Raw genomic sequence first — 57,671 nt, 5'->3', positions numbered from 1 at the left:
AGCACCACGAGTATCAGCGGCAGCACCGCACCGAAGACCCCGAACTGGGCGCGGCTCGAAATCATCTGCGGAAGTCCGAGCTTCGGTCCCTGCGCGGAGTGCAGTGCCATGACCGCGCCGCCTAGGACATTGCCGATGAGCAGGCCCAGGATCGCCCAGATCGCGTCGGCCCCGAACACCACGGCCAATGCGCCGTCCACGATCGCAGTGATCTGCATGTTGGCGCCGAACCAGAGGGTGAACTGGCTGAACGGGGAGCCATGCCGTTCGTCGTCGGGAATGACGTCGATGGTGTGACGCTCCGGCGCGAGGACGAGTTCGGATGGTTCGTCGATGGTCATAGGCCTGTCTCTCTTCCCGCGAGTCCGGCTGGTGCGGCGCGAGGTGTGCGGCCGAATCCCGCGATCTCGTGCGCACCGTGCGCTGGCTCACGTCTTCCATGAACAGGATGTATAGTCCTGTATAGACAACCTGATGTCAAGCGCGGCCGGACCTGTGCCGACGACATGGGATGATCACCGGTGCAGTCGATGGATAAGGGGTTCGAATCGTGGCGATCGGGGACGCGGAACTCGCCGCGTTGTACAACGACGCGGGGATCGATTCGGCTCCTGCCTATGAGCGTGTGAAGAATATCGTTGTCGCACAGATCAATTCGGGCCAATGGCGCGAGGGCGACCAGTTGCCGTCGGAGAATCAGCTCGTCGCCGCGCTCGGCCTGTCCCGCATGACGATCAATCGCGCGTTGCGCGAACTCACCGCCGACGGACTGATCGTGCGCATGATGGGCGTCGGCACCTTCGTAGCCGCACCGAAGACCGCGTCCCCGCTCTTCGAGGTGAAGAACATCGCCGACGAGATCCAGCGCCGCGGCCACCGGCACCGCACCGAGGTGATCTACGTGCGTGCGGAATCGGCCGATACTGCGGGCCCGATCATTCAGGATTCGATACGCGGCACCGTCTTCCACTCCCTGATGGTGCATTTCGAAGACGACACACCGATCCAGGTCGAAGACAGATACGTCAACCCGGGCGAAGCCCCTGGATACCTCGGTCAAGACTTCACGCAGAAGACACCGAACACCTATCTGAGCGAAGTCGCCCCCCTCGAACGCGGTGAGCACATCGTCGAAGCGGTCCTCGGCAGCGCGGACGAATGCCACCTTCTGCGCATCAAGAGGTCCGAACCTTGCCTGTTGATTCGACGGCGGACGTGGTCGGCCCGTGGGCTGGTCAGCGTGGCCCGGTTGGTCCATCCGGGATCACGCAACCGGTTGGAGGGCACCTTCACGAGTCATTGAACGCAGACGGGGCGCCAGTCGGACGCCTGTACGCGGCGACGAGGCGCCGAGTTGAGGTTCGTTGGGCTGGTTGCCTACCGCCTCCAGCGCGACGAGCACCCGCCCAACTGTCTGCAGCGAACGCCGGATTCGCCGCAACCGGCGATGCTGCGCGCGCCTCGAGTTCGTCGGAAGATTCGCCTCCCTGTCGGTACTGGTAGGGGTATCCGATCGCGAAGTGTGGGGATCTCCCTACTTGGCCAGAACGCGGCAGTACCGAATTATGTATCGGGTCAGCATAATTCGACGGAGAAGACCATCACCATGCCGATTGCATCGCGGACATCATCAAGATCCGGACAGCCCCTGCGACCGCCCGGCCCGCGCAGCAAGGTGAGGTCGACCTTCGCGTTTCAACGGTCCCCGTTGACGTTTCTGTCCGAAGTAATCGAGGAGTACGGGGACATCGTTTCCGTCGATCTCGTGGGCATGCCGTTCGTGTTGATCAACCACCCCGCCGACGTCGATCACATACTCAAGCGGCACCAGCGCAACTACGATCGCGGCGGCCCGACTTACACCATGGCGCGCGCGATGTTCGGCAACGGCCTGTTCATGGCGGCCAGACCGGGCTGGCTGCGTCAGCGGCGACTTCTCCAACCAGCCTTCCACCGCCCGCGGATCGCCGCCTTCGGCGAACTCATGTCCGACACGATCGATTCCACCTTGAACAGCTGGCAGCAGGTGTCGGCGCGCGGCGCGAATCTCGATGTGCGCGCCGAGATGAGCCGGCTGACGCTACGGGTGGTAGTGCGTGCTTTGTTCGCGATGGACCCGGCCGATGCCATGACCCGTCGCTTCACCGAGGCGGTCGCCACCGCGACCCGAGAACTCTCGGCCTACCTGCGATTTCCGCTGGTGCCGCTCGCTGTGCCGACTCCAGGACATCGCCGCTTTCACGGGGCCCTGCGGGTGCTGGACGAGGTCACCTACGAGATCATTCGTCGACACCGGGAAGACGGTCACGATCGGGGCAGTCTGCTGGCGATGATGATGCACGCGCGGGACGCGGACACCGGGGAAGGCATGACCGACGCGGAACTCCGGGACGAGGTGTTCGCGATGCTGTTCGCCGGCCACGAGACCACGGCCAGCACGCTCACCTGGGTGTGGTATCTGATCGGACGACATCCAGCGGTCGAGCAGCGTCTGCGTGCGGAGATCGATCAGGTTCTGGGCGGTTGCCGCCCCACGATGGACGTCCTGCCTAAGCTGGAATACACCCGCCGCGTTATCGAGGAGACATTGCGCCTGTATCCACCGGCCTGGCAGATATTCCGGAAGGCCGCGGAGGACGACGAAATCGGCGGCTACCCTATTCCCGCGGGGACCAACGTTCTGTGGTGTTCCTACCATATGCACCGGCACCGGGAGTTTTGGGACGACCCCGAGCGGTTCGATCCGGACCGTTTCACCGAGCGCGACAGTGGAAACGAGAATCCGACGGGGTACTACCCGTTCGGCGCCGGCCCCAGACTCTGCATCGGCAACACTTTCGCCATGGCTGAGATGCAACTCGCGATCGCGATGATTCTGCAGCGCCACCGACTCGTTCCGATCGCCGACAAGACTATCGAACCCAGCGCCCTGCTCACCCTCGGCGCCGCACGCCCGCTCGTTGTCCGCCTCGAACCCCCGGCAGGAAGCTGACGGCGGTCGCCGAAATACCCGAATTCTGCGGTGTTCCCGGTGACCCGGTGCTCGATGGCGCAGCGAACTCGACGCAGTGGGCGTGGACGGTTGTGCGCGGCGAAGTCTTCGGCGTGGTCGGCCGTGGCGCCCATGCGCGACCATGGACGTGCCGGTCCTACGACCGATGTGGTCGCACCACAGGTCGCGAGCTGTTCGAACGGATCGCCGAGGCGGGGTTTGATCGTCTGGGCGTACCCACGTGATGTTTCGGTGATCGGATACCAAATTGTTATCCAGGCCCTGGCTATCCGCTGCAGGTGCGTGCGGTGAATGAATCGGTCGCCGGTGGCGCGCCGGTTGTCGAAGCTGACTCTGCCTGGTCGGGAAAAGCCACATGATCTACGTGGGTCGTGATCGGTAGCGGCGCGCGACCACGACGCCCACACGCTTGACCTGTGGATATAGTTATATCGAGGACCATAGACCATGGCGATTGCGCTCAGGGCGCCCCGCCGAGTGCGCAAATCTGCATCGAGTGCAAGTGCGCAGTCACAGGGGGTGGTGCCTGGTCTACGCATCGCGAAGTGGTGGCTTATGCCCTTGACTTCCATCCGCGGGAAGTCGGTGACCACGGACGAATGAGCCTGCATGGTAGACAGTGCGCACGCGGACCGCTTTCCCTCCACTGGTGGATGTAAGTTGGTTCGCGACCGGAAGTCGCATGCTTGCTGTGATGGAACGGTTTGCACCGCAACCGAATATGAGGTTGAGTACCCGCTCGCTCGCGAGTGTGGGGTCGGTCTCGGCTTGGGCGCGGACACACCTGTACGGAACACACAGTTCAACGCCGTAAACTCACCGGCCGACCAGGCTACTGTTTTTTGGAGAGGAAAGGTCTTCGATTGTTCAGCCGTATCGCAATCGTCAACCGTGGTGAGGCCGCGATGCGGCTCATACATGCCGTTCGGGACCTGGTCGCGGAGACCGGGGCACGGATCGAAACCGTCGCCCTACATACCGACGTAGACCGCACCGCGACGTTCGTGCGCGAAGCGGACATCGCCTACGACCTCGGGCCCGCGTCCGCGCGGCCATACCTCGACCTGAAGGTGCTGGAGCGCGCGCTGGTGGAGACGAAGGCCGACGCCGCGTGGGTCGGTTGGGGATTCGTCGCCGAAGACCCGGCGTTCGCGGAACTCTGCGCGGAGATCGGAGTCACCTTCGTCGGACCGAGCGCGGAAGCCATGCGCAAGCTCGGTGACAAGATCGGCGCGAAACTGATCGCCGAAGAGGTCGGTGTGCCGGTTGCGCCGTGGAGTCGTGGCGCCGTCGAGACTCTGGAGGCGGCGCTCGAGGCGGCAGCCAACATCGGCTACCCGTTGATGCTGAAGGCGACCGCCGGCGGTGGCGGACGCGGCATCCGCGTGGTGACGAACGAGGCCGAACTCGCTGACGCCTATGAGCGCACCAGTCAGGAGGCCGCGCGGGCGTTCGGCAGCGGCATCGTCTTCCTGGAGCGCCTGGTCACCGGCGCCCGGCACGTCGAAGTCCAGGTGATCGCGGATGGCCAGGGCACCGCGTGGGCGCTCGGCGTCCGCGACTGCTCGGTGCAGCGGCGCAACCAGAAGGTCATCGAGGAGTCGGCGTCGCCTGTGCTCGGCGCGGCGCAGACCGCCGAGCTCAAGACATCAGCCGAACGGCTGGCCCTCGCAGTCGGTTACCGCGGCGCGGCGACTGTCGAATTCCTGTACCACCCCGGCGAGCAACTGTTCGCGTTCCTCGAGGTCAACACTCGCCTGCAGGTCGAGCACCCGATCACCGAGTCCACCACCGGATTCGACCTGGTCAAGGCGCAACTGCACGTGGCATCAGGTGGCCGGCTCGAGGGCGAGCCGCCGGTGGAGCGCGGTCACGCCATCGAGGCCAGGCTGAACGCCGAAGACCCGGACCGCGACTTCGCGCCCTCGCCGGGTCGCATCGCGCTGTTGGATCTGCCCGCCGGGCCGGGCATCCGGGTAGACACCGGAGTCAGCACGGGTGACACCATTCCCGCCGACTTCGACTCGATGATCGCGAAGATCATCGCCTACGGCCGTGACCGAGACGAGGCACTCGGCCGGCTGCGTCGGGCGATGGCCCAGACCACGGTGATCATCGAGGGCGGCGCGACAAACAAGAGCTTCGTGCTCGACCTGCTCGACCAGCCCGAGGTGATCGACGCCAGCGCGGATACCGGCTGGATCGACCGTGTCCGCGGCGAAGGCAGGCTCGTCTCGCACCGGCACTCCGCTGTCGCGCTGACGGCGGCCGCCATCGAAGCATACGAAGAGGAAGAACGCGCCGAGCGGCAACGGCTGCTGTCGACGGCGTTCGGCGGACGCCCGCAGGTTCAGCACAACAGCGGCCGACCGCTGGATCTCGAGCTGCGCGGCGTCGGTTACCGGGTGCGTGTCGCTCGAGTGGGAGCGCATCGGTTCCGCGTGGGTGTCGAAGCCGGTGACGACATGCGCACCGCCGACATCGAACTCGACCGATTCGACCGGCACACCGGGCAGATCGTCGTCAACGGCGTGCGATACCGCCTCGTCACCGGCACGTACGGGTCGGTCCACCTGGTCGAGGTGGATGGCGTGACACACCGGGTCAGTCGCGCCGAGGGCGGAGTGGTCCGCTCGCCCGCGCCGGCACTGGTCGTCGCTACGCCGTTGCAAATCGGTGACGAGGTCGAAGCGGGCGCGCCGGTGCTGGTGCTGGAGAGCATGAAGATGGAGACGGTGCTGCGGGCGCCGTTCAAGGCACGGCTGAAGGAATGCGCCGTATCCGTGGGCACCCAGGTGGAGACCGGTGCACCACTGCTGCGGCTGGAGCCGATCGCTGACGACGACGAAGCCGAGAACGCCTCGGCCGCGGAGCCCGTCGAACTGGATCTGCCCGCAGCGCCCGGGCCGGTCCCGGCGTGGGAGAGCACCACCCGCGGCCGAGAGGACCTGCGCAGCCTGCTGCTCGGCTTCGACGTCGACCCGCACGACGAAGGCCGGGTACTCGACGACTACCTCGCCGCGCGCCAAACGGCTCTCGACGACGGCCACCGGTCGATGGTCGGCGAAGTCGAACTTCTCGAGGTTTTCGCCGATCTCGCCGAGCTGAGTCGTAACCGGCCCGCGGCCGAGGATGGCGGCGCTGCCGGCCATGTGCACAGCGCCCGCGAGCATTTTCACATCTACCTGCAGAGTCTCGACGTCGGCAGGGCCGGGCTGCCGGAGACATTCCAGGCCAAACTGGCCAAGGCGCTCGGCCACTACGGTGTCACCGAGCTGGAGCGCTCCCCCGACCTCGAAGGTGCGGTGTTCCGGATCTTCCTCGCCCAACAGCGTGCTGGCGCCGCGGCCACGGTCGTCGCGACCTTGCTGCGCGCGTGGCTGCGGGGGCCGCTCCCGGATGAGACAGCGCGCGAGTCCGTCGGTGTCGCCCTCGAGCGACTGGTCGCTGCCACCCAGGTCCGCTTCCCCGTGGTCGCCGACCTTGCGCGCGGCGTGGTGTTCGCTTGGTTCGGCCAGCCGCTGCTGCGCCGCAACCGTGCCCGGGTGTACGCCGACGTCCGCTACCACCTGCGCCATCTGGATGCACACCCGGACGCGGCGGACCGGACCGAGCGCATTGCCGCGATGGTGGGTAGCACCGAACCGCTGGTGCGACTGCTCGGTCAGCGGCTTGTCCGCGACGACCTGGACAATGCGATCATGCTGGAAGTGCTGACTCGGCGGTACTACGGCAACAAGGGGATTACCGCGGTCCGCACCAGCGAGGTCGACGGCTGCACGTTTGTCGTCGCCGAGCGCGCGGGTGCGAGCGTGGTCTCCGCCGCTGTGCGTTTCGAAGCGCTGGGCAGCGCGCTGAGTCGCCTGGCGGAGTTGGCCGTCGGCGAGGACGCGATCGACGCCGACATCTACGTCGCCTGGGAGAGGCAGCCGGAGGACTTCGCCGCGATGGCGGCCGCGCTGCACGACGTGATCAGCGCGCACCCGTTGCCGACTCAGGTGCACCGGATCACCGCGACTGTGGCAGGTAGCCGTGCTGCGGTGATGCACCACCACTTCACCTTCCGAAGGTCGGCCACCGGGATGACCGAGGAGCGGCTGATCCGTGGCCTGCACCCGTACATCGCACAGCGGATGCAGCTGGAGCGGTTGAGCAAGTTCGACCTCACCCGATTGCCGTCATCGGACGAGGAGGTCTACCTCTTCCGATGCGTGGCGTGGGACAATCCGTCCGACGACCGCCTTGTTGCGTTCGCGCAGGTGCGCAACCTGACCGAGTTGCGCGAACACGAAGGTCGGCTCCTCGCGCTGCCGACCGCCGAGGACACTATCGCCACCTGCCTCGACTCGATCCGCCGCGCGCAGTCGCAGCGGCCGTCGAAGAACCGGTTCAACACGAACCGAATCGTCGTCTATGTCTGGCCACCGAGCGATATCACCCGTGCGGAGCTGGACACCATCGCCGAGCGGGTACTGCCGACCACCGCGGGCGCCGGGCTGGAGGAGATCCTGTTCATCGCGCGGCAGCGCGACCGGAAGACCGGCGAGCTGACCAAGATCGCCGTACGAATCTCCTTCGATGCCATGGGCAGCGCCGAACTGACCGTCGGCGAGCCGCCGGTCGAGCTGGTCGAGCCGCTCGACGACTACCGGTTGAAGGTGCTGCGCGCGAGCAGCCGCAATACGGTGTACCCGTACGAGCTGACCGGCAGGCTCGGCACCTTCGTCGAGCACGATCTCGACGACAACCATGTGCTGGTGCCGGTCGACCGGCCGAAGGGACAGAACACTGCCGCGATCGTCGCGGGCGTGGTCACTACGCCGACCCAGCGGCATCCAGACGGCGTCACCAGGGTCATCCTGCTCGGCGACCCGACGAAGTCGCTCGGAGCGCTGTCGGAGCCGGAATGCCGCCGCGTGATCGCCGCACTCGATCTGGCCGAACAGATGCGGGTGCCGTTGGAGTGGTACGCGCTGTCCTCCGGCGCCAGGATCTCGATGAGCTCCGGCACGGAGAACATGGACTGGGTGGCCGCGGCACTCAAGCGCATCGTCGAGTTCACCCAGGACGGCGGCGAGATCAACATCGTGGTCGCGGGCATCAACGTTGGCGCGCAGCCGTATTGGAACGCCGAGGCGACGATGCTCATGCACACCAAGGGCATCCTGGTGATGACGCCGGAATCGGCGATGGTCCTCACCGGCAAGCAGTCGCTGGACTTCTCCGGCGGTGTCTCGGCCGAGGACAACTTCGGCATCGGCGGTTACGACCGGGTCATGGGCCCGAATGGTCAGGCGCAGTACTGGGCGCCCAACCTGACCGCCGCGCGAGACGTGTTGATGTCGTACTACGACCACACGTACGTCGCATCCGGCGAAGACACACCACGGCGGGCGGACACGACGGACCCGGTCGACCGCGACATCTCCGAGTTCCCGCATGTCATCGAGGGCAGCGACTTCACCACCGTCGGTGAGATCTTCTCCGCCGAGGCCAATCGGGACCGCAAGAAGCCGTTCGATATCCGGACCGTGATGCGCGCGCTGTCCGACCAGGATCACCCGGTCCTGGAACGCTGGGCGGGTATGGCCGACGCGGAGACCGCGGTGGTGCAGGACATGCATCTGGGCGGCATGCCGGTGTGCGCGCTCGGCATCGAGTCGCAGTCGGTGCAACGGCGCGGTTTCCCGCCCACCGACGGCCCGGACGCCTACACCGCGGGTACCCTGTTCCCGCGGTCTTCGCAGAAGGCTGCCCGCGCCATCAACTCGGCCAGTGGTAATCGGCCGCTGGTGGTGTTGGCGAATCTGTCCGGCTTCGATGGCTCGCCGGAGTCGATGCGGAAGCTGCAACTGGAGTACGGCGCCGAGATCGGCCGCGCGATCGTGAACTTCCGTGGACCCATTGTGTTCTGCGTGATCTCGCGGTATCACGGCGGCGCGTTCGTGGTGTTCTCGAAGGCGCTGAACCCGAACATGACCGTGCTCGCGCTGGAGGGCTCGTTCGCGTCGGTGCTCGGCGGCGCCCCCGCCGCGGCGGTGGTGTTCTCGGGAGACGTCAACGTCCGCACGGCCGCCGATTCTCGCGTCCGTGATCTGGAGGCCCGTGCCGCGGCAGCCTCCGGTGCCGATCGTGGCGCGTTGAAAGCGGAACTCGACGAACTCCGCTCGACGGTCCGTGCCGAGAAACTCGGTCAAGTGGCGACAGAGTTCGACGGCGTGCACAACATCCAGCGTGCGGTCGAAGTCGGCTCCGTCGACGCCGTCATCCGCGCCGCCGAGCTGCGCCCACGCATCATCGAGGCCATCCAGGCTCGACTGCCGTAACCGATCAGCGGCCCAAGATCTGCCCAGGCAGATCTTGGGCCGCGTTCTCGGGTCGGTCAGTCGCGGCCGTCTGCAGGGGTGTACGGAATGGCGAGGGCGCTGTTTTCATCCACTCGGATCGGGCGACCGAGCTGTGGACCGGCGGCCAGAAGTGGGTGCAGATATACGAGGTGCTCGAAGGCACCATGGCCGACGCGACCGGGATCAAGCCCAACCTCGACTTCCCCACCGGTCCCGCCTATTACCTTCTCGGATTCGATATCGAGATGTTCACTCCGATCTTCGTGATGAGCCGCATCACCGGGTGGGCCGCGCACATCATCGAACAGAGCGAATCCAACGCGCTGATTCGACCTTTGAGCGAATACATCGGCGTGCCGCAACGTTCCATTGCCTGAGCCCGGCACCAGATGTCGTGCTGATCCCGTGCGCGGGTGTCCTGGGCGGCGGCACCCTGATCGAGCAAGGGCAGGCCCTGGCTGCGGACACTCTGCACCTGCTCCAGTCCTGGCTTGCAGAAGAACGTTTCGCCGGAACCCGACTTGCCGTGGCCCGACCGGCCTGGCAGGTCAACTGAGCAAAGAGCTTCAACGTCGCGGAGGAACTACGGCGCAGCCATGGACATCGACTGCTCGGGTTCGAAAGGAGAAAGCGACCGGCGAATGGTGTTCGCCGGTCGCTTACTCACCGAAATCTGCTTCGACGAACACGTGGCTTATCGGTCAGGAGAAGGGTCGACCACCCAGCTTCCCGCTGAATCCGGCGAGTCGTCGAAGAAGTATTCGCGGATTGCGGCGAATATGACGTCCCGTGCGATCAGTCCGTCGTCGTCGCGATCGAATCGTCGGAGGATCTCGTCGATCTCCGGCTGCGAATGGTTCAACAGCGAAGCAGCCCACAGGGCGAACTCGGCCGCGGTGAGCTTGCCGTCGCGGTCGGCGTCCGCGATGTCCAGCGCCGCGTCGATCAACGGGGCGTAGTCCGCTTCGAACGAGTCGACTGTCTGCAGCGAGCCCGTGAGGGACGCTTCCTTGAACTCGGCTTCGCTGACCTTGCCGTCGTTGTTTGTGTCGCAATGCGCGACGAGTCGATCCCACAATACGAAATTCAGTTCCGCGACGCGTTGTAACTCGGGGTCGTCGGGTTGTCGTCCGAAAGCGTCTCCCATGCGTTCGACCGCGAGTGCGAAGTCACGGCGCTCGATAACGCCGTTTCCGTCCACATCGTAGGCCTGGAAGCGTTTCGCGAGTTTACGATCGAGAAAATCGGAAATCATGCTGGGAAGCGCTTTCTCTCTTGACGTTTCAGTCCAGGAGCCGTCTGGTTCCGTCGCGACCGACGTACCGTTCCAGGATATCGAGGAACGGGCAGAGCATGCGGCGGAATGGTGGAATCACCAGCGCTATCTTGGTGCGAGTGTCGTGTTCGCCTCATTGACCTCATTGACCTCATTGACTCGGCCGCGACCGAATTCAGGAACGATTGCGGGCGTGCGCGATTCGGCCACGCGTCGCCGCGGTGAGAACCGCCACGACCATGACAGTGATCAGTTGCAGCACGTTCCACGCCGCATGATCCTCGAGAGGCAGAACCGACGGCCGCTGGTACGCGAGGGATCCCGTGGTGACCGCTGGAGTCCGGGGCGCGATCGGCGGCAGCGCCGGTGGCGCCGGTGCAGGCGACGGTGGAGTGGGAGGCGGTGCCGGTGAGCCCGGCAGCGGCGGGCCGAGATGCAGTGGGAGATAGGGATCGGGGATCGGCGCGCCTGGAAGCAGCAACAAGCAGGTCAGCAGCCCGCTCCCGGCGGCCGCGCTGCCTACTGCCGCACTCCCGAGCGCGGCCCGCGGCCACCAACTGGCGGTTGCCGATCCGAGCGTGATCAAGGCACTTCCGGCGACGGCGCTGCCGGTACAGGCCGTCGCTACGCTGCCGGAGTCGAGACCGAGCGCATCGCTCGAACCCGTCGGCGTGGCATCCGCCGCCGCTACCGTCGGATCGAGTGCCAGTGGGCCACCTATGCTTTCCGTGCCTCCGGTTGAATCCGATCGCCGTGCGAAACTCCCGGTGGCAGGCGGTGTCGTAGGGCGAGGAGGCCCGAGTGCCAACTCGGGACCGACGGAGTCGGCATTCGTGGTGACGGTGGCCTCGCCCATCGCACTCCCGGAGGTGAGATCACCCAGGGACGGCCACGCCGTCGGATCGGCGGTCGCTGGTGGCGCCGTCAGAAGGGCCGCGGCGGTGAGTGGAATGAAGGCCAATCCTGCTGCTGCCCTGCGGATCAGCGTGAAATCGGTCGGCGATTCCATGTCTGCACACCTCGTCTGCCGCATACTCGGCGGTTGGTCAGTTGCCGGGTCCGAAACGGGTCAACGCCAGTTCGAAGGCGTCCCGGGGAACGATGCTGCCGCCGGAGAACGGCCGATCGAGGTTGTAAATGGCAAGGATCACCCAACCGACCACGACACCGAGTACGGCGGTCGTGAAAATGTTCCGTCGGGTGATCTTCTGGCCGGTCAGCACCATACCGAGCAGCAAAAGGGCGGTCCCGAACCACAATGCGACGTAGAGGAACCCGGGCATCGACAACCGCGCATCCATCGCCCGGTCGTACCGTGCCTGCGCGACCCCGTCGAGCCCGGCCATGACGCGCGTGCGCGCATCATCGTCCGTGTCCGGCAGCGCCGCGGCTTCGGCGCGCAGCGTGTCGAACGTCTGCTGGGTCGATTCGCTCAACTGTCGTTTCTCGGCCATGATCGGCCATTCGTGATCCAACACTTGCGTGGTGTAATCACGTACCAGCCCCTGGATCCGTTCTCGTTGTGTCTGCGGCAGTTCGTCCGCGGCAGAGTGGACATCCACCAGCGCTTTGGCCTCCGCAACAGTGTGGGTGTGCGCGTTGTCGTAGTTCTGCCACGCGATCACCACCACCAACGCGACCACCGCAGCGAAGAAGGTGTTGATGAGGTCGAGGACCAATCCATCGCCACCCTCTTCCTCGTTTTTTCGTTTCGACTTCGCGCGTAGCCGGTTGGCCAGAACAAGGACCGACACCGCGGCGAGCGCGAACAGAACGAGCGCGGCCGATTGCACGATCATGTAATGCTCCATATCCCGGGGTAGCCGCTCGTCCACCGGAGTTGGTGGTTATCCTTCGCGACGAAGTCGCCGAGTGCGGCGACGATACGCGCCTTGAACGCACCCGGATAGAACCAGTCAGGCATCGCCTGAAGCAGCACGTCGTGCCACTACCCGCCGGGTAAGTATTTGCAGATGGGGAGGCGGCACCGTGGCATACCGGCCCAGCGCCAGCCGACTGCGCGCTTTGGAATCCGCTTCCGCATCGCCCGCCGGATCCACTACATCCGACCGCCGCGGCAGCCCACACACTCGGCCCCCCACTGGGCCGACACGACCGAACGCTACCTCGGCTGGACCGGCCGCCGCGAGAATAGCGTTTTCGCTTCGAGGGCCGGACTGAAAAGAGCGTTGCGACATACGATCACGCTTCCCCTCCGAACGGATGACACCCGATACCGTGTTGTCCCACCAAGATCGGCGCGGCAGGTCCAGTGTGACATCAGTTCTGTCCGGACGCACCGAGAACTTGCCGGAGAATTCGAAGTGCGCCACTCGCACCTGCGCGGTCGCCGGCCTGCGACCGCCGATCTCGGCTTCGGCGCATGGGTGTGCTACCTGTTCGCGGTGTGGCGTTCGATGAGTTCGGCCACCTCGTCGGGTCGTTCTTCGACGAGGTAGTGCTTGCCGTCGGCGACGACATGGACCTCGACGTCGGACCATCCGTAGTCGGCCAACAGGTTCTGGGCAAGCCGTGGAAGAATCGGTCCGAAGACATGCTCGCCGCCCGCGAGTAGCAGAGGGATATCAATGGGCTCGGTCTGTGCGCTGTTGAAGGTCATGTTGGCGGCGACGGCGCGGTACATCTCGAAGGCCGAACGCAATTGGTCCGGGCCGCGATAGGCAGCGGCGTAGTGCTCGACGTCGGCATCGCTGATGACACTGTTGTCCTTGGTGCCGACGTCGAAGAAGTAGCGGAAGTAGATCGCCTGTCGGTCGGCTACCAGCGCCTCCGGTAGTCCGGGAACCATATGAAATGCGCCATGCCACAGCGGAACGTCGACGTCGAGGGTGAGCCAGGGTTCGATGCCGGGGATCGGCGTCTCGAGAATTGTCACGGTGCGGGTGGAACCAGGGAAACGTCGAGCGAACGCGTAGGCCACCATTCCGCCGATGTCGTGGCCGACCACATGAGCGCTGCCCAGTCCGAGCCCGTCGAGGAGCAGGTGGACGTCCTCGGCCATGTCCGCCGCGGTATAGCCCGCCACGCTCGGCGCGGAACCGCCCACACCGGGCAGATCGACAGCGATCACCATGTACCGTTCCGACAGCCGCGGCATGACTCGCCGCCACTCGAACCAATCCTGCGGAAAGCCGTGCAGAAGGACCAACGTGGGGCCGTGCCCGCCCCGCACATAATGAATGGTCGTGCCGTTGACCGCGGCAGTTGCGGCGACAAAGCTGTCACCGAGTTCGGACACCACTGAACCGAGCGTCGGTGGCATACCCCGCCCTTCGGAACCGAAGGTGCTCATTGCCTGTCCTCCTCGTTGAATAGAGATCGACCATGTAGACCTACGCCAGCACGAATTCTCATCGCTGTCGGCGTGTCCATGTGTGGGGCGACGTATTCGTCGTGACCTGTGGATCGGCCTGGCGACCACCCTTCGGGCGGATCGTCAGATCGCCGGCTGTTTTGATGTCAACGGGGCGTTCGATCTGATCTGTCATCCGAACGTGAGAGTCGACGCGGATCGAGTCCACTTCGCCCCAAGCGATATTGCCGCCGGTGACCATCGTGGCCACCGCCTGTCCTCGCAAGTCGTGCACGGCGCCACTCGCGCCACGGAGCACCCCGCCCGACCCGAGAACCGCCATGGGCCCCACCGTTCCCGCTGCCTCGACGGGGTCACCGATGGCGTAACTCAGCAACGGAATCCCTTGCTCGATCCAACGGTCCGGCACCAGAACGACATCATCGGCGCAATCGATGATCTCCGGCAAGAGATGGGCGTCGACAGTGGCAACATTCATCGCCTCGGCGACGGTGTGCGGCTGCACAGTAACCGGTCTGCCGGCTTTGACTGATTCATAGATGGTCGGTGCGTTCTCCGGGCACGCGATCAAGATCTTGTACTTGCCGCCCTGGATCTGCTCGAAGTTGCGAACCACACGTGCGGCCGACGCGATGGTGCCGCCGCCGCCGGGCAACACGACGGTGTTCACGAAGGGGCGCCGCAACAGCATGTCGTGCACCGCTGTCCCGAGCGCGGCGACCGAATACGGCGACGACAGATCCAGGAACAGTCCACCATCTTGTCGGGTCAGCTGTTTCGCGTATTCATAGGAGTCGTCCCAGGTCGATCCGATGCGAACGACGCTCGCGCCCCAGGCTTCGATCTTCGCCACCTTCAGCTCCGAGGTCGTGGCCGGCACCACGGCGATCATCGGAAATCCGCGCCGCAGACAGGCTTCGGCGTACGCGATCGCGTGGTTGCCGGACGACGCGACGTAGATCGGTTTTCCTCGAGGATGGCTCCGCAGACCTGATACCACTACTCGCGCGGCGCGATCTTTGATCGAATGAGACACCGGGTGCCGATTCTCCAGGGCGATGTGCAGTTTCCCGCCGCCGAGCAGATCCAATTCCGGTGAGTGGAACATTGCCGGAGTCGGCAACCCGGACTCGGCGATAATTTGCAGCGCTTTCCGTCGTTCCGCACGGGACGGTGCGCGCAGATCCGGAGTTATTACATCATTCCGATCCGTGAGACCTTTTGCATCCGGGCGAGCACTCGAGTGAATCAGGTCATCGTTTGATATCGTGGGGATTTTTTCGGACCGCGATGGCGGTGGAACCGAATTCTTCGAACGGTGGCGTGATGGCTTTGCCGGGGTTCCCGAGACCTGTGTCATCGGCGGTGCGGGGCTGAAAGGAATGTCCTGGTAGCCGTTGTTTCAACGGCTTCGGTTTCGGCTGTGCCGGCCTCGGGGAATCGCGTCTGCATGGCTGATTTCTCATTCCTGATCGCTGCACTTCTCTCGACCGCCTGCGGATACGCAGCAGAGTTGAGCGCGGTCGAATATCGATCGAACCTATAGCGATCGGAAATGTTCTCGCGAGTGTCGATTCCTGATTCTCATCGATTCCACATCTCGTACGGTCGTGCAACGCGGGAACGGCCTGCTCGGGGACTCGCGGCGGATGACTTGCAGGCCTCGGGGCGAGATAAGTGGCGATGCGGCATTACGACTCCTGGCACTTTCGGTGTGAACCGAGAATTTCGTGTGAAGAAACGCTGAGAAAGATGAAAGTCCGATGAGAACCGATCGGACGCCCTTGACGCATGTTATGGCCCGTCAGATATCGTACCGTCATTCAATGGTTCATTAATCGACGGTTCAATGGTCTGCCAGCTGGCGTCCAGTGTGGCGAGCAAGGGCGAAACCGGGAAGGAAGTCAGGTCTCGACCCATCGCCAGTGAGGGTGCCTTCGCCTCGGCAGGTCCATCGCAGGGCGATCTGTTCACTCCCCGATTTCAGCCGGCTTTTCCCTCTGCGACCAAGGATGACGGTGGCCTCGACATTAGAGATATCAACAGCTCCAGCGGCAACGCGGAGAGGCATTCACCGTGCCATTTTCTACGTAATGATCGGCTCGGTCGGGATACAGACATCATCGGCGTTATCTTCTGTACTTTTCGACAGCGTCGGCCCCGTGTCCGTCGCCTCATTGAGGCTGGCCCTGGCCGCACTCATTCTGCTGGTTGTCCTGCGGCCGAAGATTCGTGGTCTCGGGCGCGCCTATTGGATCAGCTCTGTAGTGCACGGTGTTTCGATGGCCGCAATGAACATCTGCTTGTACTCGGCCATCGAACGCATTCCGCTCGGGATAGCGGTAACCTTGGAATTCCTGGGCCCGTGCGCTGTGTCAGTAGCCTTGTCTCGACGGATAAGCGAAGCGTTATGGGCCATAATTGCGCTGGTCGGCGTAGTTCTCGTAGCCGGTCCGGGAGGATACTTCGACCTCGTCGGTTTTGCTTTTGCGGCGGGCGCCGGTTCGTGTTTCGCTATTTACACGTTATTTTCCGAAAGGGTTGGGAAGTGTGACAGCGGATCGTCCGGCATAGCCCTGTCCGCGTCGGTCGCAGCGGTCGCTTCACTGCCGTTCAGTCTCACCGAAGCGGCGACCGTGTCGGTACATCAATGGATGATTCTCGCGATCACGGCATTGATCGGCGTTGCCATTCCTTACACGCTTGATATTCGCGCAGCTCGCGCATCGTCGGCACGTATCATAGGCACGCTTTTCAGTATCGACCCGGCGATGGCCAGCGTTGTCGGCTGGCTGGCATTGGGAGAAATAATCGAACCGTACGCAATTTTTGGTATCGCGCTGGTCATCATCGCCGGCGCGGCTATTTGTATGGCAGACCGACGTAATGATGGATAACCTCGTAGGAGGTCTTGGATCGATGCGCAGCGGCTGCGACGTGATGGACCTCCGAGGTGCCGGAAGGGCTGACGCCCGCGGTCGAGTCCACCTCCCGAAGACGGTCTTCGGATACTGCACCATAGCGGGACCGGTGGAGGCGATTCCGGATTGCGTCGTCCGCTGGACAACGTTCCCGCAGGGGTCCACATTCCACAGCCCCTGGGCCGGACGTGGTATTGCCGTCCGTCTGATCGGGTCTCGGCGTGCCGCGCCGGCACGGCTTTGGGACATCGCCGTGACCACGGACCAGTGCGGAATGCACGTGGCCGACGGCTGCGCCGATCGTGTCCTGACCACGGCAACCGTAAGACAGGGTCTGTGGTCGGGATCGAAACTCACTTGGTCACAGCGACTTCCGCAACGTCGAAGGCAACCCACCGTAGGAATTTCCCCCATAGTGTGTCGGCATTTCCCCCATACCGGTCCAGTCTGCGGGTTGGAATGATCGGATCTACCTCAACACGGTGTTCTTCCAAAGACGAGGACCTTCTGTGCATCTCGGCAGGCTTACCACTCCGGTCGTCACCCTCACCACGCTCATCGCCCGGGGGTGACACTGTCAACGCGTCGAGGGTGCCCCCGACAGCTCCCGTACCCGAGGCATCGCGGTATGAGTCCACTGCCTATTGCCGCGGCCTTCGGCTGCCACGAGGAAGGTCATACCCTCGAGGCCCTACCGCGCTGATGCGACCCCCGACCGGCGCCGCAGCGGTCATGGCCTGCTGACCTCGGCCACTTGCGGGCCGGCTGGTAGGTGAGGTCTCCGGTGGATTGAGCAACCCGCCGCGTGTTGTCCGCGCCAGAAGCCAACGACCAGGTTTGTGAGCCGTGGGCAGTATCGGATTGCGCTGGAATCGATCCCGCGGCGTGGTGCGCTCGCTACCTATGTCAACCAGTACCGATGCAGTCAACCGTCGAAGTAGAGCGAGGAGTGTGTAGCAGTGAAGAGCGTCGCGCGAGCAATGAGTGAGGGCCCACCGCCGCACGGAAATGGGCGAACGCCGAGAAGGCAGCACCTGGGGGGAGCCGGTATGGCAGCAGAATCCGAGCGTCGGTACCGTGTTCTGGTCGTCGACGACAACCCTGACGTGCGACGGGCGCTCGAGCGAGGACTGCGGCTGGCCGGCTTCGACGTGCTGACCGCACATGATGGGGCGCAGGCCATCCGGCTGTGCACCGACCACAACCTGGACGCCATGGTTTTGGACATGCAGATGCCGAGATTGGGCGGTCTCGGCGTCATCACCGCATTACGCGCATCCCGCAATGACGTCCTGATCTGCGTCCTCAGCGCCCACAGTGCACCCGACCACCGCATTACGGGCTTGGAAGCAGGCGCGGACGACTATCTCGCGAAGCCTTTCGTCTTCGATGAACTCACCGCCCGCCTGCGCGCGCTCTTGCGTCGGCGCCGCAACAACCGGGCCGATCCCCCGCGCGTGGAGTCGGCCACCATCGGATCACTGCATCTGGACCTGGTCGGCCGCCGAACATACCGCGCGGGTCTGGAAATCGCCCTGACGCAACGCGAGTATGAGCTGTTGTCTGTTTTCGTCACCCACGCTGGTGTCGTCCTCCCGCGCCAATATCTTCTGGACAACGTCTGGGGCTACAACTTCGTCACCGACACCAACGTCGTCGACGTGTTCGTCGGCTATCTTCGCCGCAAACTCGAAGCGACCAGCGAGCCCCGCCTGATCCACACTGTCCGCGGCGTCGGCTACGTGCTGCGCAACGACTAGCGGGTTTCTCGGACGAATGTCATCTCTCCGTACCCGGGCAGCGCTCGTCGCCGCGGTCGGCGCATTCGTTGTCGTCTGCGCGCTGATCGCCGCGCTCTGTACAGGTGTCACGGTCGCCCCATGGCGACGTGTCCTGTGCGCGGGGGCCGGCGCAGTATTGGCGGCTGCCGCGCTCGGCTGGATCCTCGGGGGCCGCATCGCACGGCCCTTCGTCGAGCTCACTCGCCAGATCACCCAAGGCACCCCGATGCCTGTACGAGCCACGGCACGCTTCTCCGTCCGTGAGGCCCGCCAATTGTCAGTAGCCGTCACGGATTTGGTCGATGAGGTCACCCGCGCACAAGACCGAACCCAAGCCGCCCTGGAAGCGGCGCGCATTTTCGCGGCCTCCGCGGCGCATGAATTGCGAACCCCGCTGACCGCGATGCGCACAGACCTTGAAGTTGTGCGCGGTCTCGACCTATCTCATAGCCAGTATGTCGCAATCCTGGACGATGTGCTGCGCATACAGGCCGGTATCGAATCCACCCTCACCGCATTGGAACAACTCGCCTCCGGCGAGCTGGCTCGGGACAACCTCCAGCGAGTCGGCATCGACGTGGCCGAACTCGCCGAGGACGCCGCTACCGATGCCCGCCGCCGAAACCCGGACGTAGCGATCGAGGTGCGCAGCGCAGGACCGGTGCTGTTCGACTGTCTACCCAGCGGCATTCGGCTCACCATCGACAACGCAGTTGCCAACGCCATCAAGCACGGCCAGGCCACCACCATCCTCATCGGCGTCGAACGCACCCGGGGCCGACTCGCCGTTACCGTCGACGACAACGGCACCGGAATCCCCGGAAACGAACGGGACGCGGTTTTCGGCCGCTTCTATCGTGGTACGAACGCGGCCGGCGACGGCTCAGGACTCGGCTTGGCGCTCGTCGCCCAGCAGGCTGAAATCCACAATGGCAGAGCTTATTTCACCGACAGTCACCTCGGAGGAATCCGGCTCTTCTTCGACATCCCGTCCGGTGGACGCGAGAGCGGCTCGCACTGACGGCCTCTCGTATTTGCCGGCGCCACTCTTCCGGGGTCAACCGTGGGGCATCAGATCGAGCCCGAACAGCGTGATTGGGTGAAACCGATTTTCGCTAGAGGTTCACAATCCGGTCGGCGGTTGTGCTGTCGGGGATGGTTTCGCTGATGGCATCGACGGTTCCGAAGACCGGGATGGTACGCACGGCCGCCAGGTACGGCGTCCCTTCCGTGTAGCCGGTGCCGGTGGCGTTGCCGAGCATTCGCACCGCCAGCCGATAGTGCGTGGTGCGCCAGCGGAGCAGAGCGGCGGAGAAGTCCGCCATCGCCTCCGTCAGCCGTGCGTGCTCCGGCTCGGCGAGGTCGCTGGAGCGCAGCGCTCGGGTGTACGCGTCGTCCAGCGTGACCTGCTGTCCGGCCATGAGGCGATCGCGCACCTCGGGTACCGACAGGTAGGCGGGTGAGTCGACGCGCTCGACGTCCGGCTTTCGGCACAGTGATTCGACGAATTTGTAGTTGCGCGACTGTATAGCGCTGGCCCCATCGGTGAACTGGCGGAAGGTCCGGAAGGACTCGATCTGCATTGTCGCCAGCATCGAAAACAGCGGCGCGGTCTGGCGCAGCGTCGCCGTGGAACTGGTGATGAAGGACACCGCGCGGTCGATTTCGCCGACCGCCAGTGCCGTCACGGCCCCGCGCAGATGTGTGGCCAGCAGCGCGAACATCGTTTCGAATGCTTGGAGAACTCGCAGGAACAGATACTCGTCGTGCACGGTATACACCGGCAGAATGCTCAGATCTATGGAGTGCCGCTCCCCGAACGACATGTCGGCTCGCACCAGCGCGCAGATATCGCGCGCCTGCTCGATCGCGCCTCCAGCCATCGGCTCGATGTTCAGTCCCATGCGGGCCAGCGTCGGCTGGATCGCCCGCAGCCCATGCCGGCACCGCTTCACGACCAACTCCGGCGCCGGTCGCATCATCGGCAGCAGCGTGGTCATTCCGTCGAGCGCGGCAAGTTCGAACGCCAGGACGTCGGTGACAAGCTGCGCGATACGCCGGTCGCACCGGGAACGGGCATACGGGGCGTATTCGACCGGGTCGTCGGTTGTCGGCAGCTCCAGCAGCGGGAGTGCGAGATAGGTCGGGTATTCGTAGCGCTTGTCCGGCTTGTCCAGTGCGGTGTCGAGGAATGCTGCCAGTGTTCGCAACCAGGGCCACGGGCCGGATATCTCGGGCAGCGCAGTCCGGGCCTCCCCGAGCAGTTCTAGCAGGTCGGTGGGCACGAAGTGTTTCCCGACGCTGTGGTAGGCGTGGACAACGGTCTTGTAGGGGAATCGATTGGGGTTCGGCGCGGAGAGCCACGATCTCAGTTCGGCTACGTACATGAAAGCCTGCTTCTCGGGTCGACAGGGCTGGGGGCAGGTAAGCGACCGACCCGAGCGCGGTCGGCGCGTAGGGCCGCGCACAGCGCGGTGATGTCTTCGATATCGCTGTAGTAGTGGAATGCCACGCGGATGAGGTCGCCGCGTGGGCTGACCACGACGCCGCGTTCGGTCAGTCGGCGGGCGAGGCCGGCAGGATCGGAGTCGATCAGCCCGATGTGGGCGCCGCGTCGTGTCGGCGGCAGGGCGCGCACCTGTTCGCCTTGCTCGATCAGCCGTTCGCAAGCCGACTCGACCAGCTGCCGCACGTGCGCACGCACGGTGGTCGGATTCAGCTCGGCGATCAGGCGCAGCCCGGCGTTGGCGGCGTAGCAGGCGGGCACCGCCGCCGTCCCGGTCTCGAAACGCGTTGCGGACGTGGAAAAGTCCAGGTGGTAGGGATCGAAGGCAAACGGGTCGACCCGGCCGAACCACCCGGTGAGACGTGGCGTGTGGTCGGTGCGCTCGGGCGAGCGGGTGTAGAGAAAGGCGAGACCGGGCAGGCCCAACAGATACTTCGAAGTGCCGGCGACAAGAAAGTCGCAATCCAGACGACCGACGTCGACCGGTTCTACGCCCACGGCCTGGTAGGCATCGACGAAGACCTCGGCGCCTACCGACCGCGCGGCCCGCACGACTTCGGTGACCGGAGGCCGCGCTGCATCGTAGTAGCTGATCAGCGGCACCGAGACCAGACTGGTGTGGCGATTGATCAGCCCGGCATAACTTTCCGCGGCGGGAGCGGCGTACACGACCTCGGCGCCGCACGCGCGCTGGGCAAGCCAGACGTGGGCTATGGAAGGGAACTCCGCCGTGGTGGTGACGATCCGCTCGCGGGCGCTCCAGTCCCGGGTGGATGCTACCTGGTAGGCGCCGACCGAGGCGTTGGGCATCACCGCCACTTGGTCGTCGCGGGCCCCGATCAGTGCGGCGAACCGGCTGCGCGCTTCGTCGACCTGACGCTCGAACGCCTCCCACGGCGCGCCCCCGACAGCCATGTCCTCGAGCATCTGCGCCAGGGCTCGGTCGAGTTCCGCTGAACGCGCTCCCAGACTGCAACTGGCCAGGTGGACCGTACGTTGCAGCATCGGGAAGCGTTTCCGGAACGCCTCTGGGGTCGGTGCGGGAAGGACTATCATGGCGAACCGGCCTCGACCGGATCGGTGTGCGGCTCAGCCATTGGTCCGGTCTCGGTCAGGTGAGTGCGGACTTCCCACAGCTCGGGGAAGAACTTGTACGCGATGAGCTTGGCCAGTGTCTCCACGGGGGTGCCCTGTGTGCCGGTGACTTGGTGGCCGATTACCCGAGTGGCGATCTTGTAATGCCGTACCCGCCACAGCGAGACCCGCTCGTCCCACTCGATCAACGCCTCGGCCAGCCGGTAGGTGTCACCCTTGTGCTCAGCGCGGTAGACATCGGCCAGGTCGATACCACGCTTTTCGATGAACGCCGAAAATGCTCGGCCTACAGCCCGACTGTCCCTCCGAACCGAAAGCCAGCCCGGGGAGTCACCTCCCGAGCCGTGACCGAGCACAGTGCGGATGGTCTGAAAGTCCCACGGCGACAGATGGCGCATCATCTCCAGCTGATCCGTCACGAGTTCTACTGCCAACGAAGCCCGAGTCAACAGCGCGGTCGCCCCGTCCTGCTCGCCGTCCTCGATAAGCGCCGTCGCCGCGCGTAATTCGAAGCATGCCAGCTTCAACCACAACTCGGCCGACTGATGGACAACCTGGAACAGAAGTTCATCGCGGTGCGCCATCTCCTCCGAACTCCGCTGGAGCGAAAGGAGTGCGTCGGTCCGCATGTAGCGGGTGTAGTCGTTTTCGCCCTCGCCGCTCAATACTTGTCGCGAGTAGTCCCTCATCGAGCGTTTCCTTCGGTATGCGCGCTCCACCATGGCGACATCGGCAGATGCTGTGTCAGCCTCGCCACGATTCCGCGCCTTCTTCGTGGTGTGTCGAGGGTCACAGTAGTCACGACAGGTTTGCGATCAACACTGGAATGTCCCCATCTGCTGGAAGAATTGACGGCAATCTGGACAATTCCACCTTGACGAACCGGGCGGTATGGGGGAAACCCCTACTGTCCGCCTCGTCGATCGATGACCTTCACCCGAGCTCGACCGCCGGCCACGGGCTCGAACGGTGGCTGTTCGAGGCAATGCCACCCTTTGGGTGAAGTTGCTGGGCAATCTTCCTGTCGCAGTGCTACGTTCGGCACCGCTGGACCTGATCTTCGACCGTGCTGACAGTCGATCACGTTCTGCTCCAACGGAATACCGCATCACCAGAACTTATCGTCGGTATCGCGTACGAGCCGGGGGTCGAGACACTCCCGAATCGATCCAGCTATCCGAGCGAAGCGTCCGTGGTTCATCGTTGAGCCCGGCGTGCGCGGAGAACTCCCGTCTACGCGTCGTCACCTGGGCTCGCGTGACGGCGGTGCATCACTGCCGCCAGTCCGGCGCGGGAAGAAGTGCCCACCTTCACGTAAATTCTTGTCAGGTGCTTCTCGACGGTCTTCGGGCTGATGAACAGCTCTGCGGCGATGTCGCGGTTCGAATACCCTTTCGCAACCAGATCCGCGACGCCGCGTTCGCGTTCGGTCAAGACCGCTGGACCTTCCGACTCATCGATTGTGGGCCTGCGTGATACACGTCTGCCGAGGGCTCGCAGCTCTTTCGCGGCTTCATCTGCGAGTCGTGCGGCTCCCGTATCGCGGAAAATGCTGTGGGCCAGTTCGAGTTCGCGGATCGCGGTGGGAAGCTCGTCGGCCCGCGCCAGCGCGTGGCCTGCCGTGAGCCGGGCTCGGCCGACCCATACGCGCATCTCGACGGCATCGAAGCACTCATGTGCCTGCTGGGCGGATGCGGCTGCCGCACGGTAATCACCTCGCGCGGTGTGTATCCGCGCTCGGGCGAGAAATGCCTGAGCCTCGCGGGATCGCAATCCTTCCGCGGAGTCTTCGATGCGGCGGGTGATCGCCTCGGCCGCGTCGATCCGGTCGGCCATCAGTTCAGCCGTGACCAGCGCTTGATACCAGACCGGGCGCGATGTGGGCGACATACCCGACAACTCGGGGCCGCCGAGCGACAGGATTTCGTGACGACCTCGCTCGAACTCGCCCGCCTCGATGAGCGCCTCGCCGTAACACGCGTGCGCCAACCAGGCATAATGCGCGCGCGGTCGGCGATCGGCCGCCTGCACCGCGGCGCGCCCGGCGACCAGTGCCGCGGGCAGGTCGCCATGCTGGGTCTCCACCCAGCACCGTACGGCCTGCGTCTGGGAGAGTAGCTGATCGTTGTCCAGCATGAGCGCCGTCTCCACCGCGGATTCGGCCGAGCGGCGGGCTGCGCCGAGTTGGCCGAGCAACAGTTTCGTCGAGGTCGAGCCGAGGATGAAACGGGCGACTACATGGCCGTGACCGGTAGCGCGGCTGATGTTCAACCCCCGTTCGGCGTGCCGCCCTGCGGCGCGCAAATGGTCGATCGAAATCTCCGTGTACACCAAGTTCGCCAGCGGCTCCAGCAGTTCGGACGCCAGCATGTCGCTGCCGTCCAGGCCGTCGGCGACCAGTCGAGCGAGGCTCTGCGCCGCGGCGACATCGCCTCGATCAGCGGCGAAAAGGGCAAGGCATGACCTGGCGGCGAGTTGCAGGGCGCGATCGCCGAGCATCTCCGCCTGCGCGCAGGCGCGCGCCGCAGTCGCGAATGCTTGCTCCCACTGCCCTCTCATCAGGTGGCTCGAAGCGAGTTCCAATTCCAGCGCGATCGCATCCGCGCTGCCCGCAATCGCTTGATCGAGAGTCGCGACGATCAGGTGATGAGCATCCTCGGCTCGCCCGAGTCCGTGGTCGGCGCGGGCGATCATGCCGATGATCCGCACCCGGTCACCGAGCGAGTCGACCGGAAGTAGTTCCAGCGCATGTTCCAACTTCGCCCGGCTGTCGCGTAAGTGGCCGGCAGAAGCGAGCGCGCCGGCCAGCATGACGACGAGCGGGAGCCGTCGTTCCACCCCGCTGGTTGCCGGCAGTAGCCGCAGTGCCGCTTCGAACCAGCGCGCTGCCGCGGCCGGCGCTCGGGGGGCTACCGCCTGTCCCGCCTCGGTCAATGTCGCGACAGCGTCCTCATCACCCGGACTCGCCGACTGTTCGACATGATGGGCTCGTGCTCCCAACGGGGCGCCGCGCTGGGCAAGCGCCCGCGCTGCCTGCTTGTGGGCGCCGAAGCGCCAGCCCGGCAGCGCGTCGTCGTATACGACGCGACGCACGATCGGATGCCGGAAACGGAACTGCCCTGGCGTCGCGGTCGAACGTACGAGCTCGACAGCGACGAGCTCATCGAGACACTCGAGTACCCGAGTCTCGTCCGTATCCGCGATCGCGGTCACCAGCGCCGCATCGAATGGATCGCCGACTACCGCCCCGGCCTGGAGCACTCTGAGCGTGTCGCGTGCCAACACGGTCAGCTCCTGTGCGATTGTCATACGTACTGCGGTAGGGATATCGGTTTCGCGTGCTATTCCGACCGTCTGGTCGGTTATTTGTGTCGGCAATCCCTTTCGCGTCGTCCGTGCCAATTGCTCGAGATAGAACGGGTTCCCGCCGCTCTCCGAGTGCAACGCACGGATGATCGGGGAGTCGGGTCGCTCCCCCACTGCCTCGGCGGCTTCGCGAATCGTCAGCGGTGTCAACTCGAGCTCACACAGCAGGTTGTCACGTGTCGCGCGAGCGACGGCCTCGTGCAGCTGACGCGGGGCTTGTCGCGAACGATAAGCCAGCGCCAGCACCATGCCGGGAACCAAGCGCCGCAGCAGGTGAGCCACCAGTTCCGCCGAAGCCGGGTCGGCCCAGTGCACGTCGTCGAGAGCGAGCACGAGCGGCCGTTGGCGCACAAGTTGTTCGAATGTGGCACGGACCGCGCGATGGAATTCGAAGCGCTCCACCTCCAGTCGGCTCGCGAGCTGCCCGCCGCGTCCCGCCAATGACGGCAGCACCGCGGCGAGCTCGGCCAGCCGGTCCCGTCCCAAGCCTTTGGTGACAGGGGTGTCGAGCGTCATGAACCTTTCGTCGAGGGCATCGACCACCAGTCCGAAAGGAACATCGTTTTCCAACTCGGACCCGCGGCCGGTCATGACATCGAACCCCGCCGCAGCGGCTCGTTCACACAACTCGCCGAGTAGCCGGGTCTTGCCGATCCCCGGCTCGCCCAACACCACCACGGCACCTGCCGCGCCGCTACGGGCATCGTTCAGTACCTTCTCGATGCTCAGCACCTCGGACGCCCTGCCCGCCAGCCGCAGGCCTCCCCCACCGGCGGTGCCGATCAGCGTCATCGAGCGTCCCGCACGAGAGCGATACCAAACACAACGGCCGCGGGCGACATCGCCTGCGAGGTTCGGGCGCAGCGCTCACCCGCCGACTCCTCGCCGATGCCGAGGAGGGAGGTCGATGCCGCGCGCAGCAGAACGAGATGAGGCGGCCGATCGGCGATTTCGGCGACCGGCACTATAGACGGCCCGGCACCCCGGACTTCGCAGCACTGCACGCGGGCGATGGGCACGGCCGACGACGCCGCGGCGACGGGAGCGGGAACAGTCGAGGTCATTCATCTTCCAGGTACACCGGTGCAACAAGGTCACCCATGCAGACCGCTGGACGACCACGAATTCATCAGCGCCGAGCATTCGAGTGAATGCGCCGCTCGGTCGCCTCAGGCCAGATTACCCAAACCAGCACCAGGAGGGCCCGGATGACGGTGCCGCTCGCGCTGTCTCATGCTGCGCGAAGCTGTGCACGCGGTGACGTCGCCGGCCGCGCGCCGATGGACGGCCGAAACGGCGTATCCAGGCACTATTGGAGCGATGGAAGATATCTCTATATACCGCAGACATCGGCCACACGGTCGAGCGGCGACCAAGTCGTTCGAGACAAGCCGATCCAGGCCCTGTCGAGCGTTCGACACGACGGTGCGGTCCTCGTCCCGGGGACGAGGACCGCACCGTGGCTGCTAGTTCGTCGCGCTGAGTTCGTCGGTCAGCGGTCGGTGCTGCTGCGCGGCCGTCACCCGACGCGGCGGCTCCTTGGTGAACAGCAGCATCGCTGTCGAACCGATCAGGCACAGCGCCGCCATGACGATGAATCCGCCGTCGTAGTTGCCCGTGCGAGTCACGATGAATCCCATGACCGAGGGGGCGACGATCCCGGAGAGCGCGAAACATGCGTCCGCGAATCCTGCTGCGGTGCCGGGCTGAGTGGGTGCGGCATCGATCGAGGCCACCCACCAGATTCCGCCGGTGATGAAGCCGAATCCGACACCGGCCGAAATGCAGATCAGTGCGACGGTGAGGTTGCCGGGAACGAAGAGGATCGGGACGATCGAGGCGCCGGCGAGCAACAGTGCCACACCGATGATGACGAATCGAGACCGGATGCTGTGGGTGCGTTTGTAGACGCGGTCGACGATGATTCCGCCGGCGAGTGCTCCGACGACACCGGCCGCCCACGGCGCGACCGAGAACGCGCCAACCGCCTTGATGGACAAATGGAATGCGCCCTCCAGGTATTGCGGGAGCCAGTACATGAATACCCAGAACATGAATCCCCAGGCGAAATAGCCGAGGCCGACGATCCACAGGTTGCGGTTGCGCAGAATTTCGCCCCAGTCGACGGTGGATTCGTTGCCGCTGTCTTCGCCATCGGCCTGCCCGGCTCGGATGTAGCGCAGTTCTTCGTTCGAGACGAACGACGCCTCGCTCGGTGAATTCTTCAGGAACGGGTATGCCACGACCACCCAGACGATTCCGGCGAGTGCGAGCACCCAGAACATGCCCTTCCAGCCGGTGAGGGCGATCAGCTGGGTGAGGATGGGGCCGCCGATGAGCAGGCTGCCCGAGACCGCGACGCCACCGATGAGCGCGAGCGCTTTGCCGCGCTCCTGGGTCGGCAGCCATCGGCTCGCGATCCGGGTCGAGGCCGGGAAGCATGGAGCTTCACCCGATCCGAGCAGGATACGCAGCAGGATCAGACCGATGAATCCGCCGGCGAACGGGGTCAATGCGGTAGCGGCGGCCCAGATGAACATGCCCGTGAGAAGAACACGTCGTGAGCCGAAACGATCGACCAGCGGCCCCGAGAGCAGGGCGAAAAGCATGTAGCCGATCGAGAAGGCGGAACTGATGATGCCGTAATCGCCCGGAGTGATTCCGAACTCTTTTCGAAGATTACTGGCAGCGAACGAGATCGCGCTGCGATCAATATAATTCACCACCACCAGGCCCAGAACGATGGCGATGGTCAACCAGCGCGTTTTCAAAGCGAACTCCTTGGATAAAGCAGTGGCGGGTCAGATGATCCCGCGCACCCGCAGGTTGTCGATTTCCTCGGCGCTGCGCCCGAGGCTGGTGAGGATGTTGTCGGTATCGGCTCCTGCGGGCCGTCCGGTGTGCCGGATCGAACCGGGCGAGCGGCCCATGCGCCACATGACGTTCTGCATGCGCACCGGGCCCAGGTCGTCGTCCTCGACGGTGGTGATCATGTCGGTCGCGATGACCTGTGGGTCGGTCAAGAGATCGCTCGGACGGTAGACGGGCGCGACTGCTGCGCCCGCTTGCTCGAATACGGTGGTGACCTCGTCGCGGGTGCGTTCGGCGATCCACTCGCCGACATAGCGATCCAGCAGATCCGCATGCTGGGCGCGGGTGCGCCCGGTCGCGAACCAGTCCTTGTCGATCACTTCGGGATGCTGCACGATCCGCATGACGCGTTCCGCGATCGCTTGGGCACTGGTCGAGATCGCCAACCAGTGATCGTCCTTGGTGCGGTAGAGGTTTCGTGGCGCGTTGTTCTGCGATCTGTTTCCGGTCCGCTCCTGGTCGATGCCGAGCTGATCGGCATAGATCACTCCGGGTCCGACCGCCGTCATGATCGGCGTGAGTAGATCGAGATCGATCTCCTGTCCGGTCCCGCCGTTGCGTTCACGGTCGAGTAAGGCCATCGATACCGCGGAGGAGCCGGCGATGCCGGCGATGGAATCGGCGAGCCCGAAAGCCGGAAGAGTCGGCGGACCGTCGGGCTGGCCGGTCAGGTAGGCGAACCCACTCATCGACTCGACCAGGGTGCCGAAGGCGGGCCGGGTGGCGTAGGGGCCGTGCTGTCCGAACCCCGTGACCCGGAGCATGATCAATCCGGGATTGGTGGCCGAGAGTTCCGCATACGACAGCCCCCAGCGTTCGAACGTTCCTGGCCGGAAGTTCTCGATGACGACGTCGGCGGCCTTCGCGAGATCTCGGAAGATCTCCTGCCCCTCGGCGGTACTCAGGTTCAGTGTGATGGTCCGTTTGTTGCGACTGACCATCTTCCACCACAACGGAACACCGTTTTTGTCGAGTCCGTGGCCGCGCATCCCGTCCGGCTGCTGCGGATGTTCGATCTTGATTACCTCCGCGCCGAAGTCGCCCAAGATCTGGGCTGTCAACGGACCAGCCAGAATGGTGGAGGCATCGAGTACCTTGATTCCGTGCAGCGGGCCGGAGGAATCCTTCTCGTCGGTGTCTTGCACAGCGTCCCCTCAGTACGGCCGGGCCAGGTAGCGCCCCGTCGGGTCGCCCGTGACCGTGCCGTCGGACAGCACGCGATTGCCGCGGACAAAGGTGTCGGTGACCGCGGCGGTCAGTTCGAACCCTTCGAACGGCGTGTACTCCTGCGTGGACTCGGAGTCCGCGGCGTGCACGGTCCATGTCCGGTTCGGGTCGACGATCGCGATATCCGCGTCGACGCCCTCGGCGATTCGCCCCTTGCCGGGGAGTCCGTAGCGATCGGCCGGGTTCGATGCGGTGAGCTGCGCGATCCGGCGAAGCGACAGGCCACGTTTGCGGCCCTCGGTGATCAGTCCGGGCAGTAGGTATTCGGTGCCGCCGAACCCGGATTTCGCGGCGAACACATCGTCGCGATCCTCGCCGAACTTGACCTCGTCCTTGCAGCACGCGTGATCGGAGACCACCCAGTCGATATTGCCTGCCAGCAGATGTTCCCAGAGCGCCTCGACGTCTTCGCGCGGACGGATGGGCGGATTCACTTTGGCGCCGAGGCCGTTCGCGTTGTCGATATCGGTGAGCAGGTGCCCGATCGTGACTTCACGGCGGAAGTTCACGTGGGGGAAGGCCTCGGCCATCTTCATCGCGGCCTTCAGGGCCTTGGCCGAGCTCAGGTGCAGCAGGTTGATGTTCGGCAGTCCGGTTTCGTCGGCGAGGAAGGAGGCGATGGTCACGGCCAATCCCTCGGAATGTTGCGGACGGGACGCGCTGTATGCGGCGAGCCCGCTGAGGGTGCCCTCTTGTTCGACGATCTTGGTGTAAGCGCTCATGATCTCGGCGGTCTCACAGTGCAGCGAGAGCGAGATATGCGGCGCGAGTTCGGGAAACTGTTCGCGTGCCTGCTGGATTCCGCGCATGACGAACTCGAAGTGGGCGATGTCGTAGCGCTCGTCCTCGGGGATCATCAGGAAATCGCTCTGCGAGGTGGAACGTCCGTGCAGGCCGTGGCTGCCGTAGAACATGAAGATCTTGAACGAGGTCACACCCTGGCCCGCGGCGAGTTCGGGAATCTCGCCGATGTGCTGCTTGGACATCGGCGCCAGATGGAAGGCATAGTCGATATAGCTCCGCCCGTTCGAGGCGTCGAGGACTTCCGGGAAGAAGTCGGCGTACGCGCCGCCTTTGTTGAGGTAGTACTGCCCGGTCCGCATGTAGGTCAACGCGGTGGTGACACCACCCTGCGCGCTCGCGCGTGATTCGGTGAACGTGTCCTCGGCCAGCGGGTTGTAGATACCCCAGTGCTGGTGGGCATCCACGACACCGGGAAAGACGAGTTTTCCGGTGGCATCGACGATCTCGGCATCCGCGCCGGCCTGCGTGCTGAGGTCAGGGCCGATCGCCGCGATTGTGCCGTCGACGATCAAAATGTCCGCCGACTCACCCTCTTCGGGCGCCGTGTCGTCGGTGCGTACGACAATTCCATTCTTGATCAGGTATGTGGTCAATTCTTTCTCCTGGCGAAATCGGAGTGGGTGCGGTCGGTGTTCAGGCGGTAACGGTGCTGGTCACGTGTTCGGCGGCGAGGAACGCGAGACCGAACGCCGTGATGAGTCCGTTGCCCGCGAGGTATCCGCCGGCCCCATGGCCGGAGATGCCGATCGCGGCGCCGCCTGATGCGTAGAGGCCGGGAATCGGCGATCCGCCGGCCAGCACGCGAGCGTGGTCGTCCACGACGAGGCCGCCCTGTGTGTGGAACAACGCGGGAGTGATGCCGATCGCGATGAACGGTGCCGACAGGGGCCGGCGGTCGTCGGTGCGGCCCTGACGGTCCGGTTCCGCTCCGGCGGCTGCGCGGCGGGCGGCCGCGAGTTCGTCCGCGAGCGTTTCCGGGGTGACGCCGAGACGCTGCGCCAACTCCGTGGCGGTCTCGGCTCGAATCAGTGATCCACTCTCGGCGACCGTGCGGAAGTCGTCGAAGGCCGAGCACAGTGCTTCGATGTCCTCGTCGATGACGATCCAGCCGGTACCGCCCGGTTGCGCGGCGAGGGCCGCCGCGAATTCCGAGTAACCGGTCGATTCGGGGGCGAAGCGTCTGCCATCGTGGTTGACGATTACTCCGCCGTGCATGACCGTGGCCCAGCCGACAAGCGTTTGACTGCGCGAGGCCAGCGCGGCGTGGCCCTGATACGCATCGAGGTAGGCGCTGTCCGCGCCGAGGCCCGCCCCGATGCGCAGCGCGTCACCTCGGCTGAATCGGCCACCGTGGTAATGGGATTCGGCGATCTCCGGAATCCAGCGGCGAACCAGTTCGCGGTCCGCGCCGAAGCCGTTGGTGGCCAGTAGCACCGATGGCGTGGCCAGTTGCTCGTGGTGCCCGTCGGGGGTGGCTATCTCGATCCCGGAAACACGTCCGTTCGTGGTGAGCACCTCGCGCAGACTCATCGGCGCGATGACCTCGATCCGAGGATGTGCGCGGGCCCGCTGCACGAGATGTTTGAGCAGGCGGGAGCCATGGCGTCCGGCGATCGTGTGGCAGCGATCTGCGCTGTGTCCCGGGTAGCGGAAATCGGTGACGAGTTCGAGGTCGAGAGCCTGGGAATCGGCCAGCCAAGTGACCAGGGGCGCGCTTGCCTCGGTGAGTGCGCCTGCCAACCGCCGGTCGGCGGCGCCCGCGGTTTTGCTCTCGATATCCGCGAGGAACCGGTCCGGGCTGTCGTCCACCCCCGCCTCGCGCTGCCAACGGGTGCCGGCTGCGGGGATCATCGCGGTGCACATCGACGTGTTGTTGCCCCGCTGGAAGTTCTCATCGGCGTCGATCACCAGCACGTTCGCGCCGAGTTCGGCAGCGCGCAAGGCGGCGACGAGCCCACCGCCCGCACCGGCGACGACGAGATCGAAATCCGGACCGTCCACGCTTCCTCCTATCATGTTCCGACTAGCGGAACGCAAGAATGTGGTCCTCTGCACTATGCACGTTCGTCTATCTGTGCACAAGTGCCTGTTTAATGGATTAACTTCTAGGAAACTCGAGCCTTCCCGCTAGGAGGCTCGCTGGACAATCGTTTCGCTAAGCGGTACAACTTGTTCAGGTTGTGTCGGCTTGCCCCGCAGCACGGACAACGAAACGATCTCGGAGAACGGAGCCATAATGGAGCCCTCCAGTGGAGGCACCACGTCCGCCGCACGGGCAGCGGATGTCCTGCTCGAATTCGGCCGACGGTCCAGCGCGCTCGGAGTCTCGGAGATCGCTCGTGCGACAGGTATGTCGAAGGCGGTCGCGCACCGCATCCTCACGACGTTCGTCGAGTGCGGACTGTTGCTCTACGAGCCTTCCACTCGCCGATACCTCCTGGGACCGGCTGCCGCGACGCTCGGCGCGCGGGCATTGGATGTGTCACCGTTGCGCCGAGTGGCCCGCGAGGCATTGGTCGAGCTGCAGCGCGCCACGGGTGAGACGGCGACGGTATCTGCTCGGCTGCCGGGGGGCCGCGTCTACCTCGACCAGGTCGAGAGCACCCAGGAAATCAAGATGACCGTCGAACTGGGCAGGCGGTTCGAACTGCACAGCGGCTCGTCGGGCCGCGTCATTCTGGCTCATCTGTCCGATGAAGAGCAGGATGATCTGCTCGCCCGGCCGCTTCAGCGCCTGACCGCGACCACGATCGTCGACCCGGCCGAATTGCGTGCCGCGCTGCGCGTGGCGCGGGAGCAGGGCGTGTGCCGCTCGACTGGCGAACGGCAGGAAGGCGCCGGTTCGATCGCCGCTCCGGTATTCGGAGCGGACGGCTCCGTCGTCGGGTCGGTGTCGGTATGCGGGCCCAGTTATCGAATGACCGACGACGCTTGTGATCGATACGAAAGCTCGCTGGTCGCAGCGGCACAACAGGTTTCGAGCGCGCTCGGCTACCGCGCCCGGAATTCGGCAGTCGTGGAGGCGATATGACGCCGCGCAGCTGGCTGTATGTGCCTGGACACCGCGATGACCGCATCGGCAGGGCGCTCGATAGTGCCGCCGACGCCGTTGTCATCGATCTCGAGGACGCGGTGCCGGTCGGCGCGAAGGACCGTGCCCTCGCGAACGCACTCGACGCCGTGCGTGCGGCGCCGCCGAGCCGGGAGATCTGGTTGCGACTCAATGCCGTCGGAACCGAGTGGCTCGACCGCGAACTCGATGCGTTGGCGACGGTCGTTGCGCTGCCCGCAGGCGTCAGATTGCCGAAATCCGAGGATCCCGAATCGGTATCGACGGTAGCGCAGCGGCTCGGATGCGATGTGCATGCCATCGTGGAATCCGCGGCGGGTCTGCTCGCTGCGCCGCAGATCGCGCGGTGTCATCAGCGAGTGACGGGCATCGCGCTCGGCGAGGCGGACCTCGCGGCCGATTTGCGTACCGAGTCTAGTGGTCTGGTATGGGCGCGTGGCTGGATTGTTGCTGCTGCGCGTGCCGCCGGGTTGGCTTCGCCGGTCCAGAGCGTCTGGACCGCGGTCGACGACCTCGTCGGTCTGGCACAGACATCACGTGTCGGACGCGCCGAGGGATTCTTCGGGCGGTCCGTCATACACCCGAAGCAGATCGACATCGTCAACGAGGCCTACACGCCATCGCCGGACGAGCAGAGCAGGGCACGACGGATCGTGGACCGTGCCGCCGCATCCATGGCGGCGGGTGAAGCAGCAGTGCTCGATGAGGACGGCAGATTCATTGATCCCGCCGTTGTCGCGAACGCCCGCATCGTCCTCGACCGAGCAGAGGCCACAGCAGCACGAGGAGTGGGAATATGACCGAACAATCCGTCACCGCCGGACCGGACGCACTGTTGAAGGCCGTGGTGGACACCGCGGTCGATGTCGTAGAGCTCGGACACCCGCATACGACGGGGATGCCGTGCTCGCCCAATCACCCCGGGTTCCGGATGACCTTGATCCGGCGGCACGGCGATATGGTGCGTCCGGATGGCGGGTCGGCGTCCAACGAGATCATCGTGACCGGCGGGCACGTCGGTACACACGTGGACGCTCTTTCTCATGTCAGCCATGAAGGCAAGCTGTACGGGGGTGTCGATGCCGAGGACGCGCAACGCGGTGGCCGGTTCTCGGAACTGGGCGCGGAGACGATTCCGTTCCTGCTCCGCCGCGGCGTGCTGCTCGATGTGGCGCGGGTTCGCGGGGTCGAGGCCCTCGAGGCCGGGCGTGCCGTCACCGAGCAGGATCTGCGTGACGCCGCTGATGCCGCCGGGGTGACGCTGCGCAGCGGGGACGTTGCGCTCATTCGGACCGGTTGGGCCAGACACTTCGAGGATGCCCAGCGCTACCTCGGTCAACGGGACGGGGTTCCGGGGCCCGATGTCGGCGCCGCGCGCTGGCTCGCCGCCGCGGGCATCGTGGCCGCGGGCGCGGATACCACCGCTTTCGAGCATATACCGGCGGGCAAAGGCCACAGCGTGCTTCCCGTGCATCGAGTCTTGCTCGTGGAGAACGGAATCCACATCATCGAGCACCTGAATCTCGAGGCGGCGAGCGAGCGCGGGCTCACCGAATTCACCTTCGTGATGGCTGCACTGCGCATCACCGGCGGGACCGGATCGCCGGTGCGCCCCGTCGCAGTGGTGTCGCGATGAGCCGCTCCGACATCGCGCCACGCCACGACCTGCAGGGCACCGTCGTGGGTCGGCTCGCCGCCTTGGCCGCGCACATCCGGACCGCCGGACTCGGCGAGGAACTGCGCAAGGACGTTGCCCGCCGGGTCCTCGACGTGCTCGGCAACTCGGTAGCTGCGCAAGGGCAACCGTCCGCCAGCGCCGTCACCGCGGTGGCGCGTGGGTGGGCAGGCGCGTGCTCTGCAACCGGTATCGGCACCGGTGAACGCTTCCCGGCTGCCACGGCTGCCTTGGTGAACGGCACGCTCGCACACTCGATGGATTCCGATGACACCCACCTTCCTTCGGTATTGCATCCGTCCGCCTCGGTGGTGCCCGCCGCGCTCGCAGTCGGCGAGTCGACCGGCGCATCCGGAGCCGCGGTCCTCGATGCGGCCGGCGTGGGTATCGAAATAGCGGTGCGCCTGGGCATGGGCGGCTACGACGAGGAGCTCGGCAACTCGGAGTTCTTCGAACGCGGCCTGCACGCGACCTCGATCTGTGGTGCTGTCGGGTCCGCCGCCGCCGCCGCGATGCTGTACGGTCTGGACGCCCAGGGCATCGCCGATGCGATGGGGATCGCTGCAAGCTTCGGCGCCGGGCTGCTCGAGGCGAACAGAACCGGTGGCACTGTCAAGCGCGCGCACTGTGGTTGGGCAGCGCATTCGGGGGTGACCGCGGCGGAGTTCGCCCGGCACGGACTCACCGGACCGCCCACGGTGATCGAAGGCAGATTCGGTTTCCTGCACGCGTTTTGCGGCGACCGGGCCGACGCGGCGAAGGTGGTCGAAAAGCTCGGCGAACATTGGGAATTGCCTGGCATCTTCTTCAAACCCTACCCGTGCAACCACTTCACCCACGCCGGCATCGACGCCGCTCGCGCTCTTCGACGTGACGGACTCGACCCCGCCGAGATCGTGGAGATCGATCTCGGCGTTCCGAAGCCGGTGCTGCGCACCATCGCGGAGCCTCCCGCCGCGAAGGCCGCGCCGGAATCGGGATACCACGCGGCATTCTCCGGCCCTTTCACCGTGGCACGCGCGCTGCTCGGTGGTTCGGGGCTGGGTGTGGGGCATGCGGATTTCACGGACGAGGCAGCGAAAGATCCTCGCACCCTCGCGTTGACATCGCTCGTTGTCAGCCACAGTGACGATCGTTGCGATGAGCTCTACCCACACCAGTTCCCCGCGGTCCTGCGGGTGCGCACCCGCGACGGCGAGTGGCATGAGGCTCGTGTCGACCACAATCGAGGGGGCCCGGCGAATCCGCTCTCCGACGACGAACTCACCCTGAAGTTCGATCTCAATGTCGAAGGGCGATTGTCCTCGGCGGCCGGACGTGCCGTCGCCGAGCGGGCACTGGGGTTACCGGCGGCCGACTCGCTTGACGACCTGATGTCGATTGTCCGGGGTTGACGATGGCGGTGAAAGTCTGCCGCGGCAGCAAAGGCAGCAGCGTCGATCCAGATACGTTCCATGTCGTCGTAGCGGTGGACCAGCGGGGTCCGAAGAATACCGCGGGTATGGCGTTTCGATGACTTGCGCGATCTGTCGATGAGTGAAATCGCGGACTATTAGCTGAGAACTTCTATATAAGGTCTCGCAGCGATGGTATTTCCGTAGCGGTTTCTGAGGACCGTATGTTGCCCGCGCATCGGGACACGGCTGCCTACAAGATCGACCGTGACAGGTGGACTTTCTTATTTCATGAGGAGCAGCCGGGTCAGTACCTGCTTTTGGTGCTCCGAGTCCGTTCGGAGCGAGTCCACTTCGTCGTCAGGTGCGACGGCCTTCGAACCCATTGCTCCAGTGGGCGGATAACCCTCGTCGCTCACGGTGTTGAGCAGCCGATTCAAAAAATTGACAAGCATCTGAGGCCTCCATAATCGTGTGCCGATAAATTGCCTGTCTGGCCAATCACTAGTAGATCGCCGAGCATGATCGTTCCGTTAACGCGGTGCGTGATCAGTCGTGTTGGGGTCGCTATGCGGATGAACCCGTCGTAGCTCATCATGACGGGATTGGCGATTTTGTCCTTGCCCAGGCACTCCACGTGTGAACTGGTGAGCGTTCCCGGGTCCTCGCTGAGCGATACGCGCTGCTGTCGAGCAGGCCGCGATATGTCGCACCTACCGCACGCGAACGATCGCCGGCTCCGACCGGTCCGCGAGTCCTGTCGAGCCCGGGTGCTCGGTTCCGTCCTCGCCGGCGGCTACCTGCTCGGGCGCGGCACGTAGGAGATCTTCGCTGCCCACTGGCCGAATGCGCCGGAGGAGCAGCAGGTGCTGGCCGAGCCGCTGAACGCGTTGCCGAAATATGTCGCCTCGACAGGCTCGCCGAGCCACTCGGCTGGCGGAGTTCGACGCTGCTGCAAGGCGACATCGGCACGGCCGTGCGTGCACTGAAGGCGGAAGCGGGAAATGGCCTGCATATAATCGCCCAGGACTCGTCCAGACCCTGATGGGCTCGGGCCTGGTCGACGGACTCCGGATCATGATCGACCCGGTGGTGGGCGGTGGAAAGCGCCTCTTCGTGACGAGAGCGCGCGTCGGCCGCTGCGGTTGGCTGACAGCCAGGTGACCAGCACGGGCGATCATCGCGACCTACGCTGTGTAGGAGGCTGACCCCTGGCTGGCGGAGCATTCCACGATGCGGATGGTCACCGGGCAACAGTTCGCGCAGCTCGGCGACATCACGGTCGTGCTGTATCGGAACTTCGACGAGGGCTTGGCGCGCCATCCGATGTGACCACCTCCGCGTCCGGCGTTGTCTGCGGTGTCCGACGTGGTCTGCACAACAAGACGAGCAGCGCGCCCACGAAGGAGATGCCTGTGGTGAACAGGCTCGCCTGATTCCAGCCGTCCGCCAACGCGACAGCACCAGAACCCGCCGGCCGGGCGGCGAGCACCGCGACGATGGTGACGCCGACCGCAGAGCCGACGTAGCGGGCCGTGTTGTTCGCGCCACTGCCCAAACTGCCGCGTCCGGCGGGCACGCTGGCAACCGCTTCGCGGCCCAGTGCGGCGTTCACCACGCCACTGGCCATCCCGGTGAAGACGAGACTGGGGACCAAACGCTGCCAACTGGTATCGCCGGTGATACCGAACAGGCTCGACTGGCCGAGCCCGACCGCGACGAGCCCCCCGACCAATTGCATCCGTCCCGACATTCGGATCCGGCGGGCGAACAGAGCGGTGACGACGCTGGTCGCCGACCAGGCGGAGAGCAACCACGCCGCGCCGAGCGTCGAAATGCCCAGAGCCACGCTGACAAAGCCACACATGTAGGACATGAGCGCGATGATCCCGGCGCCGGTCGCGAACGCCGCGCCGGTGGCGGCCAAGAACGCCGGCTCGGTGAACAGCCGCAGGTCGAGCATGGCTATGCGACTGCGTGCTTCGACAATGACAAAGGCGGTGAGCAGCACTACGGCGGCTGCCGCCAGAATCAGCACAACCGGCCGGCCCCACCCGGACCGCCCCTCCACCAGCGCGGCGAGCAGGGCGCTCATGCCGGTCGCGAGCAGCGCGGTGCCGGCGATATCGAGGCCGCGAGCATGCTCGGCGCGGGACTCGACCAGCAGTCGTCGAGCCACGGCAGCCACGGACACGGACGCTATTGCGATCACCCAGTAGGCATCACGCCAGTCGGCCGAGCGCTCGAAGCCGGCCGCGACCAATGGGCCCAAACCGATTCCGCCACCGACGGCTGCCCCCCAAACTCCGCTGGCGGCAGCGCGCGCGGGTCCGGCGAGGAAAGCGTGCGCGATGAGGCCCAAACTGGAGGCGATCACCGCGGCACCGCCAACACCTTGCGCGATCCGGGCGATCACAAATGAAAGGGTGCTCGGCGCCAACGCGGCGGCGACCGAGGCAACCGCGAGCACGATCGCGCCGCCGACAAAGGTGCGTCGACGCCCGAAGTCATCGGCGATGGTGCCGGCCGACAACAGAACGGCGCCCAGACCGATGCTCATCGAGCTCAGGATCCAGGTACCGCCGGCGGTGTCGGCTCCGAGCGCCGCAGCCGTCGGGTTGATGGTGGCAAGCGGCGCGGTAAACGCGATCAGGGTGATCAGGGTGCCCGCCGCAGCGACGGACAGTGTCCGTGATTCCGACGTTCCCATGTGCATGACAAAGCTCCCTTGGTCTGGTGATCGAACCGTTACGATAGAGCAGCCATTAGGTTCGGTCAACAGACTAAATGTGTATGCTGATGCGCATGAGCCTCGGAGTGGACTATGCGAAGCAGGACTGCCCGCTGGCGCGCGCGCTCGAGTTGGTCGGTGAGCGTTGGACACTCTTGATCCTGCGCGACGCGTTCTATGGCGTACGCCGGTTCACCGACTTCGCCGGCCATCTGGATATCTCGAAGGCTGTTCTCACGCAACGACTTTCGTCCTTGGTTCGAGCGGGCCTGCTCACCAAGGTGCCGTGCGGAGGCCGGGACGAATACTTGCTGACCGATTCGGCGCGCATGCTCTGGCCTGCGCTCTACACGCTGTCCCAGTGGGGCGAACAGCAGACCGGGCAAGGTTCACCGCGCCGGATCTTCCTGCACGTGGATTGTGGCAGCAAGGTCGACGCGGTAGGGCACTGCGCGACCTGCCGGTATGCCCCTGGCCCGGAGGAGCTCGAAATTCATCCCGGCCCGGGCGCGGACTTCGGTGTTCGTGATGATCCCGTCTCCCGGGCGCTGCGCTATCCGCATCGCCTCTTGCAGCCACTCGATACACGCGCACAGTCCGAACGTATGCCCGAACGCTGAACGCGTCGGCAACTGAGATGGGTTAGTGGATGCGGATTTCGCGTCGCCGCGGCGAGATCCGGCGGCCGGGCGGTCGGATCCGACAGGTTGTGGCGAGCGCTTGCACGCGCGGTGGTCCTCCGCGCCACCGAATCCATAACTTGCAGTTCATGAAAATTTACAGTTTGTGCTAAATTCTCGTCATGTCCCGGTCCAAGCATGCCGAGCCCACAATCGGGTTGCGCGAACAGAAGAAGCTGCGGACCCAACTCGACCTCTGCATGGCAGCGCGGCGGCTCACGGTCGAGCGCGGGCTCGATGCCACGACCGTCGAGGACATCGCACGAGCCGTCGGCGTCTCGCAGCGCACGTTTTTCAACTACTACGAGACCAAGATGGATGCGGTGGTCGGCCCGGTCGGCGAGATCGGTACACCGGAGTTGCGGGAGCGATTCATCGCAGGCGGGCCCACCGGTGTGCTCATCGAGGACCTCACCTGGCTGTTCGCCATAGGATACGAGCCGGAAGGTGAAGTACGCGAAGGTATTTCGCTGGTCATGGAGATAATCAAGACCGAACCGCGCGTGCTCGCCGCCTTCGTAGCCTCCGGCGTCCGATTGGAGGCCACCCTGGGCGATCTCCTTGCGGCGCGGCTGGGTAGCGAGGTTTCGCCCGAATTCGTCTCACTCGCGGCGGGAGTCATGACAACCATCACCACGAGGGCGGCGATGTCCTCGGCTGGTGATCCGACCGCATCGCTGGCTGTGGCGATGCGGGAGCACTGTGCAATGGCCGCCCGGCTGTTCGAGCAGCCGACAGGCACGAAAAGGAGACGTACCGAATGACCGCGACGGCTGAATCGCCGCCCACGCCGATTGTCCTGACTCAGCGACGGATCGGTCTCATCTTCACTGCGCTGATCGCCGGCATGTTTCTGGCCAGCCTCGATCAGACCATTGTGGGCACCGCCATGCCGACCATCGTCGGCGATCTGGGTGGCATCTCCCATATGGCCTGGACCGCGACGTCTTACCTGCTGGCGACCACCATCATGATGCCGATCTATGGAAAATTCGGCGACCTGTTCGGCAGGCGCTGGCCGTTCTTGTTCGCGATCACCATCTTCACCGTCGCATCCGTCGGTGCCGCCGCGTCTACGGGTTTCTGGGAGTTCATCACCTTCCGGGGCTTGCAGGGGGTGGGTGGCGGCGGTCTGATGATCCTGGCGCAGGCCATCATTGCGGATGTGGTACCCGCGAAGGATCGTGGCAAGTACATGGCGCCGATGGGCGCTGTCTTCGGCATCACGTCGGTCGCGGGTCCGCTGCTCGGGGGCTTCTTCGCCGACCACCTCGGCTGGCGCTGGTGCTTCTGGATCAACGTGCCGGTCGGTATCGCCGCCTTGGTCGTCGCCTTCCGCTACCTCAGCATTCCGAGCCACCGCCCCAAGACCCGGCCCGATTACTTCGGGGTCGTGCTCATGTCGGCCGCGACCACACTGCTGATCCTGATCACCGACTGGGGCGGCAAGCAGTACGCCTGGGGTTCGATGGTCATCGTGACGATGATCGCCGCGCTCGTGGTGATCGTGGCCGCCTTCGTCATGGTGCAAGCCCGGGTCGAAGAGCCGATGCTGCCGCTGTGGTTGTTCCGCAATCGGACTTTCGTCCTGACCTCGGCGATCGGCTTCCTGGTCGGCCTCGTGATGTTCGCCGCGCTCGCCTTTATTCCGACGTACCTCCAAATGGCGACCGGTGCATCGGCCTCGGTCTCCGGTCTCTTGCTGATACCGATGATGGTCGGTCTGATGATCACCCTGATCGCTTCGATGACGATGATCACCAAGACAGGTCGCTACAAGGTCTATCCGCCGCTCGGTGCGGCGCTGATGTTCGCGGACATGCTGTGGCTGACGCGGCTGGGCGCCGATACCCCGATGTGGGTGGTTTCGGCGATGCTGTTCGTGATGGGCGCGGGTCTCGGTCTGATGATGCAGATCATCGTGCTCGTCGTGCAGAATGCGGTGTCGCCCGACCAGATCGGCACCGCCACCAGTGCCAACAACTACTTTCGTGAGATGGGTGGCGCGCTCGGTGTCGCTATCTTCGGTTCGATTTTCACCGACAGGTTGACCGAAGGTCTCCGCACGGTGTTCCAGACGCACGGTCGGGAGGCGATCCAGGCGAGACTCGACCCGAGTGCGCTGGTGCCGTCGGCGGTGAAGAATCTGCCCGACACCCTGCACGACGCGATTGTTGGATCGTATGTCGACGCACTGGTCCCAGGCTTCTGGTATCTGATTCCGGGCGTCGTGATCGCATTCGTACTCGCGTTGTTCATTCCGCACATGAAGCTCGCCGACGAGGCGGGCATGGTTGCCCGGGGCGAAGCGGTGATGGCGGAGAACATCCCGCACTCGGATGTCGATCCGGAACCGGAGCTGCTAGCCGAGCATTGAGGTGTAGGCGCCGAATGTGAAGTCGGCCGGGCGAATAATCGCCCGGCCCACGGTTGTGCGATGACTCGCACGTCGACTTTACGGCTGCCGCGTCGAGGGGCGCATGCCGTGTGTGGGCATGGTGTTGCTCACGCCCTGCAGTGGCCATCCTTTGGAGAATATTAGGATAGCCTGACCATAGTCGGATAGGAGTTGGCGTCCTATGCGCGGTAACGACTCGGCCGGCGACGTGCGTACACCGGATGCCTCGATGCGACCGTGCAGGGGGCCGACGCAGTCGCGCTGACGGCGCGATTCGGCGCATCGGTCGGCAATCAACGGAGGCAATGGCGTGGTGTGGGAACGTGCGTTCCAGGATCCTGCTCGGTGGCAACCGCGTGAGATCTTGCGGCGTCTGCACACTGGAGTCACTGCGACTCGCGGTCGTCGCCGTGTGGTGTGGTTCCTGGCCCTGGTCTCCGCTCTCATCATTTTTCCAGGCTGCATCGGTGCGGTAGCGACAGCGCAAAGCGATACGGTCAGAGCGGGTGGGACGAGGATCTCTGCGCTGAGCTGGATGGAGATCCGGGACTCCGCTGGAGTGCCGTTGACCGATTACCTGCTCGCCACCGGCCACGGCAGTCTGCTGAATCCGTTGGAGACAGCGGTGGCGATGGTTCTCGGCCTCGAATTCATCGGGTACATGGTCTTGGTGACCTCGGCGGTGTGGGTGATCGGTTTTGCGATGAGCTTCCGGTGGCTGGACCCGTTCGGCAACGCGTTGCAAGGTGTCGCGGATGCCCTCACCGGACAGATCGCCACCCCCGTTCTCCTGATGGTGGCGGCATCGATCGGCGCGTTCTTCGTGGCGTGGTTCGTGATGCGCGGCTATCACGCCAAGGCGGCGATGCAGGTCGTGACGATGGTGGGTGTGGGGCTGCTCGGCCCGATCGTGCTGGCGGAGCCACTGGCGGAAGTCATGTCGTCGAATGGCCTGCTGGCCACGGGCCGCGATCTGGGCATCTCGGTAGCTGCTGGATTGCATGGTCACGTACGTCCAGATCCCGATCAGTTGGTGGCCTCCATGCAGGCCGATATGGCCGACAACTTCGCACGCCACCCAGTGCAAGTATGGAACTTCGGACATGTGGTCGACCGCTCGCCCAACTGCCGGGCCGCGTGGTCGGCCGGAGTGCGCGCCGGCGACGACACCCGAGTGCTGAACGGCATGCGGACATGTGGTGACTCGGCAGCCTATGTCGAGGCGGACCATCCCGGGATGGGGCAGATCGGTTCCGGGCTGGTGCTGCTGGTCTGCGGGACTATCGTGCTGTGCTTCGGATCCTATCTGGGGTTGAAGGTCATCTGGGCAGCGCTGGATGCGATGTATCACGCCTTCATGGCGATATTCGGTGTGGCCGCAGGCGGATTCGTGTACGGGCCCACGCAGACCTTCCTGGTCCGCAATCTCGTCGACAGCTTCGTCGCGGCGGCACGCATGACGATATTCACCCTCTTCCTGGCCGTTTACACTCTGTTCCTGGGCAATTTGTTCGCACAGGCCCGCGACCAGGTCATGGTCGTGCTCGTGCTGGGCGCCATCGTGGAGGTCGTCGCCATCGTCCAACTCCGGCGGCTCAACGGCAGTCTTACCAACGGCGCCGATTGGATCACCAACCGGTTCGCCGTTGCCATCCAGGGTGCTGCGACCTCGACCCGGGAGGGCTCGGCCGGTCACGCCCTCGGCATGGGCTACGCCGGTGCGCAACATGCCATGTCCGGCCCGCACGGCGCGCATGCCGGGCTCCTCGGCGCGGTGTACGCACTCAACGCCGTCAACACCAGCCCGCTGTCCTCGTGGATGTTCATGCGGGAACACCCACTCGACCCCTATTCGAGGATGAAGAACAGGGCGCAACGGGAACTGTGGCAAGCTCAAGCCACCCCGATCGGCTCGTCCACGATCTATGGACGAGATGGGTTGTTCACACACAATTTCCGAGACAAGCAAAGCCTTGTGCACGCTGCCCGTGTCGGCGTCACCGCGGCCGAACACGCTGGGCGTGGCGGCATCGATACCGCTCGTGGTGCCGCGGCGGCTATCGAGGAGGCGATGACACAACGCGGCGCGAGCCTGTCCCAGCTGAGTTCCGCCTTACGCGGCGCGGGTTTCACCGACGACGATCTGGTGCACCGAGCGGTCCAGGCCCGCAGCCAAGTCATGCGATACAGTGCGGCCGATTCGCTGGCCGACAAGAACCTGTCCGGGGTCGTCGCCGCTGCCGCGTATGTCAACGCGACGCATACCCCCGCCGCCATCGCCGAGATCGAACGTGCGGCACTCGTCTACCGGACCCAGATGCCCAATGCGGTCACCCTCCACGGCAGCATCACTGATATCGACACCCCGCTGGGATATGTGCACGACTATATGACCGCCCCGACAAAGGCGAAGCTGAACGCTCTGCAGAAGGTCGCGGATGGGGAGGAAACGGCTCCATATAGCCGGGAGGGCGCGCTGCTCATGATGCGACGGATCGGCACCGAACACGCGCAGCGAACCGCTACCGCTGTCGACAGATTCGTCGCCGATCCGTCCGACCGGGCCCACCTGCGTGTCGTCCAAGCGCAACTGAGCGCCGCGATCGACACCGACCGCTGGGCCGCCGGCGCCAAGAGAACGCCCGCCAACATTGTCCTCTCCCCCGCTATTCGGTGACTGGCCGTTTGCGGCACCAGGGACGTGGTCGTTGCGCGCGCGAATGACTGGCCGTGCGCCAATAGGATCGTCTACCTTTTGAAGGCGAGCCGCATCCAGGTGGATCGTGCTCGAGCGCACCGCCGAACCGGCGGCTGATGTTCACCGCGCCGCAACATCGAGAGAACTCTTCGACAAGGAGCTGCACGTGCGTCTTGACGGTACGGGAATCACCACCGACTCCCCTGGCCGGTACTCCACCGCGAACGGAATGGTGATTGCCGCCCGATCGAGGAACCAGCCGACCGGTATGCGCGATGGCGAGTCCGTCGATTGCGCCGACCGCGGGCAGGTGGTGGCGTGAGCACCGATCTCGAGGGTGCGCGAGTGGTGATCACCGGCGCGGCGCGCGGCATCGGTCTGGCCACCGCGCGCGCAGCGATCGCGCGGGGGGCCCGAGTGGCACTACTCGACCGCGATGAAATCGAGTTGGGGCACGTGGTACCGGAACTCGGTGCGTCAGCTTCGGCTTTCGTCGCCGATGTCACCGATCCCGAAGGGCTGACCGCTGCGATCGCTGCGGCCGCGGCCGAGCTCGGTGGCGTCGACGTGCTTGTCGCCAATGCTGGCGTGGCGCCGAAGATGGCGACCGTCGAGGGCACGAGCCTGGCCGAGTTCGACCGCGTGATCGGCGTGAACCTGCGCGGAGTGTGGAACACGGTCCAGGCCGGTTTGCCGCACCTGGGCGTAAGCCGCGGCCGACTGGTCATGGTCGCGTCGGTGTACTCGTTTGTCAACGGTGTGCTCGGCGCGCCCTACGCGGTGAGCAAAGCCGGTGTCGAAGCGCTCGCGCGCACGCTGCGCGTCGAGTTGTCGGTGGCCGGTATCGGTATCACCACAGCGTATTTCGGCTTCGTCGATACCGACCTGGTGAACAACACCAAGGAAGCCGATCCGCTGTTCGAGAAGACCGAAGAGCTGTTCCCGCGCATGCTCACCCGGCGGATCAGCCCTGACCGGGCGGCGAAGGAAATCCTGAGGGCGGTAGCACGCAAACGCACCCGAGTCGTGGCCCCAGCTCTGTGGCGCCCCCTGGACTGGCTGCGTGGCATGGTCGGTCCGCTCGGTGACATGATTCTTGCCCGCGCAGGAAAACTACGTAACGTCCTGGTCCAGGTCCGTGCCCGCGAAATCTCGTCCCCGGACGAACACTGAACGTTCCGGACTGAATGCGTTCTGGTGACATGCTCACCTTGCGACTGTTCGCCGCATTCACTCGCCCGCCAGGTGCAGGTCGGTGTCGGATGCGACGATCAACAGAGTCAGGCTGGCGCCGTTGGTGCCGAACAGTCGCATGACATCGCGTGGCTGGTCGGGCTGGGGGCCGTGGGTGTGCACGCCGTCGTCGTCTTCGATGCGGCGTTGTTCGAGGCTGATGGTGTTCCAGGCGAATCCGATCCGGGCGAGGGTGCCCAGCCGTGGGGTGAGCGCGCTGATCAGGTCGTGCAGTTCGATGGTGAGGTTCGGTGTCCACGGCCACCAAGTGCCATCGACCGGTGCCGGTCCGGTGTCGCGGCGGCGCAGCAGCAGGCGGGGAGTGCGGGTCGGGGTGGGGAAGGGCTGCCGGTTGCGAGCGGACAGTGGCGTGTTGCCCATAGCGGCGTGATTGGTGATGGGGCGTGATCGGGGTTCCGGGTTCATCACCGTTCCTCCTGGGCTGGGTCGGCCCGGGCGGGTTGGCCGGCCGCCGCGAGCGCGGACTGTGCCAGGGCCGGGTCGGTGCCGGAGGGGATGGCTTGTGCCACGATCACGGTGCCGTGGGTCCCGCAGATGTACATGGTGCCGAATAGCTCGAACGGATACCGGTCCAGTCGTATGGCAGGGTCGGTCACGAGGTGGTGGCGATCGGTCGGTGACCAGGCGCGCGGGTCGTACACGATGCGCCATATCGGGCCTGTACGTGGATGGAGCGCGGTGATCAGTTCGGGGAGCTCGATCGTGAGGTTGCTCGATCGTGGCCACCAGGTCGCATCGATGTAACCGCTGGCGTCGGAGTCCGGGCGCAGACGTAATCGTGGGGTGTCAGTGGGGGTGCGGTCAAACGGTGCCGAAGGCACGTTCACCGATTGTGGCGTCATCGGACGCTCCTGCCACGGCCTCTGGGAAGGCCGGATATCGAATCCGGGGACGGCGCGACCTCTACTGGTCAGAGCACGTGATGCCGCCGAATACTTCGAGCCTACACGCCGGTGCGCACCGCGCGCGGCGGCGCAAGCGGCAGCAGACCATTTCATCGCCTGGACGGCACGCACCAGTGCGCGACAGCGCGCGGAGTGCGGCCGCCTCCGTCGACGTGGCGGATTGCTGAGAGCTGCCGCCGAGGTTACATTCGCACTTCCTGGCAGCTTCACGCTTCCGGGGCCGTGTCGAGACGGCCTGTGCCGAGATGCTTCCGTACCTGTGCGGGATGCCGCAACAATCGGCACCCAGTGCGCTGAAGTCGCGCGTCTCCTGGCATTTGCTCCACGATGATCTGAATCGCCTTACCGACTCATGCATGATGCAGTACTCGCACCGAAATTCGTGGTTGAGCTGTATCAGAGGTATCGCTGCGTCAAGGGAATTGACGGATGCCAGTGGATAACCAGTGTCGCATGCTGTCGATTGCCACTTAGAGTTCCAGTCCATGGTGCAGCCGACTCCCTGGCAATTGACCGCGACGTCACGCCCACCGCTGATCAAGAACGCCGGCCGCCCCGAAAGCGCCTCTCCCCTACGGCGTATCGACATCCGGGTGTTCCGGGCCGCAGGGCGGGACGACTGGGGGTATCTGGCTGCCGCGGTGGGCAGCGCTATCACGTTCGTGCTGTTGTTCCAGCCGTGGCTTGCGGCTACCGGTCCCGACGGCAAGATCAGCACCAATGCCTTCGGCCGCGTCACCATCACCACGACCATGGCGGGCCTGTGGTCGGGGTCGCCACCGCCCAGCGCGAAGGTCGATGGATTGTGGGGCATCCTCGCCGGGGTCGCCGTCTTCATCACCGTGGCCACGGTGGTGCTGAATCTCCGGGTCCGCGTCGAGACGCTGTCCAGGCTGACGGCGGGTTCCACGGTCGCCGTATCGGTTTTCGTCGTCGTCGCCCTGATCTATTTCAACGGCAAAGGGAGCGACCTACGGGCGATGGTCGGCGCCGGATCACCGCGGGACATGGGCACCCAGATCGGCCTGCTCATCCGTACCGCCGCAGGCAACGGTCAGTACCCAGTTCCAGGGCTGCGCAGCATGTCTTACTCGAGCCCGAGCCTCACGACATCGGGTGTCATAGCAGGCACGACATCGCTGGCATCGGCGGTGGCCGCGGTCGCCCAACTCCTGTATGGACGCCGCACCGGGCCGGGAGGCTCGCGCACGCCTGACATGTTCCGACGCTGGGCGATTCCGCCCGCCGCGCGATCGGGCACCGACTGAGGTCTGCCGCGCGAGGACCCTGGCCTAGGGTCGGCTGGGAATTGTCCTCAGCTCGGTATGGATTCGGAGAGGTCGCCGGTCCGGATACGGTAGACCTGCAGCCTCAGCCCGTAGTACTTGGTGGTCTCGCCGACCCACTGCATGCCGAGACGTTGCGCTGTGCCGATGGCGCGCACGTTGTTCGGCCGCGCAACCGCGAACAGTTCGTCGACATCCTGGGCCAATGCCCAGGCGATCAGGGCCCGTGCCGCCTCGGTGGCATAGCCACGTGCCCACGCACCAGGGTTGAGGTGCCAGCTGAGTTCGAGGTCATCCGCGGGTGGCAACAAACGGATACTCACACCACCGATGACCGCTCGATCGTCGGTGCGCTCTACGGCCCACCGGCCCTGCGGCGGCATGAGGTCCGGCTGGGCCTGTTGCCAAGCCTGCAGCGTCGTACGCATCGCTTCGATGGTGCTCACCTGCTCCATCACGGGGGTCAGCCATCGGGCAACCTCAGGGGAACCGTAGATCGCGAAAGCCGATGCGGCATCCTCGGCCGTCCAACCCCGGATGGTCAATCTGTCGGTGGTCAGCACGGTCGTCGTCATGACCCGATCCTCTGCACCGGTCGAATGGATGCGTCGTCGAAAACAATCCGACGAGTCCATTCCGTGCGCGTCGGTCGTGAGTGAACCACACCAGCATCCATCGCGCTTATCCGGACGTGGGGGTGGGCCGGCTGAACAGTTGGCGGTGACCGGCGACATACTGCTCGACCGATCGCGGAGGCTGACCGGTGAGTTTCTCGACGTCACTGGTGAGCCGGTTGTAGCGGTCGTTGCGGTGCAACTTCGCCATGGTGAGCAGGTGTTGCACAGTGTGCGGGGAAATGCCCGGCACCGCGCCTATCTGCTGTGTAAAGGCGTCGTAGGGCATATCGATACCCGACACCGGGTGTCCCAGCGCCCGGGTGTATTGCTCGGCCAAACCTTCAATGTCCAGAACGGCAGGCCCGGTCAACTCGTACACGTGACCGACGCGCTCGGTCGGATCGCGGAGAACAGCAGCGACCACACGTGCTACATCAGTGGCGGCGATCGGTGAGGTCCGGCCGGTGCCGAACGGCAACGACAGAACTCCTTGTTCAGCGACCGATCGACTGGCGACGATGGTGAACAGCGGATTGTCCAGGAAAACGGTGGGTCTGACGTGAACGACGGGGACGCCCGACCAATTCATGATGTGCTCGGCCAGCCAGTGCAGCCGCTGATGCTGCGATTCGTCGGTGCTCGTCGACGTCATCTGCGAGACCGTCATCTGCGACATATTCACCAGCGCTTCGAGATCGCCGCGCTCATCGGCGATCGTGCACACCACCGCCGCGGCCTCCAGATAGTCGGCCGACACAGCCATGTTGAAGAATGCGCGGTGCACGTCACGAAAAGCCGCGGCGACATCGGCCGGCACGGTGAGATCGCCGACTACGATCTCGGCCCCGAGTTCTCGTAGCGCATCGGCCCGGCCGTCGTCATGATGCACCATCGCACGCACCGGCTCGCCGCCGGTGAGCAGCAATTCGGCCACCAACCGGCTGACGCTGCTGGCGCCGCCGCCCACACCAGTGACAAGATACGGCGCTGGATCACTCATGCCCGAATTCTCCTTGCCGCGAAATGGTTTCGGGTTGCTCCTGGTTGTGCTGCTCAGGTCGGATGATTCGACACGTAGGCAATCCATGGCCCGAGTTATCGGGCTGTGTGGTTCCCGTACCGCGTGCCATATGGTGGAGCTGTCATGAAAAGCAATACTGCGGCAGTTGTTCGATCGCAGAAAGATGATTGCTCGATCGCAGAAAGATTGTTCGATCGCAGAATGATCAAGTCTGCGAATTGAGAGTTTACACGCGTGCAGGCATTCAGGACTACGTGGCGTGATGCCCGGCGATCCCCGCCATCGGATATCGCCGATAGCGGGCCTGGTCGGACTCCTGGCCGCACTGTGAAAACGCGGGTCCGGCGAGAGGACGGCCGGGCTATCGGGTTGGTAGACCGGTAGCGCGGGCCACCGTCGTGATCAGGTTGTCCCCGACTGCGTGGGGGTCTCCGGCGCCGTGGGATGCGTGCGGCGGAAGTGAGCAGTAAGAACAAGTCCGATGGCATGGAGTGCGTCGGGGTCGGTCATCCGTTCGTGCCGACCAGGTATGTGGTGATCGGTGATACGGCCGGTGATGTAGTCGTTCCAGGCGCGAGCTGGGGAGGGCCCGTTCCCGGTGCGGCCGGCGTCCGCGCTGAAGTAGATGAGGTCACCGTCGAAGAGTCCGAGCCGGTGGTGCAGGGTGAGTTCGACCAGTCGGGTGTAGTCACGGTGCAGGATCTCGAGATGCTCAGCGGTCACCGCGGTGAAGAGTCCGCCCTCCCGACGGAGCAGGTCGGCCGCGTCCTCCACGGGGAGATCGGCAGGGTCCTGTGGCATTGCGAGGCCGCCGAATTCGGCGAGCATCTGGCCGATGCTCGGTGTGGGAGCACGCACGCTGGTAGTCACGACACGGGTGTCCATCATGGCCAGAGTCGCGACGGAGTCGCCGTCGCGGCGAAGGCGGACGGCGATCGCGTGAGCGATGGTGCCGCCGAGCGAGTAACCGAGCAAGTGGTACGGGCCGTGTGGCTGGACGGACCGGATCTCCTGAACATAGCGGTCGGCAAGTTGGTCGAGCGTGTCGAACCGCGCGGTGGGTTCGGTCATGCCAGGGGATTGCAGCCCGTATACCGGGCGGTCGGGCTCGAGGTGCGGCAGCAGACCGCCGAAACCCCACGCCAATCCAATGGCGGGGTGGACGCAGAACAGCGGTTGCCCGGACCCGGTGGCGCGCAGCGGAAGCAGAACCGACAGTGCGTCGTCAGCGTCCTGTTGGTCGAGACCACGCAGACGGGTGTCGATCCGTCGAGCCAGTGCTTGCGGTGTCGGGCCGGTGAAGATCCATTGCACCGGCACGCTGGCACCGGTCGACTCCTGCAACCGCGCCACGAGTTGCGCGGCGGCCAGCGAGTTGCCGCCGAGGGAGAAGAACTCGTCGTCGACGCCGACGCGTTCGATATCGAGGGTCCGGGTGAAGGCTGCGCAGACGGTGGCCTCGAGTGGAGTGGACGGCGCCCGGAACGGGGAGCGTCGCCGGTTGGGGACGGGCAGGGCGTTGCGGTCGATCTTGCCGGTGGGGGTGAGAGGTATGCGGTCCAGGGTGAGGATGGTGGTGGGGATCATATGGGCGGGTAGCCGGGTCGCGAGGTAGGTGGTCAGTGCGCTGGTGTCGGGTGAACTGTCCGGCACGGATACGACGTAGCCGACGAGTTGGTCGGCGCCGTTGGGTGGGGTGTGGACTGTGACAGCAGCATCGGCGATGTCGGGGTGACTGCGTAGCGTGCTCTCGATTTCGCCGGGTTCGATGCGTTGACCGTGGATTTTTATTTGTTGATCGCTGCGGCCGTTGTATCGCAGTGTTCGGTCGGCGACCCAGGTGACCAGATCGCCGGTGCGGTACATGAGTGTTCCGGCAGACCCGTAGGGATCGGGGACGAAGTGGGCCGCCGTTGTTGCCGGTTGCTTGTGATAGCAGCGGGCCAAGCCTGGTCCGGACACGTACAGTTCGCCGGCGACTCCTGGCGGGACCGGGCGTAGCCCGTGGTCGAGTACTACGACAGTGAATCCGCGTAACGGACCGCCGATCGGCATCGGATTGTCCGTGGTCGTTCGCAACGGAACGTTGGCACAACTCATGATCGTGGTTTCGGAAGCCCCGTAGGTGTTGATGACCGTGCGGCCCGGGGTCCATCGATGTGCCAGCTCCGGCGGGCATATTTCGCCACCGAGTATCAGGGTGTCGAGGGTGTCGACTTCGTCGGGGCGCATCGAAGCCAGCACCGATGGCGTGAGTGCGGCATGGCTGACATGTTCGGCGTTGATCAACTGGGCGAGTTCGGCGCCGCCGATTACCGATGCGGGGGCGAGGACCAGAGTGGCTCCCGTGGCGATCGCGCTGATCAATTCGAGGATCGAGACATCGAAGCTCGGCGACGCGGCGGCCAGCATTCGAGAAGTCGAAGTCAGGCCGAACCGTTCCCGTGTTTCGGCGGCGAGGTTCGCCAGCCCGGCGTGGGTGACCATGACCCCTTTAGGGGTCCCGGTGGAGCCCGAGGTGTAGATCAAGTAGGCCGGGTGTTGTGGCTCGAGTGGGACCATGCGCTCGGAGTCGGTGATCGCCGCGGGGTCTGCTGTCGCCGACGTCGCGGTGAAGGACAGGCTGTTGAGGTCCGTCCAACTGATCGCGTCCGGTAATCGGTTTCGATAGGTCTGGTGTGTCAGCCCGACCGACGCACCGGAATCGGTGAGGATGCTTGTGATCCGGTCGTGGGGGTGAGTGGGATCAACCTGCACGAAGGCACCGCCGGCTTTGGCGACAGCCCACACCGCGATCACGGCGTCGACAGAGCGTGGTAACGCAACGGCTACCAAGTGTTCCGGCCCTATCCCGGCGTCGATCAACACCCGTGCCCACCGGTTCGAGATTTCATCGAGTTCGCGGTAGGACAGTCGTTCGCCGTTACACACCACTGCTTCGGTGTCCGGCATCGTCGCGGTTGTCAACATGTGCGGCAACACCGACGCCACCTCGCCCGGCCCGCCGCGAACGGGCACCAGCGTTGCTCGTTCGACCGACGACAGCAGTTGCAGTCGGGCGAGCGGAAGGTCGATGTCGGTGGTGATGCTGTCGAGTACTCGAGCCACTCGGTCGGCGATAGCGTCGATTCGGTGTTGCGCGAATAGTTCGGGCAGGTATTTGAAGGTCAGGCGTAGCTGGGTGTCGTGCTCGATGATCAGGCCGAGCGGGTAGTGCGCGGCGTCCCGTCCGTGTACATCGAGAACGTGCATTCCGGCGATGTCGGTGTCCTTGGACAGCCCGGCCCGGTCGACCGGGTAGGACTCGAAGACCGTCATGGTGTCGAACATCGCGCCGGGACCAGCCACGCGCTGGATCTGGGTGAGTCCGAGGTGATGGTGATCGAGCAGCGCGGCCTGGTCGGCTTGGATGCGCTGTAGTAGTTGGGCGAGGCTTTCGCGGTGATCGAGCCGGACCCGCACAGGAACGGTGTTGACGAACAGCCCGATCATCGATTCGATCCCGGGGATCTGCGGCGGGCGTCCCGAGACCGTGGTACCGAAGACCACGTCGTCGCGCGCGGTTTCGGTGGCCAGCACAATCGCCCACACGGCTTGGATGAGGGTGTTGAGGGTGATCTCTTGCTGATGCGCCACCGTGACCAGTGCCGCGGTGTGGTGTTCGCTGAGCGGCACCTGTACCTCACGCGCGGCCGTGCGGTGTTGGCGGCCGCGATCCGCGGGTGCCAACAGCGTCGGCTCGTCGACGCCCTCGAGTGCTCGCGCCCAGGCGATTTCGGCCGCGTCCTGGTCCTGGGCATTCAGCCACATCAGATAGTCACGATAGGGGCGCACTCGGGTCAGCGCCGCGGGGTCGCTGTCGCTGGCGTAAAGGGTCAGTAGTTCCCGGACGAGCAGTGGTGTGGACCAGCCGTCGATCAGGATGTGATGCATGCTCAACAGCAGCCGGTACTGCTGGGGTCCGGTGCTGATCAGTGTCAGTCGAAGCAGTGGTGCGGCGGTCACATCGAAGCGGATGCGGCGGTCGGTGTCCATGAGTTGTTCGACCATGGCCGTCGTGTCGTCGTGCTCGGTGACGTCGATCTGGGTGAACGGAACGTCGACCTGCTGATGCACCACCTGGACCGGTCTGCCGGCGTTGTCGCGAACGAACGCGGTCCGCAGGTTCGGATGCCGGCCGAGCATAGTCTGCGCGGCGCGGCGCAGCCGGTCTGCGTCGACGTGCCCGCCGAGTTCCGCACAGAGTTGCACGATGTAGGCGTCGAGGGACTCGTCGGCGAGCTGGGCATGGAACAGCAATCCCGTCTGCAGCGGCGTGAGGGGCCAGATGTCGTCCAGGGTCGGGTGCCGGGCCTCGAGTTGATCGATCGCGTCCTGGTCGAGGTCGACAAGGTTGACGTCGGACGGAGTCAGCCCGCCGATGCCGGGCTCGGACGCGTGGTCGGCCAGCGCGGTCACCGCGTCCAGCCACAGTCCCGCCAGGTCGGTGACCTCGGCAGAGGTGAGCAACTCGCTGGGATAGTCCCAGGTGGCGGTAAGGACAGGCCCGTCCGATGTTTCCATGGTGACCGCGTTGACGCCCAGTACGGCTGCTAGGGCGGCGTCGGGATTCTGGACGCCGCCGCCATCGGTGTCGTCGCCTGCGGGCATCCACCCGCTATCGCGCACGTTTGCCGGAATGGTGTCGAATCGACCGAGATAGTTGAAGCTCACCTGAGGGGTGGGCAGCGCACCCAAGACACGGGCGGTATCGGCGTTGAGGTAGCGCAGCAGCCCATAGCCGACCCCGTGGCCGGGGACCTGTCGGAGTTGTTCCTTGACCGATTTGACGACCGCTCCGGCGGCGGACCCGGCCGCGAACGCGTCGTCGACATCGATATCGGAAAGGTCGAGCCGCACCGGGTAGGTGGTGGTGAACCATCCGACGGTGCGAGTGAGGTCGGCGCCGGGCAGTACCGTGTCGTGGCGGCCGTGGCTTTCGAAAGTGAGCAGTGTGTCGGTGACCGCACATCCGTGCCGTTGACGCCAGCGAGTCAGCGCCAGCGCGAGTCCCGCGATCAGGGCGTCATCCACGTTGCCGTGGAAGGCCGCCGGCAAGGTAGTGAGTACAGCGCGGGTCACCGCGGTCGGTAGCGCCACCTCGACAGTCGCGACCGTTGCCTGGACGTCCACGGCGGGGTCGAGATCGCGTGCACCGATCGGCGGATCGGCGGCGGCGAGCGTAGATTGCCACCAGTCGAGTTCATCGACGTTCTCGGCGGCGGTGTTCAGCCCATGCGCCCAGCGTCGCATCGAGGTACCGACCGGCGCGAGTTGCGGTGTTTGGCCGCTACTGATCTGGGCCCACGCGATAGCGAGGTCGGGAATGAGGATCCGCCACGACACGCCGTCGATGACCAGATGGTGTGCGACGACGAGTAGCCGTCCCGGCTGTCCGGTCCAGTCGAACCAGACCAGCTGCAGCATTACTCCCGTCGCGGGGTCCAGGCGTTCGGCTGCCGCGTTCGCCTCGGCCGCGGCGAGTTCGGCAAATGCCGCGGTGCCGGGCGCCGCGTCCACCGACACGTGACGGATCAGTGCGGCGGCGGATACCGCGATCGGCTGCACCTGCACTGCCCAACCGGAGGTGTGTGTCGGATCCTGCTCCAGCCGGGCCCGCAACATGTCGTGATGGTCGATCACCGCTTGGACAGTGGCGGCGATTCCGGTGCTATCGATGTCGGCAGGCAAAGTGAGCATGGTCCACTGGCAGAACCGATCGAATCCGCCGCCGCGTTCGAACATCCACGCCACGATCGGTGTCATCGGTATCGGCCCGACGCCTCCGCCGGGCAGTTCCTCCGGAAGGGGTGTAGCGGCGGTGCTGTCGCGGACAGCGATCTGGGCGAGATCGGCGACGGTTCTACGTTCGAACACCTCGCGCGCGGAGAACACCAGCCCCGCCGCCCTGGCCCGGGTCACCAGTTGGATCGACATGATGCTGTCACCGCCGAGCGCGAAGAACGAATCCTCCACCCCGACCTCGTCGAGTCCCAGCACTTCCGCGAACAGTTTCGCGAGCTCGGTCTCCACGTCGCCGACCGGTGCCCGGAATTCGGTTCGGGTCGTGGTGAAGTCCGGCTCCGGCAGAGCGGCACGGTCGAGTTTGCCATTCGCCGTCATCGGCAACGTGTCGAGTACCATCACCGTCGCGGGAACCATATGCGGGGCCAACCGCTCCGCGGCGTCGGCGAGAACACCAGCCGTGTCGAGGTCGGCGCCGGGCACAGGCACCACATATCCGATCAACCGGTCGCTGGTGGTGCGGCCCCGTCGAACGGTCGCCGCCGCACGAGCGACGCCTGCGCAGGCCAGCAGAGCCGATTCGATCTCGCCGAGTTCGATGCGGAAACCACGAACCTTGACCTGGAAGTCGGCCCGGCCGACATAGTCGAGCGTCAATCCCCCGTGGGGTAGCCGCAGCCAGCGCACCAAGTCCCCGCTCCGATACATGCGTTGTCCGGGACCCGCGAACGGGTCGGCGACGAACCTCGACGCTGTCAAACCCATCCGATTGCGGTAACCACGAGCCAGACCGGGACCTGCCAGATACAACTCCCCCACCACTCCGACCGGCACCGGCTGCAGCCGCGCGTCCAGCACGACCTGCCCGACCCCGCGAATCGGTCGGCCGATCGTCACCGCCTCCCCCGCCACCATCGGCGCACTGACATCGGTCTGGATCGTGGCCTCTGCCGGACCGTAGGTGTTGAACAATCTCCGGCCCGGCGCCCATCGCGATACCAGTTCCGGCGCGGGCGCCTCGCCACCGACCACGACGGTCCTGAGGTCGTCGAGCCCGGTCGGATCGACCGTCCCCAACGCCGCAGGCGTCAGTGCGGCATGGGTTACTCTCTCCCGCAACAAGATCTGCGCCAGTTCGGCCCCGCCGTAGATGGTCGGCGGCGCGATCACCAGCCGCCCACCCGAAGTGAGCGCCCACAGATGCTCCAGGACAGCCGCGTCGAAACTCGGAGATGCGGCATTCAACACCCGTGCGCCTGGCTCGACGTCGAAGCGCGAGCATTGTTCGGCCATCAGATTCGCCAACCCTCGGTGTGACACCACCACACCTTTCGGCACACCCGTCGAGCCGGATGTGTAGATCACATAGGCCGCATGGTCGACCCGCACCGGCCGGGTTCGCTCGGCGTCGGTCACCGACGTGGGGGGCAACGTCGCTACCTCTGCCTCGACTTCCGGCTTGTCGAGGACCAGCCACTGCACCGAGCCCGGTAGTCGATCTCGCCACTGCGACAGAGTGATTCCGACCTCCGCTCCTGAGTCGGTGAGCATGTGTTCGATTCGGCCGGTGGGATAGTTGGGGTCGATTGGTACGAATGCGGCGCCTGTTTTGGCGAT

General features: G+C 65.0%; 39 protein-coding genes and 1 pseudogene (1 of these 40 running past the window's edge). 19 read left to right on the top strand and 21 right to left on the bottom strand.

Annotation, left to right across the window (positions count from 1 at the left end; translation table 11 throughout):
* Positions 1-341, bottom strand: partial view of a cytosine permease gene (locus AB0B25_RS15590; protein ID WP_357179133.1) — the beginning only. It extends 1,096 nt beyond the left edge of the window; the window shows 341 of its 1,437 coding nt (coding positions 1-341); it begins with the start codon at positions 339-341; its stop codon lies beyond the left edge, outside the window.
* Positions 342-550: 209 nt separating this feature from the next.
* Here AB0B25_RS15590 and hutC point away from each other — a divergent pair, with 209 nt between their 5' ends.
* The 5 genes and pseudogenes from hutC (at position 551) to AB0B25_RS15565 (ending at position 9,916) form a co-directional block, all read left to right on the top strand.
* Entirely contained in the window at positions 551-1,303 is a 753-nt protein-coding gene (gene hutC / locus AB0B25_RS15585; protein ID WP_357179130.1) for a histidine utilization repressor, read from the top strand.
* A gap of 405 nt (positions 1,304-1,708) precedes the next feature.
* Entirely contained in the window at positions 1,709-2,992 is a 1,284-nt protein-coding gene (locus tag AB0B25_RS15580; protein WP_357179127.1) for a cytochrome P450, read from the top strand.
* An 884-nt stretch (positions 2,993-3,876) separates the two neighbouring features.
* Complete coding sequence (locus tag AB0B25_RS15575) at positions 3,877-9,339, top strand: carboxyl transferase domain-containing protein (RefSeq protein WP_357179124.1); 5,463 nt, start codon at positions 3,877-3,879, stop codon at positions 9,337-9,339.
* 143 nt (positions 9,340-9,482) lie between these two features.
* Positions 9,483-9,737 (top strand): annotated as a pseudogene (locus tag AB0B25_RS15570) (citrate/2-methylcitrate synthase); the annotation flags it as partial.
* Positions 9,738-9,754: 17 nt separating this feature from the next.
* Complete coding sequence (locus AB0B25_RS15565) at positions 9,755-9,916, top strand: hypothetical protein (RefSeq protein WP_357179121.1); 162 nt, start codon at positions 9,755-9,757, stop codon at positions 9,914-9,916.
* Between the two features lie 138 nt (positions 9,917-10,054).
* On the opposite strand, the gene AB0B25_RS15560 is transcribed toward AB0B25_RS15565, so the two are convergent.
* The 5 genes from AB0B25_RS15560 to AB0B25_RS15540 form a co-directional block, all read right to left on the bottom strand.
* The gene (locus tag AB0B25_RS15560) at positions 10,055-10,615 is read right to left on the bottom strand and encodes an EF-hand domain-containing protein (RefSeq protein WP_357179118.1); all 561 of its coding nucleotides are present in this window, start codon (positions 10,613-10,615) and stop codon (positions 10,055-10,057) included.
* A gap of 196 nt (positions 10,616-10,811) precedes the next feature.
* On the bottom strand, positions 10,812-11,645 hold the full coding sequence (locus tag AB0B25_RS15555; RefSeq protein WP_357179116.1) for a hypothetical protein: 834 nt from the start codon (positions 11,643-11,645) through the stop codon (positions 10,812-10,814).
* 37 nt (positions 11,646-11,682) lie between these two features.
* Positions 11,683-12,435, bottom strand: a complete 753-nt coding sequence (locus AB0B25_RS15550) for a DUF4239 domain-containing protein (RefSeq protein ID WP_357179113.1) — start codon at positions 12,433-12,435, stop codon at positions 11,683-11,685.
* Between the two features lie 593 nt (positions 12,436-13,028).
* A complete protein-coding gene (locus AB0B25_RS15545) occupies positions 13,029-13,949 on the bottom strand; it encodes an alpha/beta hydrolase (RefSeq protein ID WP_357179110.1) in 921 nt (306 codons plus the stop codon).
* Positions 13,950-14,007: 58 nt separating this feature from the next.
* On the bottom strand, positions 14,008-15,330 hold the full coding sequence (locus tag AB0B25_RS15540; protein WP_357179107.1) for a pyridoxal-phosphate dependent enzyme: 1,323 nt from the start codon (positions 15,328-15,330) through the stop codon (positions 14,008-14,010).
* A gap of 733 nt (positions 15,331-16,063) precedes the next feature.
* On the opposite strand from AB0B25_RS15540, the gene AB0B25_RS15535 reads away from it, so the two are divergent.
* The 3 genes from AB0B25_RS15535 to AB0B25_RS15525 all read left to right on the top strand — a co-directional run bounded on the left by AB0B25_RS15535 (position 16,064) and on the right by AB0B25_RS15525 (position 19,693).
* Positions 16,064-16,867: an EamA family transporter gene (locus tag AB0B25_RS15535; RefSeq protein ID WP_357179104.1), complete on the top strand. Its 804-nt coding sequence runs from the start codon at positions 16,064-16,066 to the stop codon at positions 16,865-16,867.
* Between the two features lie 1,073 nt (positions 16,868-17,940).
* Entirely contained in the window at positions 17,941-18,651 is a 711-nt protein-coding gene (locus tag AB0B25_RS15530) for a response regulator transcription factor (protein ID WP_357179102.1), read from the top strand.
* A gap of 16 nt (positions 18,652-18,667) precedes the next feature.
* The gene (locus tag AB0B25_RS15525; protein WP_357179099.1) at positions 18,668-19,693 is read left to right on the top strand and encodes a HAMP domain-containing sensor histidine kinase; all 1,026 of its coding nucleotides are present in this window, start codon (positions 18,668-18,670) and stop codon (positions 19,691-19,693) included.
* Positions 19,694-19,787: 94 nt separating this feature from the next.
* On the opposite strand, the gene AB0B25_RS15520 is transcribed toward AB0B25_RS15525, so the two are convergent.
* The 8 genes from AB0B25_RS15520 to AB0B25_RS15485 form a co-directional block, all read right to left on the bottom strand.
* Positions 19,788-21,059, bottom strand: a complete 1,272-nt coding sequence (locus tag AB0B25_RS15520; RefSeq protein WP_357179096.1) for a tryptophan 2,3-dioxygenase — start codon at positions 21,057-21,059, stop codon at positions 19,788-19,790.
* Entirely contained in the window at positions 21,050-22,093 is a 1,044-nt protein-coding gene (locus AB0B25_RS15515; RefSeq protein ID WP_357179094.1) for an aminotransferase class V-fold PLP-dependent enzyme, read from the bottom strand. The genes AB0B25_RS15520 and AB0B25_RS15515 overlap by 10 nt, the downstream gene beginning before the upstream one ends.
* Before the next feature lie 137 nt (positions 22,094-22,230).
* Positions 22,231-22,962, bottom strand: a complete 732-nt coding sequence (locus tag AB0B25_RS15510; protein ID WP_357179091.1) for a tryptophan 2,3-dioxygenase family protein — start codon at positions 22,960-22,962, stop codon at positions 22,231-22,233.
* 544 nt (positions 22,963-23,506) lie between these two features.
* On the bottom strand, positions 23,507-26,431 hold the full coding sequence (locus AB0B25_RS15505; protein ID WP_357179088.1) for an AAA family ATPase: 2,925 nt from the start codon (positions 26,429-26,431) through the stop codon (positions 23,507-23,509).
* 674 nt (positions 26,432-27,105) lie between these two features.
* Complete coding sequence (locus AB0B25_RS15500; RefSeq protein ID WP_357179085.1) at positions 27,106-28,410, bottom strand: MFS transporter; 1,305 nt, start codon at positions 28,408-28,410, stop codon at positions 27,106-27,108.
* A 30-nt stretch (positions 28,411-28,440) separates the two neighbouring features.
* A complete protein-coding gene (locus tag AB0B25_RS15495; RefSeq protein ID WP_357179082.1) occupies positions 28,441-29,655 on the bottom strand; it encodes a CoA transferase in 1,215 nt (404 codons plus the stop codon).
* A 9-nt stretch (positions 29,656-29,664) separates the two neighbouring features.
* Positions 29,665-31,134, bottom strand: coding sequence for a dihydroorotase family protein (locus tag AB0B25_RS15490; protein ID WP_357179079.1), 1,470 nt, complete (start codon positions 31,132-31,134; stop codon positions 29,665-29,667).
* Between the two features lie 40 nt (positions 31,135-31,174).
* Positions 31,175-32,542, bottom strand: a complete 1,368-nt coding sequence (locus AB0B25_RS15485; RefSeq protein WP_357179077.1) for an FAD-binding protein — start codon at positions 32,540-32,542, stop codon at positions 31,175-31,177.
* Between the two features lie 235 nt (positions 32,543-32,777).
* Here AB0B25_RS15485 and AB0B25_RS15480 point away from each other — a divergent pair, with 235 nt between their 5' ends.
* From AB0B25_RS15480 to AB0B25_RS15465, 4 genes are read left to right on the top strand one after another with little or no spacing between them, the layout of a single operon-like run.
* A complete protein-coding gene (locus AB0B25_RS15480; protein ID WP_357179074.1) occupies positions 32,778-33,572 on the top strand; it encodes an IclR family transcriptional regulator in 795 nt (264 codons plus the stop codon).
* A complete protein-coding gene (locus tag AB0B25_RS15475; protein ID WP_357179072.1) occupies positions 33,569-34,411 on the top strand; it encodes a CoA ester lyase in 843 nt (280 codons plus the stop codon). Before AB0B25_RS15480 ends, AB0B25_RS15475 begins: the two co-directional genes overlap by 4 nt.
* Positions 34,408-35,247, top strand: coding sequence for a cyclase family protein (locus AB0B25_RS15470; protein ID WP_357179069.1), 840 nt, complete (start codon positions 34,408-34,410; stop codon positions 35,245-35,247). The genes AB0B25_RS15475 and AB0B25_RS15470 overlap by 4 nt, the downstream gene beginning before the upstream one ends.
* Positions 35,244-36,680: an MmgE/PrpD family protein gene (locus AB0B25_RS15465; RefSeq protein ID WP_357179067.1), complete on the top strand. Its 1,437-nt coding sequence runs from the start codon at positions 35,244-35,246 to the stop codon at positions 36,678-36,680. Before AB0B25_RS15470 ends, AB0B25_RS15465 begins: the two co-directional genes overlap by 4 nt.
* A gap of 796 nt (positions 36,681-37,476) precedes the next feature.
* Here AB0B25_RS15465 and AB0B25_RS15460 read toward each other — a convergent pair.
* Positions 37,477-37,695 (bottom strand): hypothetical protein, encoded by a 219-nt coding sequence (locus AB0B25_RS15460; protein WP_357179064.1) that lies wholly within the window; start codon positions 37,693-37,695, stop codon positions 37,477-37,479.
* 261 nt (positions 37,696-37,956) lie between these two features.
* On the bottom strand, positions 37,957-39,396 hold the full coding sequence (locus tag AB0B25_RS15455) for an MFS transporter (protein ID WP_357179062.1): 1,440 nt from the start codon (positions 39,394-39,396) through the stop codon (positions 37,957-37,959).
* A gap of 89 nt (positions 39,397-39,485) precedes the next feature.
* On the opposite strand from AB0B25_RS15455, the gene AB0B25_RS15450 reads away from it, so the two are divergent.
* From AB0B25_RS15450 to AB0B25_RS15425, 6 genes are all read left to right on the top strand, one after another.
* Positions 39,486-40,031, top strand: a complete 546-nt coding sequence (locus tag AB0B25_RS15450) for a helix-turn-helix domain-containing protein (RefSeq protein ID WP_357179059.1) — start codon at positions 39,486-39,488, stop codon at positions 40,029-40,031.
* Between the two features lie 182 nt (positions 40,032-40,213).
* Positions 40,214-40,855 (top strand): helix-turn-helix domain-containing protein, encoded by a 642-nt coding sequence (locus AB0B25_RS15445; RefSeq protein WP_357179056.1) that lies wholly within the window; start codon positions 40,214-40,216, stop codon positions 40,853-40,855.
* Complete coding sequence (locus tag AB0B25_RS15440) at positions 40,852-42,468, top strand: MDR family MFS transporter (RefSeq protein WP_357179054.1); 1,617 nt, start codon at positions 40,852-40,854, stop codon at positions 42,466-42,468. The genes AB0B25_RS15445 and AB0B25_RS15440 overlap by 4 nt, the downstream gene beginning before the upstream one ends.
* Positions 42,469-43,024: 556 nt before the next feature.
* Positions 43,025-45,166: a hypothetical protein gene (locus tag AB0B25_RS15435; RefSeq protein ID WP_357179051.1), complete on the top strand. Its 2,142-nt coding sequence runs from the start codon at positions 43,025-43,027 to the stop codon at positions 45,164-45,166.
* Between the two features lie 187 nt (positions 45,167-45,353).
* Positions 45,354-45,509 carry a hypothetical protein gene (locus tag AB0B25_RS15430; RefSeq protein ID WP_357179048.1) on the top strand — a complete coding sequence of 52 codons (156 nt, stop codon included), beginning with the start codon at positions 45,354-45,356 and terminating at the stop codon, positions 45,507-45,509.
* A complete protein-coding gene (locus tag AB0B25_RS15425; RefSeq protein WP_357179045.1) occupies positions 45,506-46,360 on the top strand; it encodes an SDR family NAD(P)-dependent oxidoreductase in 855 nt (284 codons plus the stop codon). The genes AB0B25_RS15430 and AB0B25_RS15425 overlap by 4 nt, the downstream gene beginning before the upstream one ends.
* 57 nt (positions 46,361-46,417) lie before the next feature.
* Here AB0B25_RS15425 and AB0B25_RS15420 read toward each other — a convergent pair whose 3' ends face one another.
* Positions 46,418-46,846 carry a DUF5994 family protein gene (locus tag AB0B25_RS15420; RefSeq protein WP_357179043.1) on the bottom strand — a complete coding sequence of 143 codons (429 nt, stop codon included), beginning with the start codon at positions 46,844-46,846 and terminating at the stop codon, positions 46,418-46,420.
* Positions 46,846-47,283 carry a DUF5994 family protein gene (locus AB0B25_RS15415; RefSeq protein ID WP_357179039.1) on the bottom strand — a complete coding sequence of 146 codons (438 nt, stop codon included), beginning with the start codon at positions 47,281-47,283 and terminating at the stop codon, positions 46,846-46,848. Before AB0B25_RS15415 ends, AB0B25_RS15420 begins: the two co-directional genes overlap by 1 nt.
* 548 nt (positions 47,284-47,831) lie before the next feature.
* On the opposite strand from AB0B25_RS15415, the gene AB0B25_RS15410 reads away from it, so the two are divergent.
* Positions 47,832-48,614, top strand: coding sequence for a hypothetical protein (locus AB0B25_RS15410; protein WP_357179036.1), 783 nt, complete (start codon positions 47,832-47,834; stop codon positions 48,612-48,614).
* Between the two features lie 47 nt (positions 48,615-48,661).
* Here AB0B25_RS15410 and AB0B25_RS15405 read toward each other — a convergent pair whose 3' ends face one another.
* From AB0B25_RS15405 to AB0B25_RS15395, 3 genes are all read right to left on the bottom strand, one after another.
* Positions 48,662-49,207, bottom strand: a complete 546-nt coding sequence (locus tag AB0B25_RS15405; protein ID WP_357179033.1) for a GNAT family N-acetyltransferase — start codon at positions 49,205-49,207, stop codon at positions 48,662-48,664.
* Between the two features lie 106 nt (positions 49,208-49,313).
* Positions 49,314-50,249 (bottom strand): NAD(P)H-binding protein, encoded by a 936-nt coding sequence (locus AB0B25_RS15400; protein WP_357179030.1) that lies wholly within the window; start codon positions 50,247-50,249, stop codon positions 49,314-49,316.
* A 423-nt stretch (positions 50,250-50,672) separates the two neighbouring features.
* Positions 50,673-57,671, bottom strand: coding sequence for an amino acid adenylation domain-containing protein (locus AB0B25_RS15395; RefSeq protein ID WP_357179027.1), 6,999 nt, complete (start codon positions 57,669-57,671; stop codon positions 50,673-50,675).

Origin of the sequence: Nocardia sp. NPDC049190, from assembly GCF_040648115.1 — a bacterium.
Classification (GTDB): Bacteria; Actinomycetota; Actinomycetes; order Mycobacteriales; family Mycobacteriaceae; genus Nocardia.
The sequence above is the reverse complement of the archived record's forward strand: the minus strand, read 5'-3'. Positions and strand labels throughout refer to the sequence as shown.

Excerpts from the sequence above, each read along its gene's own strand:
- AB0B25_RS15410 (WP_357179036.1), top strand. The coding sequence starts at position 47,832 with ATGGTGCAGCCGACTCCCTGGCAATTGACCGCGACGTCACGCCCACCG.
- AB0B25_RS15530 (WP_357179102.1), top strand. The coding sequence starts at position 17,941 with ATGGCAGCAGAATCCGAGCGTCGGTACCGTGTTCTGGTCGTCGACGAC.
- AB0B25_RS15535 (WP_357179104.1), top strand. The coding sequence starts at position 16,064 with ATGATCGGCTCGGTCGGGATACAGACATCATCGGCGTTATCTTCTGTA.
- AB0B25_RS15450 (WP_357179059.1), top strand. The coding sequence starts at position 39,486 with ATGAGCCTCGGAGTGGACTATGCGAAGCAGGACTGCCCGCTGGCGCGC.
- AB0B25_RS15515 (WP_357179094.1), bottom strand. The coding sequence starts at position 22,093 with ATGGCTGTCGGGGGCGCGCCGTGGGAGGCGTTCGAGCGTCAGGTCGAC.
- AB0B25_RS15480 (WP_357179074.1), top strand. The coding sequence starts at position 32,778 with ATGGAGCCCTCCAGTGGAGGCACCACGTCCGCCGCACGGGCAGCGGAT.
- AB0B25_RS15555 (WP_357179116.1), bottom strand. The coding sequence starts at position 11,645 with ATGGAATCGCCGACCGATTTCACGCTGATCCGCAGGGCAGCAGCAGGA.
- AB0B25_RS15510 (WP_357179091.1), bottom strand. The coding sequence starts at position 22,962 with ATGAGGGACTACTCGCGACAAGTATTGAGCGGCGAGGGCGAAAACGAC.
- AB0B25_RS15525 (WP_357179099.1), top strand. The coding sequence starts at position 18,668 with ATGTCATCTCTCCGTACCCGGGCAGCGCTCGTCGCCGCGGTCGGCGCA.
- AB0B25_RS15440 (WP_357179054.1), top strand. The coding sequence starts at position 40,852 with ATGACCGCGACGGCTGAATCGCCGCCCACGCCGATTGTCCTGACTCAG.
- AB0B25_RS15470 (WP_357179069.1), top strand. The coding sequence starts at position 34,408 with ATGACCGAACAATCCGTCACCGCCGGACCGGACGCACTGTTGAAGGCC.
- AB0B25_RS15475 (WP_357179072.1), top strand. The coding sequence starts at position 33,569 with ATGACGCCGCGCAGCTGGCTGTATGTGCCTGGACACCGCGATGACCGC.
- AB0B25_RS15545 (WP_357179110.1), bottom strand. The coding sequence starts at position 13,949 with ATGAGCACCTTCGGTTCCGAAGGGCGGGGTATGCCACCGACGCTCGGT.
- AB0B25_RS15550 (WP_357179113.1), bottom strand. The coding sequence starts at position 12,435 with ATGATCGTGCAATCGGCCGCGCTCGTTCTGTTCGCGCTCGCCGCGGTG.
- AB0B25_RS15505 (WP_357179088.1), bottom strand. The coding sequence starts at position 26,431 with ATGACGCTGATCGGCACCGCCGGTGGGGGAGGCCTGCGGCTGGCGGGC.
- AB0B25_RS15415 (WP_357179039.1), bottom strand. The coding sequence starts at position 47,283 with ATGACGCCACAATCGGTGAACGTGCCTTCGGCACCGTTTGACCGCACC.
- AB0B25_RS15445 (WP_357179056.1), top strand. The coding sequence starts at position 40,214 with ATGTCCCGGTCCAAGCATGCCGAGCCCACAATCGGGTTGCGCGAACAG.
- AB0B25_RS15465 (WP_357179067.1), top strand. The coding sequence starts at position 35,244 with ATGAGCCGCTCCGACATCGCGCCACGCCACGACCTGCAGGGCACCGTC.
- AB0B25_RS15435 (WP_357179051.1), top strand. The coding sequence starts at position 43,025 with ATGGAGATCCGGGACTCCGCTGGAGTGCCGTTGACCGATTACCTGCTC.
- AB0B25_RS15540 (WP_357179107.1), bottom strand. The coding sequence starts at position 15,330 with ATGACACAGGTCTCGGGAACCCCGGCAAAGCCATCACGCCACCGTTCG.
- AB0B25_RS15520 (WP_357179096.1), bottom strand. The coding sequence starts at position 21,059 with ATGTACGTAGCCGAACTGAGATCGTGGCTCTCCGCGCCGAACCCCAAT.
- AB0B25_RS15420 (WP_357179043.1), bottom strand. The coding sequence starts at position 46,846 with ATGAACCCGGAACCCCGATCACGCCCCATCACCAATCACGCCGCTATG.
- AB0B25_RS15400 (WP_357179030.1), bottom strand. The coding sequence starts at position 50,249 with ATGAGTGATCCAGCGCCGTATCTTGTCACTGGTGTGGGCGGCGGCGCC.
- AB0B25_RS15405 (WP_357179033.1), bottom strand. The coding sequence starts at position 49,207 with ATGACGACGACCGTGCTGACCACCGACAGATTGACCATCCGGGGTTGG.
- AB0B25_RS15560 (WP_357179118.1), bottom strand. The coding sequence starts at position 10,615 with ATGATTTCCGATTTTCTCGATCGTAAACTCGCGAAACGCTTCCAGGCC.
- AB0B25_RS15455 (WP_357179062.1), bottom strand. The coding sequence starts at position 39,396 with ATGCACATGGGAACGTCGGAATCACGGACACTGTCCGTCGCTGCGGCG.
- AB0B25_RS15460 (WP_357179064.1), bottom strand. The coding sequence starts at position 37,695 with ATGCAGGCCATTTCCCGCTTCCGCCTTCAGTGCACGCACGGCCGTGCC.